Below are 54,346 nucleotides of genomic sequence, written 5' to 3'. Positions count from 1 at the left end.
CCCTCAGTGACGGCCGGGCTCTTCTCCACGGCGGCCCGCTCGGCCTCCTCGAGGATGGCGACGAGATCCTCGACCGGCGGGGCAGGGTCGTGCACCTCGACGATCACGCGCTTGATCGGCAGGTTGACCCGCGCCCACTTGACGGACGGATGCACGGACAGGGCGGACTCGATCGCGTCCGCCTGGTCCGCGATGATCGGGCAGCGCAGCTCCAGGTGGATCCGCCCGGGGTAGCTCCAGGTGGATCGCCGCAGGCCCGTCAAGCCGGCGAGGGTGGACACCGCCCGCTTGGGCGCCTCGGCGGCCGTGCCGGCGGCCCACTTCAGCGGGGCCGCCACGAGATCCTGCCCTGGCAGCCGTGGGAGGGACAGACCGAATAGCATGTCGGCCTTGTACCCCTGTGGAACTATTTACGCCTTGTCAACCGTGGTGACCGGCTCCTTCTCCCGCGAGCGCGGCCAGCGCCTCCTCGGCCGTCAGGCATCCGGCCGTGGCCAGCTCCAGGTTGGCCAGCGACGCGGCGTGGACGCCCTCGTCGGCGGCGGCCACGCAGTCCCGGATCGTGTAGACGGTGAACCCGAGGTCGGTGCCGTTGCGCGCGGTCTGCTCGACGGTCAGGTTGGTCGCCACGCCGGTCACCAGCAACGTGGTGACGCCGCGCCCGGCCAGCCACTCGGGCAGCCCGCTGGCCGTCAGGCCGGACAGCCGCTGGTTGTCCACCACGTGACCGCGATCGGCCTGCTCCCGCATCTCGGGGATGATCTGCGTGCCCGGAGCGCCGGGGCGGAAGGCCTCCTGGGCGTCGCCGACGGCCCGCATGAAGCCGGTGTTGCGCACCAGCGCCCCCTCGCCCTCCGGCACGGTGAAGCGGGTGAAGACCACGGGAACGCCCAACGCCGCGACCGCGTCGTGGAACCGTACGGCCCGCTCCACCACGCCGCTGCGGGCCACGGGCTCGGCGAGCATGCCGCCGAAGAAGCCCTCCGGCTTGATCACGTTGACCTGCCAGTGCAACGCCAGCACGGCCGCCTGTCGTCCATCCAGGATCATGCCGTGATTGTGGCGCATGGCAGAACCTTTCGATGGAGCGGGCACTCCAATCAGGGGACGGCACACGACAAGGGGGAACACCATGAGGAAGCTGCTCGTCGTCGTCCTGGCCGGGGGACTGGCCGCGGGAACGCTGGTGGCCGCCGGCCCGCCCGCGCTCGCGCAGGCCGCCAAGCCCACGCTCGGGCCGTACGGCTACGGCAAGGTCAAGCTGGGGATGAGCGCGAAGCGGGCCAGGGCCACGGGGAAGGTCGTGCTCAAGATGCCCGCCGGTGAGGGCTCCTGCTCGGGCTGGGACCTGAAGGCGCACCCCACCGGCAAGAACAGCGTGGGGCTGTACATCTCCAAGAAGCACGGCGTGGCCGTGATCGGCGCGCCCGAGGGCGTCAAGACCCCCGAGGGCATCGGGATCGGCTCCACCATGAAGCAGGTCAAGAAGGCCTACCCCAAGCTGAAGACCTCCCCGGGCGGCATCCCGTACGTCGCGGTGCCCGGCAACGGCAAGGCCTACTACGCCTTCTTCCCCTCCAGGAAGGGCGTCCTGAAGCAGCTGATCCTCGGGCTCGACAAGCAGGACTGCGTCAACTGACGCCGGCCAGCTCCGCCACCGCCCGTTCCTCCAGCTGTACGGCATGCCCGACCAGCCGGGCGATCTCGCCGAGCGGCGCCGTCGCCAGGGCCGCGGCCGCCACCCGCGACCACTGCTCTCCCGCCGCGCGGTAGAGCCCGTCGGGCCTGCCCACCTCGGCCAGGAAGTCGGCGTACAGCGGCCGGGTCGCGCCCGGCGTCGTGTACTCCACCTCCAGGCATTCGTGCAGCCGCCGCAACGGCACGGCCAGGTCCTCCCAGCGCCGGTCCCATGACGGGATCTGCGCGGCCAGCTTCCGCATGCCCGACAGCCCGAAGTTGACGTCGAAAGCGTTGCCCAGCACCGGGCCGGTCAGCTTGGCGGCGGTGTCGGCGATGGCCCCGGCGACGTCGGGCTCCCCCTCGGGTCCTCCGGTGATCCGGATGAGCGTGTGCCGTTCCTTCCTCACCCGCGACCAGGCGGCCATGAAGTCCGCGAGCGGCAGCTCCCTCGGCCCGTCGTCGTCCAGCGTGACCCGATCGCCCTCGATGGCGGTCACGGCGACGTCGACGGGGTCGGGGAAGGGCAGGTCCGGCCGCCACGGCAGCTGGTAGCGCCCCACCCGGCACACCACCGGCCCCGCGGCGAGCGCCTCGCGCAGGTTGCGCTCGGCGACCCGCGGCGAGCCGGTCTGCACGACCTCGAACGGGATCCGCAGCCGCGACAGCGCGAGCGGGATCATGGGCGCCGGGTGCGCCTGCGCCACGACGGTGAGGATCGGCGGCCGGCCGGAGTACTCGAACACGAAGTACATGAACCCGACGCCGCCGCCGAGCCCGAGCAGCAGGGCTTCGGAGTACGCGCCGCCCAGCAGCCGGCGCAGCAGGGCGGACTCGTGGTGATGGTACGGCCGGCGCGGCCCGGTCAGGTGGCGCAGCGCGGCGGTGTAGGACTCGCCGGTCTTGGCCATGCGTTCGCGGACGCGGCGCTTGAGGTGCTTGTGCTCGGTCATCGTCGGCTCCGCGGCGGCCTCGTGCCGGACCCACGCTCCTCGCACGACCCGCCGTGAGGGAGGACAACGGACACGACCGGACGATCGCCCCGAGGACATCGATCCCCTTTGCCCCCGCGGTGCCGCGCGGCGTGGGCGCGCGGTCAGAGGGTTGGGCGCGGGACGGCGCCGGGTTCACGCTACCAGTGATGCGCCCGGCCCCACAGGGTCCTCTCCCGTATGGCGGAGGCGGCCCCTTGGTGGCGGCGCTCATCGGGCCGCATGCCTCCTCTCCCGACTCCCCCGAACGGCGGAGGCCGGCCGCCCGGCTCGCGGGAGGATACGCCGAACGGCAGATGGGCGCGGCGCCGCCCGGCCGCCAGGCTGAACCCATGACGATCAAGCTTCCCGGCCGATGGGCCGGCCACGCGGCCGCGCTCTGGTCGCTGACCTACGGCCTGCTCGGCCTGTACTGGGCGCTCGGCGGCGCCGGCTTCCCCTTCGGCCGGCACGACCCCGACTGGGAACCCGGCGCCTCGCTGCTGGGCGAGGCGACTCCCGAGGCGGCCGGGCCGGTCATCGCCGTCCTCGGCCTGGCCGGCGCCGCCGCCGGCCTGGCCATCGGCCTCGGGGCGCGGCGGGGCCGTACCGCCCTGCTGGCCTTCGCCTGGCCGGCCGCCCTCGCGCTGACCGTCGTGCTGCCCGACATGAGGGTGCTCATGGTGGTGGCCTACGCGCCGCTGCTGCTGGTGTGGGCCTTCACCGGCGTGCCCGGCGGCCAGCCGCTGGGCGAGCTGGTTCCGTGGTCGCGGATCAACCTGCTCGTCCTGCTGCTCGGCGGGCTGCTGTGGGGGCTGGCGGCGCTGTCGGCGCTTCGCGGCCGCGCCGTACGGGGGCGGTGGGCCGACCCGGAGCGGGCCCGCCGCTGGGGGCGGTGGGCGGTCGTCGTGGCGGCGGCCATCCCGGCCTGCTACGACGTCAGCCGCCTGGCGTGGGCCGCGGGCATCCCGCTGGGCGTCACGGAGGAGTTCTGGCGCTTCCTGGACGAGTCGGGGCTGCGCTGGGGCGGGCTGTTCCTCAGCGCCATGGGCATCGGCGGCGCCGTCCTCACCCTGGGGCTGGTCCAGCGCTGGGGGGAGGTCTTCCCGCGCTGGATGTGGTTCGTGGCGGGCCGGCGCGTGCCGCCGATGCTCGCCGTCGTCCCGGCCTCGATCGTCTCGCTCATGGTGCTGTCGGCCGGGCTGGCCTACTGGCGGCTGGTGCTCGTGCGCGACCTGGCCGACTGGAGCATGTGGGCCACGTGGCTGCCCTCGCTCACCTGGCCGGTCTGGGGCGTGGCCCTGGGAGCCGCGACCGTCGCCTACTACGTGCGCAGGTCCGCGGAAGCGGGCACTAGGGTCGAGGCGTGAGCTGGATCGGGGCGCTGGTGGCCGCCTGTGCCGTGGCGGCCGTGCTGCTCTCGCGTGCCCGCCCCGGGATCGCGGCCGCCGTCGCCGGAGCCGCCTCCGTCGCGGCCTCCCTCGCCCATCCGCTCACCGGGACGCTGAGCGGGCAGCTGGTCTGGCCGGTGGCCGAGGCGCCGCCGCTGCTGGTGCTGACCGTTCTCGCCGTACGGCTGGCGCCGCCGCGCTGGGCCGTGCTCGGTGGCGGGCTGTCCGGCCTGGCGGTGGCGCTGGTCCTGCTCAAGGTGGTCTGGCCGGAGCAGCCGTCGCTGGTGTTCGGCGCCTGCGCGGCCTGGGGGCTCGGCGCGGTGGCGGCCGCCGCCGTCGGGCTCTACCTCCGCTCGCTGGATGCCAGGCGGGTCCGCGCCGTGGCGGAAGCCACCCGGCTGCAGCGCCTGTCCCTGGCCCGCGACCTGCACGACTTCGTCGCCCACGACGTCAGCGGCATGCTCGTGCAGGCCCAGGCGGCCGCGGTGATCGCCGGACCGCTGCCCGAGCCGGTGGCCGAGGCCCTGCGCCGCATCGAGGAGGCCGGCCAGCGCGCGCTGGCCGCGCTCGATCGCACCGTCCACCTGCTCAACGAGCCGGGACCCGGGATCGAGGGCATCGCGGCGCTGGCCGACGGCTTCTCGCCCGCCGTACGGGTCGAGCTGTCCCTCGTGCCGGCCGCCGAGGTGCCCGGCCAGGCCTCGGCCCTGGCCTACCGGGTCGTGAGCGAGGCCTTGACCAACGTCAGGCGGCACGCCCCGCGCGCCACGGCGGTCGCCGTCACGGTGGCGCGCGAGGGGCGGCGGCTGCTGGTGCGCGTGGCCAATGACGGGGCTGACGACGGCGGCGCCGGGGGCACACGCAACGGCGGGTTCGGCCTGCCCGGGCTCGCCCGCCTGCTGGAGTCGCGCGGCGGGAGCCTGACGGCCGGGCCGCACGGCGGCGGCTGGCTGGTCACCGCCGACATCCCGGTCGAGGGGGAGGGACAGTGAGCACACGGATCGTCGTGGCCGACGACCAGGACGACGTCAGGATCGGCTTCCGGCTCATCCTGGACTCGCAGCCGGACATGACGGTCGTGGGCGAGGCGGCCGACGGCCGGCGGGCGGTCGAGCTGGCCCGCCACCTCAGGCCCGATGTGCTGCTCGCCGACATCCGCATGCCCGCGCTCGACGGGCTGGAGGTCACCAGGCTGCTGGCCGCCGAGACACGCGTGATCGTGGTGACCACGTTCGACCTCGATGAGTACGTCCACGCCGCGCTGAGGAACGGCGCCTGCGGCTTCCTGCTCAAGCGCTCGGGTCCGGCGCTGCTGGTGGAGGCGGTCCGCGCGGCCATGGCGGGAGACACGCTGATCAGCCCCCAGGTCACCGTCCGCCTGCTGCGCCACCTGCGCGCGGCGGCCCCGGCGCCGCCGGCCGAGCCGCTCACCGAGCGGGAGCTCGAGATCGCCCGGCTCGTCGCGCACGGCCGTACCAACGCCGACATCGCGGCCGAGCTGACCATCAGCCCGGGCACGGTCAAGACCCACGTCGCCCACATCCAGCGCAAGGTCGGCGCCGCCAACCGCGTCGGCATCGCGGCCTGGGCCTGGAGCTCGGGAGCCGTCGGCGGCCCCGGGGCGTGAAGCCGCGTCAGAGCCGGCGTTCGCCGCTCACCGCAGGGGGTCGAAGAAGGCGGACAGGTCCTCGGCCAGCTGCTCGGGCGCCTCCATGGCCGGGAAGTGCCGGCCGCGGTCATGCTCCACCCAGTGCGTGCCCTCGGCCGGGTCGATCAGGCGGCGCGCGGTCGGGTCGGCGCCGAAGACCGAGTATCCCTGCGGCGCGGTCGGCGGCGCCCCCCAGTCCTGCGAGTGGAACTGCTCGTACAGGAACCGGGCCGCCGACACGCCCGTGCCGGTGAACCAGTACACGCTGACGTTGGTGAGCAGCTGGTCGACGTCGATCGGCAGGTCGGTCCAGCTCTCGAAGCTCTCCGCGATCCAGGCCAGCTGCAGGACCGGCGAGTCGGCCAGGCCGTACCCCAGGGTCTGCGGGCGGGTGTTCTGGATGGCCAGGTAGCCGGAGTTGTCCCGGCGGAACTCCTCCATCCGGTCCAGGGCCAGCTTGTCCACCGGGTCGTCCGGGTTCAGCCTGCCGGCGATCCAGGGCATGAAGGTCGCGGTGGCCGCCGCGGTGTGGGGGTCGGTGACCAGGTGGATGCCGATCACCCGCGCGCCGGCCAGCCCGCCGACCGCGCCGGACACCCCGGCGCCCACATCGCCGCCGTGCAGGCCGTACCGCTCGTAGCCGAGCCGGGCCATCAGCTCTGCCCACGCCCGGGCGGTGCGGCCCATCGCCCAGCCGGCCTCCCGCACCGGGGTGGAGAAGCCGAACCCCGGCAGCGAGGGGACCACGACGTGGAAGCCCCGCTCCAGCAGCTTGGGGATCAGCTGCTCGAACTCCACGAACGAGCTGGGGTACCCGTGCGTGATCAGCAATGGGATCGCGTCCTCGCGGTCGGACCGGGCGTGCAGGACGTGGATCGGCTGGCCGTCGATCTCGGTGAGGAAGTGCGGGAAGCGGTTGAGCCGCGCCTCGGCGGCCCGCCAGTCGTAGCCGCTCCTCCAGCGCTCGGCGAGCTCCCTGACCCGCTCCAGCGGGATGCCCTGCCGCCATCCGACTCCGGGCAGCTGGTCCGGCCAGCGGGTCCGGTCCAGCCGTTCGGCCAGGTCGTCCAGATCGCGCTGCGGGACGTCTATCCGGTACGGCTGGAGCTGTGCGTTCATCGGACTCTCTCCTGGAGGATGCGGATAGACGGCACGGAATCGGTAGGTGTCGCACTATACGCACCCACCTCAAGCGTCACGCGACAGTTCAGGAAAAGCTCGCACCCTCCCGGAGCGGTCCGTCAGTCGGCCATCGCGCGGTCGTCGATCGACCGCAGGATCTCCTCGGGGACGATCAGGTCGGCGCGGGACCGCGTGGTGGCGATGAGCTCGGCGTTGCGCTGGTCGGTGCCCAGCACCCAGGCGACCGCCGCGTCGTGGTCCTTGCCGAACGTCTCGTGCCGGGCGACGAGGCGGCGCACCCGCTCGGCCTGGTCCAGCTCGCAGTACCACACCTCGTGCAGCTGGGGCCGCACCCGGGCCCAGTCGCCCCGCTCCAGCAGCAGGTAGTTCCCCTCGGTGACGACGAGCCTGGCGGCGCGCGGGATCGGGATGCTGCCCGCGATCGGCTGCTCCAGGTCGCGTTCGAAGGCGGGCGCGTAGACCACGTCGTCCTCGTCCTCGCGCAGGCGGCGGAGCAGGGCCGCGTAGCCGGCGGCGTCGAAGGTGTCGGGAGCCCCCTTGCGGTCGCGCCGCCCGAGCCGGTCGAGTTCGACGTCGGCCAGGTGGAAGCCGTCCATCGGCACGTAGGCCACCCACTCGTGCGCGGGCAGGCCCGGCGGGGGCGTCGGCTTAAGGAGGGCGACCAGGTACCGGGCGAGCGTGCTCTTGCCCGCCCCCGGCTCGCCCGCGATGCCCAGCAGGGCACGGCGCCCGCCGCGGACGAGGGAGCGGGCACGGCCGGCCAGGTCGTCGAGCGTCGTCATCGCGTCCGGCTCGTGTGGAGGTGATCGGCGATGAACGCGCGGGCGTGCCGCGCCAGGTCCTCGCCGTCGGACCACAGGTTGCGCCAGATCGCCAGGTCGTTGGACAGGCCCCGCATCACCACCGCCGAGGAGAAGGACTCGAACGTGACCGGCCCACGGTAGTCCACGTCCGCCAGCGCGTGGAAGAACGAGGCGAAGTCCAGGTGCCCCGAGCCGAGGTAACCGCGGTGGTTCTCGCCGACGTGGACGTAGCCGAGCCGGTCGCCGACCTCGTGCACCGGCCGGACGAAGTCGTCCTCCTCGATGTTCATGTGGTAGGTGTCGAGGTGGATGAGCACGTTGTCCTCGCCGATGTCGTCGGCCAGGACCAGCGCGTCGCGGGCGGTGTTGACGACGTTGGTCTCGTAGCGGTTGCAGATCTCCAGGCCGAGCGTCATGCCGTACGGCTGGGCCTCGCCCGTGAAGTGGGTGCCCCCGAGCGCGCGGGTCGCGGCGAGGGAGTCGTGCAGCAGCTTCTCGCCCCGCTCCACGACGGCCGGGTCCTCGCTGGAGACGTCGGCGTCGAAGGCCAGGCCGCGCGAGCACGCCACGCCCAGGCCGGCGGCCTTCAGCGCGTCGCGCGTGGCCGCGACGTCGAGGTTCGCGGAGTCGTGCAGGGAGATCTCCAGCAGGTCGAACCCGGTCGCCTTCGTCTTGCCGACCGCGAACGCTATGGAGGACGGACCGGTGTCGCCGGCCCACACCAGGGCGTGCACGCCGATCGGGTTGGGCTGGGTGTCGGTGGTCATGGGCTTGCCTTCCCGGTTCAGTCGCCGGCCGCGCCGGTGACGAGGGCGACGATCTCCTCCCCGGAGGTCTGGGCGGTACGGCGTCCGCCGACGCACCGGCCGGCCCGCATCACCCACACGTGGTCGCCGAGCCGCATGACCTGCGCGAAGTTGTGGCTGATGAGCAGGACGGAATGGCCCTCGTCGCGCAGGCGCAGGATGAGCTCCTCGACCCGGGCGGTCTCCTGGACGCCGAGGGCCGCCGTGGGCTCGTCCATGATGACGAGCTTGGAGCTGAAGCCCGCCGCCCGGCAGATGGAGACGGCCTGGCGCTGCCCGCCGGACAGCCGCCGGACGCGCGAGCGGACCGCCGGCACGTTGACCGCGAGCGTGGCGACCATCTCCTTCGCCCGGGTCTGCATGGTGCGCCGGTCGAGGATGGGGACGGGACCGAACCGGCGCACGATCTCGCGGTTGAGGAAGAGGTTCTGCCAGACCGTGAGGTCCTCGACGAGCGCGAGGGTCTGGTGGACGGTCTCGATGCCGGCCGTGGCGATGACGAAGGTCTGGCCCACCGAGAGGATAATGAAGATCGCGGCGGCGACCAGCGTGGAGGCGATGTTCCCCCGGGCTGAGGAACGTCGGGTTCAGCTCGGGCTGCCAGGAGCCCTCGGGCTTCAGCCCCGGGGGAGGAATGGCGTACGGACCGCACGCTTGTTCGATCTCTGATAAACTTCACAGCGTGAAATTCGTTGTGCAGGTGCGGCTGTTCCCCACGCCGGCTCAGGAGGCGGCGCTGGCAGACACGCTGCGCCTGTGCAACGAAGCCGCGAACCTGGTCTCCCGCACCGCGTGGGACACCAAGACGTTCCGCAACTACGACCTGCGGGTGCACACCTACGGTGAGCTGAAGAACATGGGTTTGTCGGCGCAGCCCGCCCAGCACGTCATTAAGAAGGTCGCCGACGCCTACACGACCGTGCGCGCCCAGGTGAAGGCGAACCTGCGCAAGCCCCTCACCAAGCCGATCGGATTCCGCAAGGACGCCGCCCAGCCGTTCGACGACAGGTGCCTGTCCTGGCAGGTCGAGGCGCGCACCGTGTCCATCTGGACCACGGGCGGCCGGATGAAGGGCATCCGGTTCGGCTGCTCCGAGGAGCAGGCCCGCGCGCTGGCCGCCTACCGCAAGGGCGAGTCCGACCTGGTCCACCGGGACGGCCGGTGGCTGCTGATCGCCACCTGCGACGTGCCCGACACCGACGTCACCGAGCCCGACACCTTCCTCGGCGTCGACTTCGGCATCGCCAACATCGCCACCACCAGCGACGGGGTCAAGCATGCCGGGAAGGCCTTGAACGCGGTCCGGCACCGCAACCGCGAGCTTCGTCGCCGCCTCCAGGCCAAGCAGACGAAGTCCGCCAAGCGGCTGCTCAAGCGTCGCCGTCGCAAGGAGTCCCGGTTCGCCCGGGACGTCAACCATGTCATCTCCAAGAGCATCGTGACCGAGGCTGAACGCACCGGGCGTGGCATCGCGCTGGAAGACCTCCAGGGCATCCGCGACCGGGTACGGCTCCGTAAGCCCCAGCGGGTCACGCTGCACTCTTGGAGCTTCCACCAGCTCGGGAGCTTCATCGCCTACAAGGCGGTCCGCGCCGGGGTCGCGCTGGTGTACGTCGATCCGGCCTACACCTCGCAGGGCTGCTCGGCATGCGGCCACATCGACCGGAAGAACCGGCCGGACCAGGAAACCTTCGCCTGTACGTCGTGCGGCTTCGCTGAGCACGCCGACGTCAACGCAGCCCGCAACATCGCCATGCGCGGTGTCGCGGGCTGGGCTGCCGTCATGCAGCCGGACGCGGCCTGAGCCCTCACTCCCAGTGAGCGGCGAGGAGCTGCAAGCCCCCCGGCTTTAGCCGTGGGGTCATGACCACCTGGAAGACGACCGTAAGCACCCTTTAGAAACCAAACAACATACCTTTTGACTGAAAAGTCCGAAGCTTCCTTGACTTGTGTGCGGGTCTGTTCGCCGGTGCCGGGGCGATTGCTCGAAATTTTCGGCTTATCCCCGATACTTTTAGCCGCCAGACTTGTACAGTCGGACGCGAGCGCCGCTCGGCCCGCGCCGCCGTACCACCCGGAGGACCGAACCATGGCGTCACCAGCCTTCGCCCCCGATCCGGCCATCCGAGAGCACCGCACCGCAGACGCCGTCGTCACGGTCACCGTGGACGGGGTGCCGCCCGCGGGCCGGGAAGTGGTCGTCGCGCAGCGGAACCACAAGGTCCTCTTCGGCTGCATCGGCTTCGAGTTCGTCTCGCCGGGCGACACCCCCTCGCCCGAGCTCGAGCACCTGACCGAGCTGTGGTTCGGCCTGTTCAACTTCGCCACGCTGCCGTTCTACTGGGGCCGCTTCGAGCCGGTCCGCGGCCGGCCGGACACCGAGCGGCTGCTGAAGACGGCGCGCTGGTTCGCCGACCGGGGCTGCGTGGTCAAGGGACATCCGCTGGCCTGGCACACCGTCACCGCGGACTGGCTGAGGGACCTGCCCACCGCCGAGGTCGCCCGCGCTCAAGCCGACCGGATCAGGCGCGAGGTGACGGACTTCGCCGGACTGATCGACATGTGGGACGTCATCAACGAGGTCGTCATCATGCCGGTCTTCGACAAGGACGACAACGGCATCACGCGGCTCTGCCGCGACATCGGCCGCATCCCCATGGTCAGGATGGTCTTCGACGCGGCCCGGCAGGCCAACCCGCACGCCACGCTGCTGCTCAACGACTTCGACATGTCCACGGCGTACGAGTGCCTGATCGAGGGCGTGCTGGAGGCCGGCATCCAGATCGACGCGCTCGGCCTGCAGAGCCACATGCACCAGGGCTACTGGGGCGAGGAGAAGACGCTGGGCATCCTCGACCGTTTCGCCCGGTACGGCCTGCCGATCCACTTCACCGAGACCACCCTGGTGTCCGGCCACCTGATGCCGCCGGAGATCGAGGACCTCAACGACTACCAGATCCCGCACTGGCCCTCCACGCCCGAGGGCGAGGCCCGCCAGGCCGACGAGATCGTCCGCCACTACCGGACGTTGCTGTCGCACCCCTCGGTCGAGGCCATCACCTACTGGGGGCTGTCCGACAAGGACTCCTGGCTGGGCGCGCCCGGCGGCATGGTCCGCGCCGACGGCACGCCCAAGCCCTCCTACGACGCTCTGCGCTCGCTCATCAAGGGCGAGTGGTGGACGCCGCCCACCACGCTGGCCACGGACGCGGACGGCAGGGTCCGCTTCACCGGGTTCCTCGGCGAGTACGAGGTGACCGTGGACGGGCGGACCGCCACGTTCACCCTGGACGACCCCGGGCGGGCTGAGGTCCGGGTGGCCCTGTGATCAGGGCTTGCGCCCTGTGATCAGGGCTTGCGCGCCACCGCCCCGTGCGCGTCGATCCACGGGCCCTCCTCGCCGTCCGGCCGCCAGCGCGTGATCGGGACGAGCCCCGGCTCGACCAGCTCAAGCCCGTCGAAGCAGCTGCCGAGGGCGTCGAGCGTGCGCAGGTAGTACGGCGCGGCGCCGCTCTCGGCGAGCTTCTGGCTGCCCTCGTTGACCGCCTCGCCGGTGTCGGTGCCGTCCCACAGCACCAGGTAGCTGCCGGACGGCACCGCGTCCATCACGCGCGAGACGATCGACCGGACGGCCGCGATGTCCTCGACGTAGCCGAGCACGCCCATGAACATCACGGCGATCGGCCGGGTGAAGTCGAGCACGTTCTTGGCGTCCTCGACGATGGGCTCGGGCTCGTTGTAGTCGCCGTCGACGTAGGTCGTGACGCCCTGGGGAGTGGTGTTGCGCAGCAGGGCGCGGGCGTGGACCAGCACCAGGGGGTCGTTGTCGACGTACACGATGCGGGCGTGGGGCAGGATCCCCTGGGCGACCTCGTGGGTGTTCTGCATGGTGGGCAGGCCCGTGCCGATGTCGAGGAACTGGTCGACGCCCGCCTCGGCGGCCAGGTGGCGCACCACGCGGATGAGGAACTTCCGCGACTCCACGGCCATCGTCACGATGTCGGGATACACCGAGGCGACGGCGTCTCCCGCGGCGCGGTCGGCCTCGAAGTTGTCCTTGCCGCCCATCCAGTAGTTCCAGATCCGGGCGGCGTGCGGTACGTCGGACCGGATCCGGGCGGCGAGATCGGCGCGCGAGTTGACCATCCTCAACCTCCATGTCTGGTGAGTGGTGATCATACGCGGGAAACGCCGATATGACAGGACAAAAAGCGGCGGGGCCGCGAAGGAACGCATCCTTCGCGGCCCCGCCGTCGTGTGCGAGTCAGCAGTGCTTGGCCATCGACATGCGCTCGACGAGGTCGAACAGGGCGGGGTTGAACCGGCCTGAGGCGAACCAGCGGTACCGCGTGCCCGCGGTGCGCAGGTTCATGGCGAACTTCGTCCGGTCCTTGGGGTCGTAGGCGTTGGCGTTGACGATCGAGCCGAGCACGGCGCCGTTCTCGTCCTTCAGGCGTGCCCACATCAGCCAGGCGTCGTCGCCGGCGCTGCTGCCGACCGTGCCGTCGAAGTAGGCCGTGCCGTCGGGGTAGAGGGTCCATTTGGCGCCCCGGATCATCGTGCAGTCGCCGGACGACATCGACCGGCTCCAGGTGAAGACCTTGGGCGCGGCGGTGGCCGAGGCCTGCGGCTGGGCCTGGGCGGCCCCGGGTGCGGACAGCGCCAGCCCGCTGACGAGCGCGGCGGCGGCCGTGGCGACGCCGGCGGCGCGGTGGATGGTGCGCATGAGTTGCCTTTCGGAGGGTTTCCGGGTGGTGGAGAGAGTTGGGATTTCGTCCTCTTTATGTGGATTTATCCCTTGATGTCGCATTAAGCTATGAGAAGACGCTTGCAGGATGTTTTCAGCGCACTTGCCGGGTTTTGTAGGGACATGGCGATGGAGCGGGCCTAGGCTGTGGTGACGGTGTCGTCCCCTTCGGTGGGAGGGCTGCCATGAGGCTCTCGCGGGCGCGTCGGCGCGGACTCTGGGCAAGGCTCTCCGTGGCCGCGCTCCTGGCCGTAGCCGGCTGGGCCGGGGCCGCCGGACAGGCGAGCGCCTCGTCTCGGCGGGCGGAGTTCCCCGAGCTGACCCCCGAGGTCGCCGCCCGCCTGGACTCGGCGATCCGCGAGGTCATGCGCGAGGCCGCGGTGCCCGGCGTCATCGCCGGCCTGTCGGCGCCCGGCAAGGGGTCCTACGAGCGGGCCTTCGGCGTCGCCGACAAGGCCACGCGCGCCCCCATGAAGACGGATCTGTACATGCGGATCGGCAGCGTGACCAAGACCTTCACCGTGACCGCGCTGCTGGAGCTCGTCGACCAGGACAAGGTCGGCCTCGACGACCCGATCGGCGAGTACGTCGACGGAGTCCCCAACGGGGACCGCATCACCCTGCGCCACCTCGCGGACATGCGCAGCGGGCTGGTGAACTACACCGACGACGAGGCCTTCTCCAAGGCTTTCCTCGCCGATCCCAACCGGCCCTTCACCCCCCAGGAGCTGCTGTCCTACTCGTTCAAGCATCCGGTGCGGTTCCAGCCCGGCGAGCGGTTCCAGTACTCCAACACCAACACGATCCTGCTGGGCCTGGTGGTGGAGAAGGCCAGCGGCATGCCCCTGCACGAGTTCGTCCACCGGAAGGTCACCGAGCCGGCCGGCCTGCGCCACACCGTCTTCCCGGCCGACGCCTCCATCCCGGTTCCCCACGTCCACGGCTACACCAGGCAGACCGCCTCGGGCGCGATCGAGGACGCCACCTACTGGAACCCCTCCTGGGCCTGGGCCGCCGGAGCGATGATCTCCGGCCTCCCGGACCTGCGCACCTGGGCCCGCGTGCTTGCCACCGGCACGCTGCTCACCCCTAAGACGCAGGCCGAACGGCTCAAGATGGACATGACATCCCTTCCGGGCGCCGGGTACGGGCTGGGCGTCTTCAACGTGCAGGGCTGGATCGGGCACAACGGCTCGCTGCCCGGCTACCAGTCGCTGGTGCTGTACCTGCCCGAGGAGCGGGCGACGCTGGTGGTCCTGGCCAACACGGACGCCGCACGCGACGGCCGGGAGCCCAGCACGCTGTTCGGGAACGCCATCACCCGCATCGTGACTCCCGGCCACGTGTTCGACCTGCCCGCGAGCGCGCAGCCGGCCCAGTCGCCGACAGGCGACTGAGCGCACGCGCCGCTCACCCCTGCCCAAGCGGCCATCGGATGTTCTCAAGTTCAGCCTTATAGAAGACTTGCCTTATATAAGGCTAGTCTGAAATCATGGTGATCGTGCACGCCTTCGACGTTCTCGGAGACCCCGTCCGACGCCGCATCCTGGAGCTGCTCCTCGACGGTGAACAGACGTCCGGCGCGATCAGCGCGGTCATCCAGGAGGAGTTCGGCATCTCGCAGCCCGCGGCTTCACAGCATTTGCGCGTGCTGCGGGAGAACGGCTTCGCCACCGTCCGCGCCGAGGGGGCCCGCCGCCTGTACGCGGTCGACCCCGCTCCGCTCCGCGAGGTCGACGCATGGCTGGCCCACTTCCGCAGGTTCTGGGCCCAGCCGCTGGACGCCCTGGCCACCGAGCTCGCCCGAGGCAGACGCGAGCGAAGGAAGGACTCATGAACGACATGGATCACCAGATCGACGCCGTCCACCGCGAACTCGGTGAGAAGGCCATTCCCGCGGGCGAGGCGAAGGTCGTCCGGCTTCGGCGCGGTTACGACGCGCCGGTCGAGGACGTCTGGGACGCCTGCACCGATCCCGAGCGGCTCAGACGCTGGTTCCTGCCCGTCACCGGAGACCTGCGGCTCGGCGGCCGCTACCGGCTGGAGGGCAACGCCCACGGCGAGATCCTGCGCTGCGAGCCGCCGCGGCTGCTCAAGGTGACCTGGATCATGGGCGAGAACGCCGGGGACAAGGACGTCAGCGAGGTCGAGGTGCGGCTGTCCGCCCAGGCGGACGGCGGCACCCTGCTGGAGCTGGAGCACGCCGCGGTCGTCGACCCCGGCTTCTGGGACCAGTTCGGGCCGGGCGCCGTCGGCGTCGGCTGGGACACGACCTTGCTGGGCCTGGACGTGCACCTGCGCGGCGGCGCCTTCGACGAGGCGGCCTGGCAGCAGACGCCGGAGGCCAAGGAGTTCCTGACGCGGAGCAGCCAGGCCTGGGGCGCCGCCCACACGGCGGCCGGCGCCTCGCCCGCCGAGGTCGCCGCGATGGTGGAGAACACGACGAACTTCTTCGTCCCCCGCTGAGCAAGGCCCCCGCCGGCCCGACGCCGGGCCGACCCCCGATCGACGGCGCGCCCGGGCCGTCCGCCGTGGTGGTCTCCTCGTCCGCCAATCGGGTACCTACGCATCATCCCCCGCAGGTGACAGCGTCGTGACCAGGGAGGCGAGACGATGGCGACTCAGCATTCGTTCGGCGGCGGCTCGGGAGTGTTCCGGCGCAAGCCGGTGGAGCAGATAGCCACCGAGCACGAGGGAGAGCTGAAGCGGGCGCTGGGCCTGTGGCAGCTCACCGCGATCGGCATCGGCGGCATCATCGGCGCGGGGATCTTCGCGCTGGCCGGCGCGGTCGCCAACCAGACGGCCGGGCCCGCCGTGCTCGTCTCCTTCCTCATCGCCGGCGTGGCCAGCGCGGCCGCGGCGTTCTCCTACGCGGAGTTCGCCGGGCTCATCCCGAAGGCCGGATCCGCCTACACGTACGGCTATGCCGTCCTGGGCGAGCTGGCGGGGTGGTTCATCGGCTGGGATCTGCTGCTGGAGTACACCGCCATCGTCGCGGTCGTGGCCATCGGCATCTCCGGCTACTTCGGGTTCCTCATCGGCAACCTGGGCATCGACCTGCCCGCGTGGATGCTGGGCGCGCCCGGCACCGGGCCCGGTCGGGTGGTCGACCTGTTCGCGGTGCTGCTGTGCCTGCTCATCGCGTTCCTGCTGAACCTGGGCATCAAGGCCGCCGCGCGGTTCGAGACCTCCGTCGTCGCGATCAAGGTGGCGGTGGTGCTGCTGGTGATCGTGGTCGGCTTCTTCTTCATCAACCCGGCCAACTACAACCCGTTCTTCCCCTTCGGCGTGGGCGGCGCGATCACGGGCGCGGCCACGGTGTTCTTCGCCGTCTTCGGCTACGACGCGATGAGCACGGCCGCCGAGGAGTCCAGGGACGCCCAGCGCCACATGCCCAAGGCGATCATCTACTCGCTGGTCATCTCGATGGTGCTGTACGTCCTGGCCACGCTGGTGCTCACCGGCATGCAGAACTACCGGGAGATCGACCCCGAGAGCGGGTTCTCCTCGGCGTTCGCCTCGGTCGGGCTGTCCGGGCTGGCGAGCGTCATCGCGGCCGGCGCGATCGTCGGCATCCTCACCGTCATGTTCACCTTCATGCTCGGCGTCACCCGCGTGTGGTTCGCGATGAGCCGCGACGGGCTGCTGCCGCACTGGTTCGCCAAGCTGCACCCGGTGCGCAGGGTGCCAAGCCGCATCACCTGGATCGTCGGCGCGGTCTCCGCCCTCATCGCCGGATTCCTGCCGATCCGGGAGGCGGCCGAGCTGACCAACATCGGCATCCTGCTGGCCTTCGTCGTGGTGTGCATCGCCGTGATCGTCCTGCGGTACCGGCGGCCCGACCTGCCGCGCTCCTTCCGCACGCCGGGCATGCCCGTGGTCCCGGCCATCGGCGTCGTCTTCTCGCTGTGGCTGATCACCTTCCTGAGCCCGGCGACCTGGCTGCGCTTCGGGCTGTGGTTCCTGCTCGGCCTGATCGTCTACTTCGCCTACAGCTACCGCCACTCCGAGCTGCACCGCCGGCAGGTGCCGTAACGGCCGCCGGCCTGGCACCATGCCCCGCTTCGGGCGGAGAATGAGCAGGTGAGCGGGCGTGTGCGCGCCAGGGTCCTGGTCGAGGGCGTCGTGCAGGGAGTCGGGTTCCGGCCGTTCGTGTACGGCCTGGCCACCGGGCTCGGCCTTGACGGCCTCGTCGGCAACGACGAGCGGGGAGTGTTCATCGAGGTCGAGGGCGCGCCCGCCACCGTCGAGGAGTTCCTGGCGAGGCTGCGGACGAGCCCGCCTCCGCTGGCGTCGATCGAGCGGGTCAGCACGGGGGCGATCCCCGCCACCGGCGAGCCGGGGTTCGTCATCGCGGGCAGCGCCACGGGCGGGCGGCGGCGCGCGCTCGTCTCGCCCGACGTGGCGACCTGCGCCGACTGCCTGCGCGAGATGGACGATCCCGCCGACCGGCGGTACGGCTACGCCTTCACCAACTGCACCAACTGCGGCCCCCGGTTCACGATCGTCCGCGGCGTGCCGTACGACAGGGCCAACACCACGATGGCCGCCTTCGCCATGTGCGAGGAGTGCGCGCGGGAGTACGAGGACCCGGCCGACCGCCGCTTCCACGCCCAGCCGGTGTGCTGCCCGGCCTGCGGGCCGAGGCTGCGGCTGCTCGACCGGGACGGGCGGGAGGCCGGGGGCGACCCTGTGGACGGGGCGGCGCGCCTGCTGGAGGGTGGCCGCGTCGTCGCGGTCAAGGGGCTCGGCGGCTACCACCTGGCGGCGGTGGCCGCCTGCGAGGCGGCGGTCACCGCGCTGCGGCGGCGCAAGCACAGGGAGGACAAGCCGTTCGCCGTCATGGTGCCCGACCTGGCGGCGGCCCGGCGGCTGTGCGACGTCGACGGCGTGGAGGAGCGCCTGCTCACCTCGCGGGCCCGGCCGATCGTGCTGCTGCGGCGGCGTCCGGACGCCGGGATCGCCTCCCTGGTGGCGCCGGGCAACGGATGGCTCGGGCTGATGCTGCCCTACTCCCCGCTGCACCACCTGCTGCTCGGCAGGCTCGCCGCTCCGATCGTCCTGACCAGCGGCAACGTCTCCGACGAGCCCATCGTGTACCTCGACGAGGAGGCCGTCGCGAGACTCGGCGGCATCGCCGACGCCTTCCTCACCCATGACCGGCGCATCCACACGCGCACGGACGACTCGGTGGTCCGCGTCTTCCGCGGCGGGGAACTGCCGATCCGGCGCTCCAGGGGCTACGTCCCCCAGCCGCTGGCCCTGGCCTGGCCCTTCCCGCGGCCCGTGCTCGGCTGCGGCGCGGAGCTGAAGCACACCTTCTGCCTCGCCAGGGACGACCAGGCCTTCGTCTCCCACCACATCGGCGACCTGGAGAACTACGAGACGCTGCGCTCCTTCACCGAGGGCGTCGGTCACTTCAGCAGCCTCTTCGACGTCGTGCCGGAGGTGCTCGCGCACGACCTGCATCCGGAGTACCTGTCGACCAAGCACGCTCTGGAGCAGGAAGGCGTCGACCTGGTCGGAGTGCAGCACCACCACGCCCACGTCGCCTCGTGCCTGGCGGACAACGGCGTCGCCGGGCCGGTGATCGGCGTGGCCTTCGACGGGCTCGGCTACGGCGAGGACGGGACGCTGTGGGGCGGCGAGTTCCTGATCGCCGACCTGGCCGGCTTCCGCCGGGCCGGCCATCTGGCGACGGTCCCGATGCCCGGCGGCGCGGCGGCGATCAGGCAGCCGTGGCGGATGGCCGCCGCCTACCTCGATCTGGCCTGCCGCGGTGACGTGCCTGCCGGCCTCGATGTCGTACGGCGCAACGCGGCCCGGTGGGAGGCCGTGCTCGCGCTCGCCCGTCACGGGGTCGGCGCGCCCGTCACCTCCAGCATGGGCAGGCTGTTCGACGCCGTGGCGGCGATCGTCGGCGACCGCGACACGATCACCTACGAGGGCCAGGCCGCCATCGAGCTGGAGCAGTGGGCGGACCGGGAGGAGGAGGGCGCCTACCCGTGCCACCTGGAGGGGGAGGAGCCGTTCGTCGTGCCGGGCGCCGAGCTGGTCCGCGCGGTCGTCGAGGACGTGCGCGCGGGCGCCGGCCGTGCCGTGGTCGCGGCCAGGTTCCACAACGCGGTCGCGCGTGCGGTCGCCGACGGCTGCGACCGGCTCAGGCAGGCGAGCGGGCTGGCCACGGTCGCCCTGTCAGGCGGCGTGTTCCAGAACCTCCTGCTGCTCACGCGGGCCACGGCGCTGCTGGAGGAGCGCGGCTTCCACGTCCTGACGCACAGGCGGGTGCCGCCGAACGACGGCGGGATCAGTCTCGGCCAGGCCGCCGTCGCCGGCGCACGTGACAGGCTTGGCCGGGCGTGCGGTCAGCCACCCTGATCGCCCGACGGCATGGTCGGGCTCTCCTCGTCCCGCGGCTCCTGCGGCGCCACGCCCGTGGAGTCCTCGGCGGTCGAGGTGCCGTACGGCCGGTCCGACTCGCCCTTCACCCCGACCGTCTCCCGTCCGGCCTCCTCTTCCTCCTGGGCGATCTCCTCGCCTCGCCTCGCCGTGCTCTCGCCCACGCCGTACGGCGAGCCCGGCTCGGTCTCGGCGGAGGAGACGCCGGAGAGCTCCTCCTCGGACAGCTCCCGCCCTTCGCCGGGTGGGCCGGCCTCCTCGGGGGAGAAGGCACGGTCGCCGGCCTGGCGGACCTCCTCGCTCCCGCGCCCGACGTCGGGAGAGTAGCCGTGGTCGTCCTCGGGCTCGCGTCGTTCTGTCATGGTCAGCACCTCCGTCGGAAGGCGTCAGCAGATGCGGGGGAGCGGATCGCCGACCAGCAGGTCGACGATGCGGGTGCCGCCGAAGGCGGTCTTCAGCAGCACGAGCCCCGGAGGGTCGTCCTTGAGGCGGCCGATCAGCGCGGCGCCCTCCCCGAGCGGGTGCGCGCGCAGGGCGGCCAGGGCGGTGCCGGCCGCGGCGCCGTCCACGACCGCGACCATGCGGCCCTCGCAGGCGACGTAGAGCGGGTCGATGCCGAGCAGCTCGCATGCGCCGCGCACGCTGGGCCGTACGGGGACGGCGTCCTCGTCGACGACCACGGCCACGCCGGAGGCCCGCGCGATCTCGTTGAGGATCGTCGCGACCCCGCCGCGGGTGGCGTCGCGCAGGCAGCGCACCGCGCCGGCGCAAGCGTCGAGCAGCGCGGCGGCCAGGCCGTTCAGCGGGGCCGTGTCGGATGCGAGGTCGGCCTCGATGTCCAGCTCGCCCCTGGCGAGCATGATGGTGACGCCGTGCTCGCCGACGGGGCCGGAGACCAGGACCGCGTCGCCGGGGCGCGCACCGGCCACCCCGAGCGTGACCGGCCGCTCCAGCAGCCCGACGCCGGCGGTGTTGACGTAGCAACCGTCGCCCTTCCCCCTCTGCACCACCTTGGTGTCGCCCGTCACGATGAGCACGCCGGCCGCCGCGGCGGCGGCCGCCATGGAGGCCGTGATGCGCCGCAGGTCCTCGACGGGGAAGCCCTCCTCCAGGACGAAACCGGCCGACAGGTACAGCGGGCGGGCCCCGCACACCGACAGGTCGTTGACGGTGCCGTTGACGGCGAGGTCGCCGATGTTCCCTCCGGGGAAGAACAGCGGGGAGACCACGTAGGAGTCGGTGGTGAAGGCGAGCCTGGCCGCGCCGACGTCGAGCACGGCCCCGTCCTCGAGGGGTTCGAGCAGCGGGTTGTGGAACGCCTCCAGGAAGACGGCCTCCACCAGCGTCTGCGTCGCCTTGCCGCCGGAGCCGTGCGCCATGGTGACGTGCTCCTCCTTCACCCTGGCCTTGCGGCGGCGCGCCCGCTCGATCCGCTCCAGCACCTGCTCCTCGCGGCTGGGGGCCTCGGCTGCCGGCACGTGCTCGCGCACGGCCGCCTCGGCCCAGTCGGCGGTTCCCTCGATGCCCTTCACCGTGTCGCCTCCCTCACCCGCTCGCGGGAGAAGCGGCCGAAGTTGTAGTACGCGGCGCACGCGCCCTCGGAGGAGACCATGCAGGTGCCGATCGGCGTCTCCGGCGTGCAGGCGGTGCCGAACACCTTGCACTCCCACGGCTTGAGCACGCCCTTCAGCACCTCGCCGCACTGGCAGGCCTTCGGGTCGGCCACCCTGCCGCCGGGGATCTCGAAGATCTGCTCGGCGTCGAAGGCGGCGTACCTCTGCCGCACCCGCAGCGCGGAGTGGGAGATGAAGCCGAGCCCGCGCCACTCGAAGTAGGGCCGCAGCTCCATCACCTCGTTGATGACCCTGAGCGCCTTGAGGTTGCCCGCCCAGGGCACGACGCGCGCGTACTGGTTCTCGACCTCGCAGCGCCCCTCGGCCAGCTGCAGGAGCAGCATGTAGATCGACTGCAGGATGTCCAGCGGCTCGAAGCCCGCCACGACCAGCGGCTTGCCGTAGTCGCGTGCGATGAACTCGTACGGCCGGCAGCCGATGACGGTCGACACGTGGCCGGGCCCGATGAAGCCGTCCAGCCGCAGGTCGGGAGAGTCCAGGATCGCCTTGATGGCCGGGATGATCGTCACGTGGTTGCAGAAGATCGAGAAGTTGCCGACGCCCTCGGCGGCGGCCCGCAGCACCGTCATGGCGGTGGACGGCGCCGTGGTCTCGAAGCCGATCGCCATGAACACCACGTGCTTGCCGGGGTTCTGCCTGGCCACCTTGAGCGCGTCCAGCGGCGAGTAGACCATGCGGATCGCGGCGCCCTTGGCCATGGAGTCGAAGAACGAGCCGCGCCCGCCGGGGACCCGCATCATGTCGCCGAAGGAGGTCATGATCACGTCGGGCTGCTCGGCGATGTGGATGGCGTCGTCCACACGGCCCATCGGGATCACGCACACCGGGCAGCCCGGGCCGTGCACCAGCGTGATGGTCTCGGGCAGGTAGTCCTCCAGCCCGTGCTTGTAGATGGTGTGGGTGTGGCCGCCGCACACCTCCATGAACTTGTACGACCGTCCCGGTTCGCACAGGCTCGCGATCTTCGCGGAGAGGGCGCGTGCCTTCTCGGCGTCGCGGTATTCGTCGACGAAGCGCATCGCTCCTCACCCCCGGTCGATCGACGAGTCGCGAAGCGCCTTCAGCTCGTCGTCGTAGGCCTGGCCGATACCTTCGAGGAAGGCCAGCGCGGCTCTGGCCTCCTCCTCGTCGATCTTCGACAGGGCGAAGCCGACGTGGATGAGGATCCAGTCGCCGGGCTGGAGCCGCTCGTTGTCCAGCAGGCCGATGTTGATGGCCCGCCGTACCCCGCTCACGTCGACCTTCGCCAGGTCGGCGTGGCCCGGCAGGATCTCCACGATCTCACCGGGGATTCCCAGGCACATGATGTCCCTCCGCCATCTGGATCGATTCGAGGACCAGCGCGTCGCCTCCGCGCAGGTCGACGTCGTCGCCGCCGCAACCGCCGCACACGGCGAGCGTGTCGGCCGTCTCCTCCTGGCGCCCGCAGGTCCTGCAGGCGAGCCGGGCGGGCACCACGACCAGCTCGGTCGTGGCGCCGTCGGCGACCGTGCCCGCCGCCACCAGCGAGAACGCCTGGTCGAATGCCGGGCCGGCGATGCGGAGCAGCGCGCCGGCACGGACCTTGACGTGTGTCACCCGCCGCCCCGCGGCGCGCTGTTCGACCGCGTCGAGCACGGAGGCGGCGATGCCGAACTCATGCACCGCTCACATCTTCCTGATCTGGAGGTAGCGCTTGATGTCGGGTAGCGACTGCCACACCAGCACGAGCACCGCGGCCATGAGCAGCGCGATCAGCAGACGTTTCAGCATCGCCGGCCCTTCCTTCCTGTTCAGGTCCGACTTCAGGTCCGACAAGCTCGCGCACGAGATCGGCGGCGTACGGCACGGCTCGCGCCACCGCCTCGCTGAGCCCCATGCCCGGCGCGGTGTCGGCGGGCTCGCAGCCGACGAGCAGCACGCGGCGGACGGTGACGCCGAAGGCGCGCAGCAGGCCGAAGACCGCGTCCGGGGTCATGGCGTGCGCGTCGGACAGCATCGCTCCCGCGAGCCCGTCATGGGCGGGCCCGTGCCGGTCGAGCGCCGGTTCGAGGACGGCCAGCGTCCCCGGCGGCTCCCCCATGGGCAGCGCGTCGATCACGATCACCTCGTCGTAGCCGGCCAGCAGCTCGTAGGCGAGGTGGATGCCGCGGATCCCGAAATCGGCCACGGTCACCCCCGCGGGCAGGCCGCCCTCGGTCAGCAGCCGCCCGGCGACCTCGACGCCGAAGCCGTCGTCACCGAGGAACACGTTGCCGACCCCCGCGACCAGGACCTTGCGGCTCATCCGCCCTCCCGTCCGCCCGGCAAGGGCTCCACCTCGTCGGGGGCGAAGTACAGGAAGCGTCCCTGCTCGCGTTGCAGGTCGGCGCCCGGATCGTCGTCCAGGGTGACCGCCAGGTGGCAGGCGCCGTCCACGTCGAGGAACACCGCCTCGACGGTCGCCGTCCGGCCGGCCAGGAACATGTCGTGGGCGTCGGCCCGCCGGGCGCGCGAGGTGCCGCGACCGGGCAGCAGGCGCACGCTGCTCCCCCTGGCGACGGTCACCCCGTCGACCACGACGCTGTCGGTCCCGGGGGACACCGACCGGTCGGCACCGGGATCCCACCACGGCGGGTCCGCCCGGCACGCCGGCCGGACGCGGCCGTGGAGCCGCTCCAGCACCTCGGGCGGCAGGTCGTCCACCCTGTCGATGATCTCGGCGGCTCTCGGGTCGGTCGCCCTGGCCTCCCGCTTCTCCGCCTCGGTGAGGGCGAGCGTGCGCAGGCTGAGCAACTCGTCGATCTCGGTCGCGTCGAACAGGTCGCCCGGGCTCTCCTGGGCGATGGACGGGTAGTCGTACAGGATGATCGGCGCGGACAGCATGACGTCCCGTCGTCCGGGCTCGCCCGCCAGGACCGGCCAGGTACGCACGTTGACGCACTCCGAAGCGGCCGCCGCCGCCCACGCGGGCGGGTCGAGCAGGGACACGAACGCGCCTGCCTCGACCGATAGCAGCGTGTGCGCGCCGATCAGCGAGCAGCGCAGCGCATCGTCGCGGGAGGCGTCCGGATCGGCCCACTCCGTGGTGTTCTCGACCCGCACCCGCAGCTTCACCAGCCCGTACGGCCCGGCGACCGGTTCGGCGCGCACCCTCAGCACGGCGTCGAGACGCCGGCTGTCGCGCACGATCCGGCCGACCGGCTCGCCGCGCGGTCCGGTCAGCGGTTCCACCGAGCGAGCCGCCTGGCATCCCACGTCATAGGTCTTCTCGGCGGCGAGCGCCTCGCCGAGCGTCACCGCCGTGTCGCGCACCCGCTCGACGGCTTCGTCATAGGTCAGGTAGCTCCGGCCGGCGACCTCGAGCACGGGCACGGGGCGGTGCCCGCCGGCCTCGGCCCGCTCGACGGTCCTGGCGCGGACCTGGAGGAACCGCACCTCGATCCGGACCACGGCCTCCTCGGCGCGGGCCGCCTCCAGCAGGCACTCGGTCTGGCAGGAGGGATGTTCGGCGGTCGCGGTGTAGGCGGGCGGCACCAGGACCCCGAACTGCCAGCGCGCCTGGTTCTTGGCGGCCGAGGCCCGGTAGGGGTAGAGCAGGTACCCCTCGTAGAGCACGGCGTCGGCGACCTCGCGGGCGATCCGCATCGACCCGCTCACGGCGCCGACTCCTTCGCCTGGGCGAGCAGCGCCGCCACGGCGTCGTCCCACGTCGCGAGCGCGTGGGCGGACTTGTACAGGTGCAGGGCGCGCAGCGTGTCCGTGCGCAGCCGCAGCCATCCCTCCCCGGGGAAGTAGCGGTCCATCAGCTCCCGCCAGACCGCCACGGGCAGCCGGTGCCGGGCCTCGCGGTCCCACGGCACCTGCTCGACGGACAAGCCGGTGCCCGTCCTGGCGAACACCGTGCCGCTGAAGAGCATCAGGAGCGGGATCTCGCCGTCGTCGAGGGCGGCGAAGTACTTCCCCGCGGCCACCTCCAGGTCGTAGGTGACCGGCACCGGCAGGTCGACCTGCGTCGCTCCCGTGAAGCCCGGCACCATGAGCGAGACGTTCGCGAACTGCAGCGGCCTGAGCGTCTCGCCCCAGCGGGAGGGCGCGCCGAACAGGTCGGCGAGCAGCTCGGCCTCCGCGGCGGAGTAGCGGCGGCGCTGCGGCTCGATGCGGATCTGGCAGCGCAGGGCCACGGCGTGCACGGCGCCTCCGCCCGCCTCGGTGACGCGCAGGGGGAACAGCAGCGTCGGCGCCGCCGCGAACCGGTCGGCCCGGGCGTCGAGGCAGGCGAAGCGCAGGTCAGCCATGACCGGTCCCCACCTCGCGGCTGCGCGCCCGCAGCCGGTCGAAGAACGCGTCGATGGCCCGCCAGGCCTCCTGGCCGCCGTCGAAGCCCTTCCACGTGGTCCTGACCAGCCCGACCAGCTCGTAGCACGCGTCGATCGGCACGAGATGGCACACGAAACCGCCGGGCCGCCGGTCGACCAGCAACGCCTCGACGTCGGGGGCGGCGCCGGCCATCTCCGGGTTGGCCGCCATGATCTTCTCCCAGGTCGCCAGCGGCAGCTGCGACTCGGTGGCCCCCGCGGGGCTCGGGTAGAAGGCGACCGTACGGCCCAGCGCGGAGTTGTGGAAGAAGAACGCCATGCGCACGGGGATCTGCAGCTCGTCCCATTCGGCGTCGGACAGGACGAAGCGCGGCGCGTACAGGTAGCGGCCGGGCACCGCCACGTACCTGCCCTGGGCGGCGCCCGGCACGGTGAACAGCAGGTAGCAGCTCCGGCACGTGCACAGCAGGGCGCGGCTGTCCACGTTGACCACGTGGCCGTGCCCGGCGCCGATCGGTTCGGCGCACATCTCGCATCGCTCCTCACCCGCGACGGGAGCCCCGGCGGGAGGCGCCTCGCGGAAGCGCCGCAGTCCCGTACTCACGGGCCCACCCCCTCCGGCACGGGGCAGGGGCCGGGCGGCGGCCGGGTCTGGATCTGGTACAGCCCGTCGAACTCGGCCACGCCGTCCACCTCGACGCGGTCCACCTCCGGCGCCGCCCTGGCGATCGCCCGCTCGATGGCGGTGGTCACCGTGACCCGCGAGGAGGGGCAGCCGTGGCAGGTGCCCGCCAGGCGGAGCCGTACGACGCCGGAGTCCTCGACGCTCACCAGCTCCACGTCGCCCGCGTGGCTGCCGAGGTAGGGCCTGACGTTCTCGAGCGCCGCGCGCACCCGCTCCTCGGTGCTCAGCGGGTGGAGGTCGTGCACCACCAGGAGGCTGGAGACGAGGTCGTCGCCGGCGAGCCGGGCGAGCGTCTCGGCCTGTCCCGCCTCGGTGACGATCTCCATGACGCGCTCCAGGGCCGCGCCGTACAGCTCGACCAGCACGCGGACGAGCTCCTCGGCCTTCTCGCGCGCGGCCCGGTCGCTGAGCGCGCCCAGCTCGGCGAGCAGTCTCTCCACGCGCTCGCCTGCCGCGGCGGCGTCGATGCCGGGCACGGTCCCGTCCCCTCAGGACCCGCCGAAGGCGTGCGGGGTGTGCAGTTTGCGCAGCTGCCTGCCGCCGCCCAGGTACATGTGCACCCCGCACGGCAGACACGGGTCGAAGCTGCGGACCGTGCGCATGATGTCGATGCCCTTGAAGTCCTCCCGGGCGTTCTCCTCGAAGATCGGCGTGTTCTGCACGGCGTCCTCATACGGCCCCGGTGTCCCGTAGGAGTCGCGGACGCTGGCGTTCCACGGCGTCGGCGGGTAGGGGTGGTAGTTGGCGATCTTCCCGTTCCTGATCACCATGTGGTGGGACAGGACCCCGCGCACCGCCTCGGTGAAGCCGCAGCTGATGGCCTCGTCGGGAACGGTGAACGGCGCCCAGGTCTGGGTGTGGCCCGCCCGCACCTCGGCCAGCGCCTGCTCGACGAAGTGCAGCGCGCACGCCGCGGCGTAGGCCTGGAAGTACGTCCTGGCCCTGTTGCGTTCGAGGGTGTTGGAGTACAGCTCGCCGTTCCGTTCGGGGATCTTCCACTCGAACGTCTTCTCGGGCCTGGTGGCCGAGCGCGGCAGGTTGATGAGCACGCTGTCGCCCGTGGCCTTGACGTAGCCGATGTCGACCAGGCCGGACAGCGCCGTCGACCACAGCCTGGCGATCGGGCCGCCCCCGGTGTCCAGCGCGAGCATGTTCGTGCCGTCGAACCAGCGGGGCGACATGACCCAGCTGTACTTGTCGGCGAAGTCGCGCTTGCGGGGGTGCGGGATCGTGTGCTGGTTCCACGGATGCCGGATGTCGACCGGGTTGCCCAGCGGGTCCTCGGTGACGAACGGCTCCCGGTCCTCCCAGTCGTCGTAGTAGGAGCTGCCCAGCAGGATCCTGATCCCGAGGTTGATGTCGACGAGGTCGTTGGTGACGACTCGCCCGTCCACGATGACGCCCGGGGTCACGAACATCCGCCGGCCCCAGTCGCCCATGTTGGCGTAGGTGAAGTCGCAGTACTCCGGGTCGTTGAGGCTGCCCCAGCAGCCCAGCAGCACGCGCCGCCGGCCGACCTGCTCGTAGCCGGGGAGGGCGTCGTAGAAGAAGTCGAACAGGTCGTCGTGCATGGGCACCACGCGCTTGAGGAATTCCACGTAGCGCATGAGCCTGGTCAGGTAGTCGGTGAACAGCTGCACGGTGGCGACCGTGCCGACCCCGCCGGGGTAGAGCGTGGAGGGGTGCACGTGCCTGCCCTCCATCAGGCAGAACATCTCCCGGGTTGTCCGGCTCATCTGCAGCGCCTCGCGGTAGAACTCGCCCTCCAGCGGGTTCAGCGAGCGCATGATGTCGGCGACGGTGCGGTAGCCGTGGTCGGCCGCGTGCGGCGCCTCGGTGCGCTCGGCCTGCTCCAGCACCCCGGGGTTGGTCTCGCGGACCATCTTCTCGCAGTAGTCGACCCCGACCAGGTTCTCCTGGAAGATGTTGTGGTCGAACATGTACTCGGCGGCCTCGCCCAGGTTGATGATCCACTCGCCGAGGTGTGGCGGGCGCACGCCGTAGGCCATGTTCTGGTTGTAGACCGAGCACGTGGCGTGGTTGTCGCCGCAGATCCCGCAGATCCTGCTGGTGATGAAGTGCGCGTCCCTGGGATCCTTGCCCTTCATGAAGATGCTGTAGCCCCGGAAGATCGACGAGGTGCTGTAGCACTCGGCGACCGTCTTGTTCTTGAAGTCCACCTTGGCGTAGATGCCCAGGCTTCCGACGATCCGGGTGATGGGATCCCAGGCCATCTCGACCAGCTGCTCGCTGGTCTGCCGCGCCGTGTCGGCCCGCTGTGGTGTGGTCGTCATGTCAGCCTCGCTCGTTACCAGGGGGCCCGGTAGCCCGTGAGCAGCTCGCGGCCCTTCCTGCGCCACTTGGGCTCCTTGTCGACGGTCCGCTCGGTGATGTGGCGCAGGGAGCGGACGATCACGCCGTACGCCTCGCTGGCCGTCGAGGACACCCGGGCGCCGGGCGGCTCGTCCATGAAGGGCATGAACTTGTCGGGGAAGCCGGGCATCGTGCAGGCGATGCAGATGCCGCCCACGTTGGGGCAGCCGCCGATGCCGTTGATCCAGCCCCGCTTGGGGACGTTGCACTTCACGACCGGCCCCCAGCAGCCGATCTTGACCAGGCACTTCGGCGAGCCGTACTCGGTGGCGAACTGGCCCTGCTCGTAGTAGCCGGCCCGGTCGCAGCCCTCGTGGACGGTCTGGCCGAACAGCCAGGTGGGGCGCAGCGCCTCGTCCAGCGGGATCATCGGGGCCTGCCCGGCCACCTGGTAGAGCAGGTAGAGGATGGTCTCCGACAGGTTGTCGGGGTGGATCGGGCAGCCGGGCACGTTGACGATCGGCAGGCCCGCCTTGGACTTCCAGTCCCAGCCGAGGTAGTCGGCGACGCCCATGGCGCCGGTCGGGTTGCCGGCCATCGCGTGGATGCCGCCGTAGGTGGCGCAGGTGCCGGCGGCGATGATGGCGGTCGCCTTGGGCGCGAGCCGGTCCAGCCACTCGCTCGTGGTCATCGGCTGGCCGGTCTCGGGGTTGTTGCCGAACCCGCACCAGTAGCCCTCGCTCTTGATCGACTCGTTGGGTATCGAACCCTCGACGACCAGGACGAACGGCTCCAGCTCACCGCGGTCCGCCTTGTAGAACCATTCGATGAAGACGTCGGCGCCCTGCATCGGGCCGCACTCGAAGTCGATCAGCGGCCAGTGCACGGCGATCTTCGGCAGCCCCGGCAGGGCCCCGAGCACGATCTCCTCGATGCTCGGCTGGGTGGCGGCGGTGAGCGCGACGGAGTCGCCGTCGCAGCTCAGCCCCGCGTTGATCCACAGGATGTGGAGGAGGGGCTCCTCCTGCGCCCGGGATGCGGCCTCTTGCGGCTCGGTCGGCGCGCTCATGCGCCTCACCACCTCGCGGATCCGGTCTGTTCAGCTGGAACGCGGCGGCGGCACCGCGCCCCGCCGCCCGAGCGCGCCCTGGGTGAGCTCCCAGAGCGCGTGGTAGACAGTGGTCTGAGCCTCCTGGATGCGGTGCACCGAGGTCGACGGCACCACGAACAGGTGGTCGATCGTGCCCAGTTCGGCCATCTGGCCGCCGTCGTAACCGGCCAGCCCGACGGTGATCATGCCGCGCCTGTCCGCCTCCTGGAAGCCGGCGATGAGGTTGCGGGAGTTGCCGCTCGTCGACAGCCCGAACGCGATGTCCCCGGCGCGGCCCGACGCGGCGAGCTGACGGGAGAACACCACCTCGAACCCGATGTCGTTCGACAGCGCCGTGACCACCGCGACGTCGGCGGTCAGCGCGAAAGCGGGAAGCGGCCTGGCGGGCTCGCCCGAGCCGAGCGGCCCAGGATTGAGGAACAGGGCGGCCACGTCCTGGGCGTCGGTGGAGCTGCCCCCGTTGCCGAAGGCGAACAGCCGCGCCCCTCGGTCGAAGGCGGCGGCCATGGCCTGCGCGCAGGCGGCCATCCGCGCGCCGTCGCGTTCGAGGACGCTCTGGCGCAGGGCGACGATCTCGGCGGCCTTGCCGGCCGTGGACTGCCGCACCATGGTCAGCACGGCGTCCAGGTCCGTCCCGCCGGAGTACAGGAACGGGTACAGCGACTCCATCGGCTCACTCACGTCGCTCCCCCTCCCCGCCCCCTCTGGCCGACTACGGCGATGGCCTCCTTGGCGTGCACCAGAACCGTGTCGCCGACCCGGGCCTCCACCAGGGCCACGCTCACCTCTTCCGCGCCTCGCCCCGTGTCGACCAGGGCCAGGCCGTCTTCCAGCAGCCTGACGACCCTCACCCGCACCGCCTCGTCGGAGCAGGTGACGCACACCTCCTCGCGGCAGACGCTCTCGCCGGAGTTCATGCGACCACCTGGGGATCGAGCACGCCCGGCTGCTCGAAGAACACGTGCACCAGCTCCCACAGGATGTGGTAGGCGGTGACGTGCACCTCCTTGACGACCCGGGGATCGTCGGAAGGGGCGATCAGCACGTGGTCGACCGACGGGCTGCGGGCGATCTCGCCGCCGTCGCCGCCGACCAGGGCCAGCGTCAGCAGGCCGAGCTCCTTGGCCGTCTCCAGCGCCCTGAGCACGTTCACGCAGCGTCCGAACGGCGAGACGCCCAGCGCCATGTCACCGGGCGCCGCCAGGTGCCTGAGCTGGTGGGCGAAGACCTCGTCGAACCCCGCCGCGGCGCCGATCCCGGTGATCGTGGCCACGTCGCCGGTCAGCGAGAACGAGGGCAGGGCCCGCTTGCCCACGATCACCGGATGGACGAACTCGACCGAGATGTGCTGGGCGTCCGTGGCCGCCTCGCCGTTGCCGAAGACGATGAGCCTGCCGCCGCCGTGGAATCGCGTCGCCATGGCGTGGCAGGCACGCGCCACCTTCTCGGCCTGCTCGGCGAGGCCACGAGCGGGTTCCACACGGCGTGCGAAGATCTCCGAAACGGAGGCCAGGACCGTCTGGTCCATAGTGGACCACTTCCCCAGATTGTTCCCCTGATTGCGCGTCTCTTGCTCCCCGTGCTGCAAGGTCCCTTCACCGACGGTACGCCCAGGCGAGACGGGCAAAAGAAAACAGATGTCGGGAATATTGCAAAGTCGGGATTTATCGTTAAAAGTCGGTGTCGAGCTGCGGGAACGCCGGAGCCGCCACTCCGAGCCGCACCGCCGGCAGGAGCCGTGAACGCCGCCAGTGGATCTCGCTCGCCTGTTCGAGCTACGCTGCGCGGTGTGGATGGGGTGGAACCGCTGCGGATGCCGCCACTGGTCCTGTACATGGACAAGACCCCGGCGTTCCTGCTGGCCTGGAGACGCGCGACCCTCGACGGCCGGCCCGGCTGGGAGGCACGGCTGGCCGTACCGCAGACGATCGTCGACGTCCGCGGCGAGCAGGTACACGGCCTGGCCTCCAAGTGGGCGCCCACCGAGCTGGTCCGCTCACTGCCGACGGCCGACTACGGCATGGTGCCGCGCCCGCCGCAGGGCCAGGACGAGGTGACGCCGCTGCGCATGCCGCCCCTGGTGCTGTGGGACTCGGCGCCGGCGTTCCTGCTGGCCTGGCAGCGGCACGAGGTCGACGGCCGCACGGCGTGGGAGGGCCGCATCGCGCTGCTGCGCCCCTGGGCCCGGCCGGACGGCGCCGTCCCCCAGCTGGTCCACCGGAACGTCGGGGCCGGGAGCCTGACCCGGCTGCCCGAGGCCGACTACAGCGCGGTGCCCCGCCTGCCCGCGCCGGACGGCGGCTGAACCGCCGAGTGCCCGCGCTCACCTGGCCCAGGCGAGAACTGTCGGGAGCGCGTGATGGACTGGCCGCCATGGAGCATTCCCGATTCCTCGACTGCCTCGCGGCCGACTTCGCCCGCCTGCGCGCCGTGGCGCGGATCGACCTCGCCGCGGCGGTGCCGAGCTGTCCCGGCTGGACCGTCGCCGACCTGGCCCGCCACGTCGGCGAGGTGTATCTGCACAAGAGCGCGGCCATGCGCGAGGGCGTCGAGCCCGAGCAGGGGTGGCCGCCGAAGGAGCTGGCCGACGAGGAGCCGCTGGCCCTGCTCGACCGGGCCTACGCCGAGCTGCGGGGGGAGTTCGCCGCCCGCAGGCCGGAGGACCCGGCCGGCTCCTGGTATGCCCCCGACCAGACCGTCGGCTTCTGGATCCGGCGGATGGCGCACGAGACGGTCGTCCACCGCATCGACGCCGAGCTCGGCACCGGGCAGCCGGTCGCGCCGATCCCGGACGACCTCGCCGCCGACGGCGTCGACGAGCTGCTCAAGGTCTTCGTGGCCTACGGCGTCGCCGAGTGGGGCGACTACTTCGCCGACATCCTGGCGGCTTCACCGGGCCGGACCTACACGGTGCGCGCCGACGGCGCGGCGTGGCGGGTGCGGACCGGCCCGGGGCTGTTCGCCGTCGAGGACGGCGCCGGCGACGGCGCGGCCGACGTGACCGTGAGCGGCCCGCCGGCCGCCGTGCTGCGCTGGGTGTGGAACCGGGAGAGCCCCGGCGAGCCGAGCGGCGTGACGGTCGAGGGCGCCCCGGAGGCGGTGGAGGAGCTGCGGCGCTGCATCGTCACCGCGACGCAGTAGGGACCGCCTGTGGGGCCGTCACGTCATGGATTGCCCTGTGCCTGCCGGCGGCCGAACTCGATGAACGGCGTGCGGTCGAACACGAACCGGTTGTAGACGATCTTCCCGTCGCGGACCGTGACGCACTCGGCCGCTGGCGCGCTCTTGGCCGTCCTCGTCTCCGTGTCGTAGACGAGGACGGCCGTGCTGTCGTCCCCGAACACGGTGATCATGTCGGCCCTGACGAGCAACTGCTCGGCGAAGGGCGCGAGGAAGTCCCGGTACGCCTGGATGCCCGCGATCCGTCCCGCCGGCGCGAACTGCTGCTGCACTGCTACCGCCTGCTGGGCTCGCTGACCGACGCCGAGGACGTCCTGCAGGAGACGCTGCTGGCGGCCTGGCGCGGCCTGGACGGCTTCGAGGGCCGCGCCTCCGTGCGGTCGTGGCTGTACCGCATCGCCACCAACCGTTGCCTGAACGCGCTGCGCGACCGCGGCCGTCGCCAAGGGGCTGCTGCGGCAGGCGCGGGCCTCGCTCGGCCGGCACCGCGGCGACGTCCACGCCAGGCCGCCCGCACCGGAGTCGGCGCAGGAGCGCCGCCTGGCGCGCGGGGCGAATCCTGCGGCTGCGTCCGACACGTGCGAACGGGCAGCCGGCGTTCGTCTGCCACCTCGCCGACACCCCCGACGCTGCCGACACAGCCGAACGGCCCGCCGGGTTGATCGTGCTCACGCTCAGCGGCGACCGCCTTCTCGGCATGACCCGGTTCCTGGACAACCGGATCCCGCGCTTCTTCCCGCCGTCTTAGGCGGACTCGCGGATCACCAGCTCGTTCGGCATGATCACCGATTCCGCCGGCCCGCCTTCGAACAGGCCCAGCAGCAGCCGGACCGTGGCGACGGCCTGGTCGGCCATGGGGCTGCGGACCGTGGTCAGCGGCGGGGCGGTGTAGGAGGCGGCCTCGATGTCGTCGAAGCCGACCACGGCCACGTCGTCGGGCACCCGGCGGCCCGCCTCGCGCAGGGTGCGCAGCGCGCCGACGGCCATGAGGTCGTTGGCCGCGAACACCGCGTCCAGCTCCGGATCGTCCTCGAGCAGCTGGCGCATGGCCTCGGCGCCGGACACGCGCGTGAAGTCGCCGATGGCCACGATGGAGCGGCGGCCGGTGTCGCGAAGGGTCTCGCGGTAGCCCGCCAGCCGCTCCTGCGAGGCGATCATGTCGAGCGGCCCCGAGATGGTGGCGACCCGTCGCCTGCCCCGCTCGAGCAGGTACCGCACGGCCTTGCGGGCGCCTCCGACGTTGTCGTTCTCGACGTACGGCACGCCGCCCCGCTCCGAGTGGGCGGTCTTGCCGCACGACACCACCGGCACGTCCATGCGGGCCAGCGCGGCGGGCAGCGGATCGGCGCCGTGCATCGACACCAGCATGACGCCGTCGACGTGCCCCGCGGCGACGTACTGCTCGACGCGCAGGCGGCTGTGGTCGGACCCCGCGAGCATGAGCACGACCTGCTTGCCGGCCGCCTCCAGCTCCCTGCTGGCGGCGCGCACCACCGCGGAGAACATCGGGTCGTCGGAGGTGAGACCCTGGGGCGGGTCGGACACGACCACCGCGACGGCGTTGGTGCGGCGGGTGGCCAGGTTGCGGGCCGCGGCGTTGGGCACGTAGCCCAGCTCGCGCACGGCCTTGAGCACCACCTCCCGGATCTCGGGCGCGACCGTGGGCTCGCCGTTGATCACCCGGGAGACGCTCGACCTGGACACCCCGGCCCGTGCGGCCACCGCCTCCAGCGTGGGTCGTTTCATGCAAGTCCGTTCCGCTCGATGACCCCGCGATACCACAGCGCGCTGTCCTTCGGCAGCCTGCGTTGGGTGGCGTAGTCCACGTGCACGATGCCGAACCGCCTGCGGTACCCCTCTGCCCACTCGAAATTGTCCAACAGCGACCACACGAGATAGCCGCGCAGGTCCGCCCCACCCGCGATGGCCGCGTGCGCGGCCCGCAGGTGCCCGTCGAGGTAGGCGAGGCGTTCGGGGTCGTGGACGCGCCCGTCCACCACGACGTCGTCGAACGCCGCGCCGTTCTCGGTGACCAGGAGGCCGACGCCGGAGTAGTCGCGCGAGAGCCGTACCAGCAGCCGGGTCAGCCCGTCGGGGGCGATGGGCCAGCCCATGGCGGTGGTCGGCCCGCCGGGGTCGACGAAGGCGATGCCCTCGCTGCCGGGCCAGGCGGGGTCGGCGGGCTGGCCGGGGCGTGAGGCGACGTAGCAGGGGTTGTAGTAGTTGACGCCGACGAGGTCGAGGGGCTGGTTGATCAGCGCCAGGTCGCCGTCGCGGACGTGCCCGAGCCCGGCGACGCGCTCCACGACCTCCAGCAGGTCCGGCGGATAGGAACCGCGCAGGGCGGGGTCGAGGAACTGGCGGTTGAGCAGGATGTCGGCGCGGGCGGCGGCCTCCTCGTCGCCGATCACCGGAGCCAGGTTCAGCGTCAGCGCGATCTCGCCCGCGCCGGCCGTACGCAGGAGAGAGGCCGCCAGGCCGTGGCCGAGCAGCAGGTGGTGGGCGGCGCGCAGCGCGTCGGCGGGGTCGGTGCGGCCGGGGGCGTGCACGCCGTTGCCGTAGCCGAGGAAGGCCGCCACCCACGGCTCGTTCACCGTGATCCACGTTCGCACCCGGTCGCCCAGGCGGCCGTGGACGAGCGCGGCGTAGTCGGCGAAGCGGTGGGCGGTGTCGCGGCTGGGCCAGCCGCCGTGGTCCTCGAGCGGCTGGGGGAGGTCCCAGTGGTACAGCGTGGCGTAGGGCGCGATGCCGGCGGCCAGCAGCCTGTCGACGAGCCGGTCGTAGAAGTCCAGGCCGCGCGGGTTGGCCGGGCCGGATCCGTCGGGCTGGACGCGCGGCCAGGACACCGAGAACCGGTAGGCGCCGAGCCCCAGCTCCCGCATCAGGGCCACGTCCTGCGCGTAGCGGTGGTAGTGGTCGCAGGCCACGTCGCCGGTGTGGCCGCCGGCCACGCGGCCCGGCGTGCGGCAGAAGGTGTCCCAGATGGACGGGCCGCGCCCGTCCTCTCGGGCGGCGCCCTCGATCTGGTAGGCGGCGGTGGCGGCGCCCCAGACGAAACCGTCGGGGAAGACCGGCGTCCGCCCCCGGGCCTCGACGTCGGCGATGGTCATCCCTTGATCGCTCCTTGCATGATTCCTCCGATGATCTGCTTGCCGAGCAGGGCGAAGACCGCGACCAGGGGCAGGGTGCCCAGCGCGGTCCCGGCCAGGCTCAGCGCGTAGTCGCTGACGTAGCCCGCGGCCAGCGTGGACAGCGCGACCTGGACGGTGGGGTTCTCCGGGGTGAGCACGACGAGCGGCCAGAAGTAGTCGTTCCACGCCGCCATGAACGTCAGCATGCCCAGCACGGCCGCGGCGGGCCGGGCCACGGGCAGCACGACGTGCCAGAACAGGCCCCAGGTGGTGCAGCCGTCCACGCGGCCGGCCTCCAGCAGCTCGGTGGGCAGCGCGCGCGAGAGGAACTGGGTCATGAAGAACACGCCGAAGGCGTTGACCAGGGCGGGGACGATCAGGGCGTAGAGGGTGCCGGTCCACTCCAGCTTCACCATCAGCAGGTACAGCGGGATGATGCCGAGCTGGGTGGGCACCATCATGGTCGCCACGGTGAGCAGCAGCAGCGCGTTGCGGCCGCGGAAGGGCAGCTTGGCGAAGGCGAACCCGGCCAGCGTGGAGAAGAACATCACCGCGAGCGCGATCGACCCGGCCACGATGAGGGAGTTGACCAGCGCCAGCGCGAAGGGGACGGTGTCGAAGACCCGGGCGACGTTGGCGAGGAAGTTGCCGCCGGGGATCAGCGGCGGCGGCACCTCCGCCAGCGCCGCGTTGTCGCGGGAGGCCACGACCACGCTGTAGTAGAGCGGCAGCGCCGAGAAGAACGCCACCGCGACCAGGGTGAGGTACGTCAGCCGCCGCGTCATGTGAGACTCCCCTTGGCCCGCCGCGTGAGCAGGTAGTTGACGCCCACGGCCACGACGATGAAGACGAACATCATCCACGACACGGCCGACGCGTATCCGAAGTCCAGCCGGGTGAAGTGCTCGTAGATGAACAGGGACAGGGTCTGGTACTGCCGGTCCGGCCCGCCGGTCACGCTGTAGGTGCCGAACAGCAGCGGCTCGGCCAGCACCTGCATCGCGCCGATGGTGGAGGTGACGACGACGAACACGATGGTCGGGCGGATCATCGGAATCGTGATCCTGCGGAGCTGGGTGAGGGAGGAGGCGCCGTCGAGGGTGGCCGCCTCGTACAGCTCCCGCGGTACGGCCTGCATCGCGGCCAGGAAGATCAGCGCGTTGTAGCCGGTCCACCGCCACATGATCATGATGGAGATCGCGACGTGGGAGCTGGCCACGCCCTCGTTCCAGGCGATCGGCTCCATCCCGAGCAGGCCCAGCACCCAGTTGATCAGCCCGTAGTCCCGGCCGAACAGCTGGCTGAAGATCACGACCACCGCGACCACGCTGGTGACGTTGGGCAGCAGCAGCGTGACGCGGAAGAAGGTCCGCGCGCGCAGCGGCCGGTTCAGCAGGTGCGCCAGCCAGATCGCCAGCAGCAGCTGGGGGACCGTGGACAGGACGCCGATGGACAGGGTGTTGACGGTGGCGTTCCAGAAGTACTCGTCCGACAGGAGGGTGGCGTAGTTGCCGGCGCCGACGAACCGGTGCTCGTCGGACAGCAGCGTCCACTCGTGCAGGCTGACGAAGGCCGTGTAGACCAGCGGGAACAGGCCGAAGGCGGAGAACAGCAGGAAGAAGGGGGCGACGTAGGCGTACGGCGACGCCTTCACGTCGAGGGTGTGCACCAGGTGCCGCCGCATCCTGTGGCGGCGCTGCCGGACGGCGGCGGGTCTGTCGGGGGCGCGGATGGCCATGGAGGACCTTTCTCGGCGGGCAGGGCCGCCCCGGCGCGATGCGAGGGCGGCGCTTGAGGGCGGGGACCGGGCGCCGGCCCGGCTGGTCCCGGGCCGGCGCGCCGCGGCGGGCTACTTGATCCGCTCGAGATCCTTCAGCGCCTGCTCCCAGGCCGCCTCGGGCGCCTGCTTGCCCTGCTCGACCCGCTGCAGCGCGTTGCCGAACGCGGTCAGCACGTCTCCCGCCTTCGGCCCGACGTGCTGGGGCCTGAGCGCCTTGGCGGCGTCGGTGAAGATCTTGCCGGTGGGCGCGTCGTTGAAGAACGGGTTCTTGAAGCCCGTGATCGCCGGGTCGTCGTAGAGGGCCGGGATCGACGGCAGCGCGCCCGCCTCGGTGAACAGCCTCAGCTGGGTCTCCTTGCGGGTGAGCAGGTCGATCAGCTCGGCCGCCTCCTTGGGGTGCTTGCCCTGCTTGGGCAGCATCAGGTGCGTCCCGCCCTGGTTGCCGCCTCCGCCGCCGGGCACGGCCGCGACGTCCCACTTGCCGGCCGTGGTCGGCGCGGCGTCCTTGATGCTGCCGGTCTTCCACGACGGGCAGATGACGGTCGCGAAGCTGCCTTTGGTCAGCCCGGTGTTCCACGGCGGGCTGAAGGCGGCCAGCTTGGCCGACAGCCCGGCCTGGATCATCCGCACCGACAGGTCGAAGGCCTTCTTCACGTCGGGGTTGGTCGCGGCGACGAGGTTGTTCCGCTCGTCGTAGTAGCCGACCGGGGCCTGGTCGACCATGGCGCGGAAGTTCTCGCCCGGGCCGTCGAACCACGCGGCGCCCGGCACCTTGGCGGCCATGAACCTCTTGCCGGCCTCCAGGTAGGCCTCCCAGGTGGGCCAGAGCTCGGACACCTCCTCGCGGTCGGTGGGCAGCCCGGCCTTCTTGAACAGGTCGGTGCGGTAGCACATGGCCAGGCCGCCGACGTCGGTGCCGAGCCCGAGCAGCCTGGCTCCGTCGGGCGAGAGGCCCTGCTTCCACTTCCAGTCCAGGTAGTCGGCCTGCCGCCGGGCGAGGCCGTACTGGTTGAGGTCGTGGAACCGATCCGCCATCGGGGTGAAGGTGGCGATGTATCCGGCCTCGACGGCGACGACGTCCGCCGCGCCGGAGCCGGTGGCCAGCTGGGTGGTCAGGTTCCTGTGGTGGTCGTTGAACTGGGCGCGCCGCTCCACGATCTCCACGTTCGGGTGGGTCTTCTTGAACTCCTCATACAGCGGTGCGAAGTGGAAGTCGCTGAACAGCGCCACGGTCAGCGTGATCTTCTCGGCCGGCGCGCCCGAGGCCGCCTGCTTGGATCCTTCGGCGCCGCCGCACGCGGCCACGCCCGTCGCCAGGACGGCCGCCAGGACCGGGGCGACCACCCGGGGGCGAAGCTTGCCCATCGAACCCTCCTTGGGCTCTAAATGATCATGGAGGGAGCGCTCCCTGAGAAGGGTCTGTGCGGGGTGCGTTCGGTGTCAAGACACGCCTTGGTAACGGAGAGTCCTGTGAGCCTCGATCTGGAGAACGTTCTCCAGAGGATAAGTCGCCTAAATTCGCCTCTTGTGAGAGCGCTCTCCCATACTCTATGGTTACGAGCAGGTGACGCGAGGGTCTTGACAGGGCATCGACCAGGGGTCACGCTCTGGGCACTCAGGGAGCGCTCCCTCAGCCGTCTCCACCCCCGAGGAGCCGAAAGTGCGTCCATCCCGTCCCCCAGGCGCGCCACGCTCGGCGTTATCCGCGTTACTCGCCACGGTTCTCGCGCTGGCGAGCTGCTGGCTCGCCGCCGCCCCGGCCGGAGCCGCCGACGCCCTGCTCTCCCAGGGCAAGCCCGTCACCGCCTCGTCTTCGGAGAGCGCCGCGCTCGCGCCCGCCGCCGCCGTCGACGGCGACCCCGGCACGCGCTGGTCCAGCCAGTTCTCCGACCCCCAGTGGATCCAGGTCGACCTGGGCGCCGCCTCGTCCATCACCCAGGTGGTGCTGCGCTGGGAGGCCGCCCACGCCTCGGCCTTCCAGATCCAGGTCTCCGCCGACGCCTCGGCGTGGACCACGATCTACTCCACCACGACCGGCACGGGCGGCACCCAGACCCTCACCGTGTCCGGCACCGGCCGCTATGTGCGCATGTACGGCACGGCCCGCGCCACGCCGTACGGCTACTCGCTGTGGGAGTTCCAGGTGTACGGCACGCCCGGATCGTCCGGATGCGGCACGGCGAACGCCGCCCAGGGACGCCCGGCGACCGCCTCATCGTCCGAGAGCGCGGCACACGGACCGGACCGGGCCGTCGATGGCGACCCGGGAACCCGCTGGTCGAGCCAGTTCTCCGATCCCCAGTGGCTGCGCGTGGACCTCGGATCCGCCAAGATCGTCTGCGCCGTGACCCTGTCCTGGGAGGCCGCCTATGCCTCGGCCTTCCAGATCCAGGTCTCCGCCGACGCCTCGGCGTGGACCACGATCTACTCCACTACGACCGGCACGGGCGGCACCCAGACCCTCACCGTGTCCGGCACCGGCCGCTACGTGCGGATGTACGGCACGGCCCGCGCCACGCCGTACGGCTACTCGCTGTGGGAGTTCGCCGTCCACACCACCGGCTCCGGCCAGGACGAGCCCACCCTGCTGTCGTACGGCAGGCCGGGTGTCGCCTCCAGCTCCCAGCACGACTCCAACTGCTGGGAATGCACCCCGGCCAGGGCCTTCGACCGCGACCCCGCCACCCGCTGGGCGACCAGCTCCACCACCGGCTGGACCGACCCGGGCTGGATCTACGTCGACCTGGGCGCGCCCGCGCGGATCACCCAGGTCGTGCTGCAGTGGGATCCCGCCTACGCCAGGTCCTTCCAGATCCAGGTCTCCGACAACGCCTCGGCCTGGACCCCGATCTACTCCACCACGTCGGGGACCGGGTTCAAGCAGACCCTGAACGTGACGGGCAGCGGCCGCTACGTGCGCATGTACGGCACCGAGCGGGCCACGCCCTACGGCTACTCACTGTGGGAGTTCCAGGTGTACGGAACGGGAGGCGACCCCATCACGCCCCCGCCCCTCCCCGCCGATCCCGCCGACCCGCCGAGGCTGGTGTGGAGCGACGAGTTCGACGGCCCGGCCGGCGCTAAGCCCGACCCCGCCAAGTGGACCGCCGACCCCGGCACCGGGCCCAACAACGAGCTGGAGTACTACACCGATCACGACAACGCCTGGATGGACGGCGACGGCTTCCTGGTGCTGGAGGCGCGCAAGCAGGCCACGCCCGGCTCCACCTGCCCGGCCGACCCGCTCACCGGGAGCACCACGTGCCAGTACACCTCGGCGCGGATGAACACCGGCAACAAGTTCCACTTCACCTACGGCCGGGTCGAGGCGCGCATCAAGGTGCCCAAGGGCAACGGCCTGTGGCCGGCGTTCTGGATGATGGGCGCCGACTTCCTCACCGGGCGGCCGTGGCCGTACAACGGCGAGATCGACATCATGGAGATCCTCGGCAGGGACGTGAAGACGGCCTACTCCACGATCCACGCGCCCGCCTACCACGGCGGCGGCGGCATCGGCTCGCCGTACACGCTGCCCGGCAACGCGGACTTCTCCGACGACTTCCACGTCTGGGCGGCCACGTGGAACAGCAGGGGCATCACCTACACGCTGGACGGCCGGACGGTCTTCACCGTCGACAAGGAGCAGGTCGAGCGGACCCGCGGCCCGTGGGTCTTCGACCACCCCTTCTACATCATCCTCAACCTCGCGGTCGGGGGCGACTGGCCCGGCCCGCCGGACGCCGGCACGCCGTTCCCGGCCCGGATGCTGGTCGACTACGTGCGCGTCTACCAGTGATCAGGTCCCGGCCCGCCTGGCGGTCAGGAGGTCAGGAGGTCAGGAGGTCGCCGTGGGCGACGGGGTCGGCGCGGGGGAGGAGCTCGGCGGCTGGACGGGCTGGTGGTCGCGGTGCCAGCGGCCGGGCCTGCCGTGCCGGCCCCGCTCCTCGCGCATGGACGCGTCGCGGATCGCGAGGGCGGTGGCCGTGCCGCCGTCCACCTTCGCCCGGACCAGGACCTTCTGCCCGGCCTTGATCGCGTCGATGCCCGTGCTGCCCCGGTTGATCCGGGTGTCGGCGGTGACCGCGTACTCCTTGGTGTAGCCGTCCTCACTCCTGACCGTGACCGAGTCCTGGTCGACGGCCGTGACGTCGCCGTACTGGGTGGCGACGGTGACGTACCCGCCCTGGCCGTCGGGCACGACGAACTCGCCGTGGAGAGCCGGGCCGCCGAAGCCCAGCCGGTGGCCCCGGCCCCAGCCCCGCACCCTGTCGGAAGGCGGTTCGGACGGGCTCGGTGACGCGGTGTCACCCGCCGTGGGAGCCGGGGACGGCGAGGGCGAGAGCGCCGCCGCGGTGGCGACGCCGGCGCCCGTGAGCAAGGCGAGCGCGGTGGCGGCGGTGATCAGCAGGGAGCGGGGGAAGCGGCGCCTGGGCGGCTCGTTCGCCAGCGTTTCCGCGGTGCTGAATCCGTCCGGCCCAGGGGTCATCGTGCTTCCTCCCGATGGCTAGAGGGGGACAAGCCACGGCTATACAGCGACGTATACAGGGACAACAGTGCACCAGGTTTCTTAAAACCGCCGTAAATGCGGCTCGTGTGCCGGCGTGCACCGTCTGATACCGCTTCGGACGGCCACTGGGTGGCGGCGGGCCGATCGCCTAGGGTTGATCGCATGCGTGTGGTGGTCATCGGCGCCAGCGGTCACATCGGGACCTACCTGGTTCCCCGGCTGGTCGGCGCCGGGCACGACGTCGTCGCGGTCAGCCGGGGCAGGCGGGAGCCGTACCGGCAGCATGGGGCCTGGCGGCAGGTCACCACGGTGGTGGCGGACCGCGAGGGCGAGGAGGCCGAGGGCAGGTTCGGCAGGCGGATCGCCGAGCTGGAGCCCGACGCGGTCATCGACCTGATCTGCTTCCAGGAGTCCAGCGCCGAGCAGCTCGCCACGGCGCTGGCGGGACGGGTGCGGCACTTCCTGCACTGCGGCACGATCTGGGTGCACGGGCCGACCGCCTGCGCTCCGACGACGGAGGACCGGCCCCGGCGGCCGATCGGCGAGTACGGCAGGCGCAAGGCGGCCATCGAGGCGTACCTGCTGGACCGGGCCCGTCGCGACGGTTTTCCCGCGACGGTCGTCCACCCCGGTCACATCACCGGTCCCGGGTGGGTGCCGATCAACCCGGCGGGGAACCTCAACCCGGCCGTCTTCCAGGCGCTGGCCGACGGGGCCGAGGTGACGCTGCCGAACCTCGGCATGGAGATGGTCCAGCACGTCCACGCCGACGACGTGGCCCGCCTGTTCATGGACGCGCTGGCCAACCCGTCGGTGTCGGTGGGGGAGAGCTTCCACTCGGTGGCGGCCACGGCGCTGACGCTGCGCGGCTACGCCGAGGCGGTGGCCGGGTGGTTCGGGCGGACGGCGAAGCTGGCCTTCCTGCCGTGGGAGCGGTGGCGGGAGACGGTCTCGGAGGAGGACGCCCGGATCACCTACGACCACCTGGCGCACAGCCCGTACTGCAGCATGGAGAAGGCGGCGCGGCTGCTGGGGCACCGGCCGCGTCACACCTCGCTGGAGGCGGTGGCCGAGGCCGTGGACTGGCTGGTGGGGGCGGGCGTCATCACCCGATGACGGTCCGGCCGCGCCGGCTGCCTCACGGTCAGCCGAGCGCGGCCCGGGCGAGATCACGGCACTCCTCCAGCGTCAGCCCGGCGAGCGCCTCCCGCACGGCCGGCACGGAGGTCGCCGACATGGACAGGCTGGTGACCCCCAGGCCCACCAGGATCGGCGCCAGCGTGGGGTCGCCGGCGGCCTCCCCACAGACGCCGACGGGCTTGCCCGCCGCCGCGCCGGCGCGGGCGCACTCGGCCACGAGCCGCAGCAGGGCGGGCTGGCGGGGATCGAGCAGGTCGGCCAGGCCCGGATGCTGCCGGTCGGCGGCGAAGGCGTACTGCCCCAGGTCGTTGGTGCCGACGCTGAGGAAGTCGACGTGCTCCAGCAGCCGGTCGGCCATCAGCGCCGCGGCCGGCACCTCCACCATCACGCCGACCCGGCGCAGCCCCTTGGCGCGGGCCGCCGCCGCGAAGGCCGCCGCCTCCTGCCACGTGGTGACCATGGGCGCCATGACCCAGACGTCCGCCGTGGCGGTCTCGGCCGCCCGCGCGATGGCCTCCAGCTGCGTGTCCAGTACGGCGGGCCGTACCCGGTCCACCCGCAGCCCGCGGATGCCCAGGGCGGGGTTGGGCTCGCCGGGCAGGCCGAGGAACGGCAGGGGCTTGTCGGTGCCCGCGTCGAGCGTCCGCACGACCACCTTGGGGCACCGGGCGAAGACCTCGGCGTAGGCGGCCGCCTGCTCCTCCAGCGACGGCTCGGTGCGCCGGTCGAGGAAGAGGAACTCGGTGCGGAACAGTCCCACGCCTTCGCTGTCGCCGGAGTCCGCACAGAAGTCGAGGTCGGCGGCCGAGCCGATGTTCAGCATCAGCGGCACCGGATGGCCGTCGGCGGTGCGGCCGGGTCCCCGGCCGGCCCGCAGCCTGGCCCGCTCCTCGCGGTGGGCGGCCTGGACGGACGCCACCTCGGCGGGGGTCAGCCCGGTCCGCAGCAGGCCGGCGGCGCCGTCGACCGACACCAGCTCCTCCTCGGCGAGCGACAGCGCGCCGGCGCAGGCCACGATCGCGGGGATGCCGCGCGCCCTGGCCAGGATCGCGGTGTGGCTGGTGGGGCCGCCCTTCTCGGTGACGATCGCCACGACCGACTCATCCAGCGTGGCGGTGTCGGCCGGGGAGAGGTCCTCGGCGACGAGCACGAAGGGGCGGCCGGGCGCGGGGATGCCCGGCATGGGCAGGCCGAGGGCGGCGGCCACGGCGCGGTTGCGAAGGTCGTCCAGGTCGGCGGCCCGTTCGGCGAAGTACCCGCCGAGCTCGGCGAGCGCCTGCCGGTGCCGGGCGAAGGCGGCGTCGAGCGCGTGCGCGGCGTCCAGCCCTTCGGCCGCCAGCCGTTCGGCCTCCTCCCTCAGCATGGGGTCGGCGGCCATCATGGCCTGCGCCTGGAGGATCTCGGCCGCCGGTCCTGAGGCGGCGCCGGCCCGGCGGTCGAGCTCGGCGGCGACGGCCTCCAGCGCCTCGCCCACGGACCTGACGACCACCGGCGAGGCGGGCAGCGCGGGCGGCCCCGCCATGCGGCAGACGGGCCCCGCGACGCGGCCCGGGCTCACCCCGATGCCGGTCAGCTCACTCATCGAGGTCCCTCGACAGGAGCGCCGCCAGCGCGTCGAGCGCCTCCGCCGCGCCGTCGCCCTCGGCCGAGAGCGTCACCATCGTGCCCTGGACCGCGCCGAGCGACAGCACCCCGAGCATGCTGGTGGCGGGCACGGGCCTGCGGCCGTCGACCCGGATCTGGACGGGCACCCCGAGGCGGGCGGCCTCCTGGACGAAGAGCTTGGCGGGCCGGGCGTGCAGGCCGGTACGCGAGGCGACGGCCACGGTGCGTTCAGGCATGACCTGCCTCCTGAGAGGGCTCGATGGTGACCTTGATGGCGACGCCGCGGGCGACCAGGTCGAGGGCGTCCAGGACGCGGTCCAGCGGAAGCCGGTGGGTGATGAGGTCCGCGACGGGCACCGCGCCGCCGGCGATCAGGTCGAGGGCGGCCGCGTTGTGCTCGGGCGAGGAGCCGTTCGCGCCGACGACCGTGAGCTCGCGGTAGTGGATGAGGTTGGAGTCGCAGCGGATGTAGGGGTTGTCCTTGGGCAGCCCGCCGAAGAAGCTGACGCGCCCGCGCCTGGCGGCCATCTCCAGCGCCTGCTCCTGGGCCGCTCCCGAGGCCGCCGCCGTGATCACCACGTCGGCGCCCCGGCCGCCGGTCAGCTTGCCCACCTGGTCCACCACGTCCACGGAGATCGCCTCGTCGGGATGCACCAGCGCCGCGCTCTGCGCCAGCCGGTCGGCGTTGACGTCGACGAGGAAGACCCGGCCGGCGCCGCGGGCGCGCGCCAGCCGTACGTGGAGGCACCCGATCGGGCCCGCGCCCATGACGACCACGTCGTCGCCTTCGGCGACCCCGGCCAGCTCCTGCCCGTTGATGACGCAGGCCAGCGGCTCGGCCATGGACGCCTCGGCGAAGGAGACGTTGTCCGGTATGCGGTTGACGCCGCCCACCTCCACCACCTTGTCGGGGATCGCCATGTACTCGGCGAAGCCGCCGTCGTAGTGGTAGCCCATCGACTCCTGGTTCGGGCAGACGGTCATCCGGCCGCGCCGGCACTCCCCGCACCGGCCGCACGGGATCGCGGCGATGACCTGCACGCGCTCGCCCGTGCCGACGACCTCCCCGGCGATCTCGTGCCCCATCACCCTGGGGGGCCTGATGTGGTGGTGGCCGTGCCGGAAGATCTTGTAGTCGGTGCCGCAGGTCGAGCAGTTGCGCACCCTGATGACGAGGTCGCCCCGCGGCGGCGGCGCCTCCTCGATCCTGATGTCGCCGGGGGCGTAGAACCGGGCGACCTTCATGTCAGCTCCTTGATGACGGTGTCGACGTCGGTGGCCTCGCGCAGCGCGCGGGCACGCTCGGGGTCGAGCAGGATCTCGGCGAGCTGCGCCAGCAGCGCCACGTGGCCGTCGCCGCGCGCGGCGATGCCCACGCACACGGTGACCCGCTCGCCGTCCCAGTCCAGCCCCTCGGGGAAGCGCACGACGCAGATCGCGTCACGCAGCACGTGCTCGCGGGAGACGCCGTGCGGGATCGCCACGCCCTCGCCGACGTAGGTGGAGATGGAACGTTCTCTTTCCAGCATGGCCTGGATGTACGGCTCGGCGACGGCGCCGGTCTCGACCAGCACGCGGCCGCAGCGGCGGATGGCCTCCTCCCGGTCGGCCGCCCTCTCGTGCAGCAGCACGGCCCGCCTGTCGAGGACGTCAAGCACCGACGGTCCCGCCCTTCTTGATCGTTTCCACAAGCCTGGTCACCGCCGGGTCGCCCAGGAAGACCTGGAAGGGCACGACGAGCTTGCCCGGGGCGGCGGCCTGGGCGCGCGTGGCCAGGCCCGCATGGGTGAGCACCACGTCGGCGTCGGCCGGGATCTGGTTGACCGGCGTGTGCACCACCTCGACGCCGGTGCCCTTGAGCTGCTTGCGCAGCTGGGTGGCGAGCATGACGCTGCTCCCCATGCCCGCGTCGCAGGCCACGATGACCTTGCGGATGTCCTTGCCGTCCATGCTCATGCCTCCGCCTTGCTGGGAGCGTCCTGCTTGCCGATCTCCGCGGGCTGCCCGGCGCCGTCCGCCTCGGCGGGCGGCTGCTCGGCGGCGCCCTCCTCCGCGGCCTTCCGCTCCCCGCGGCCGAAGCCGAGCAGGACCGAGGCCACGAGGAAGGAGACGGCCGCTGAGACCACGACGCCGAGGATGACGCCGAACAGGCCGCCCCTCGGGGTCACCGCCAGGTAGGCGAAGATGCTGCCCGGCGAGGGGGTGGCGACCAGGCCCGCGCCGGTGGCCATGAAGGTGAACACCCCGGCCGCGCCGCCCGCGATGACCGCCACGATCAGGCGCGGCTTCATCAGCACGTACGGGAAGTAGATCTCGTGGATGCCGCCGAAGAACTGGATGACGATCGCGGCGGGCACGCTGGGGCGCAGCAGCCTGGGCCCGAAGAACAGGTAGGCCAGCAGCAGCCCCAGACCCGGGCCGGGATTGCTCTCCAGCATGAACAGGATGGACTGGCCGGTCCTGGCCGCCTCCGCCACGCCGAGCGGGCCGAGCACGCCGTGGTTGATCGCGTTGTTGAGGAACAACACCTTGGCCGGTTCGATCAGCAGAGAGGCCAGCGGCAGCAGGTTGTGCGTGATCAGCCAGGAGACCGCGTCCCCCGCGGCCGTGGTGACGACCCGGACGACCGGCCCGATGCCCAGGACGCCCGCGACCGCCATGGCGCCGCCCACGATGCCGGCGGTGAAGTTGTCCACCAGCATCTCGAAGCCCGCCTTGGTCCGCTCCTCGGCGAACCTGTCGACGTGCTTGAGGATGAAAGCCGCCAGCGGGCCGACGATCATCGCGCCCAGGAACATCGGGACGTCCGAGCCGACCACGACGCCCATGGTGGCGACCGCGCCCACCACCGCGCCGCGCTGGCCGTGCACCATCCGGCCGCCGGTATAGCCGATGAGGATGGGCAGCAGGTTGGTGATGATCGGGCCGACGAGCTCGGCCAGCTCCTTGTTGGGCAGCCAGCCGGTGGGGATGAACAGCGCGGTGATCAGGCCCCAGGCGATGAACGCGCCGATGTTCGGCATGATCATGCCGGCCAGGTGGCCGCCGATGCGCTGGATGGTGGCCTTGACGCCGGTCCCCTGGACCGGCGGTGTGTAGGTGTCGGCCATCGTGGTGCTCCTTTGGAGGGTCTTTCAGGGGGGTGCCTTCATGGGCTGGCTTTGAGAGGGGCTGGCTTTCAGGGTTGGCTTTCAGGGTTGGCTTTCAGGGTTGGAGGGGCAGGTCGGGATCGGGCGGGCCGACGCGGGCGTGGCCGCGGCGGATGTCCCCCGGACCGGGCATGCGGCTGCCGGGCAGCTCGACCGCCGCCGCGCTCCAGGCCAGCGCCTCGGCGAGGGCGGCCGGGCCCCACGCCCCCGCCGCGAGGAAGCCGGCCAGGAGCGCGTCTCCCGCGCCGACCGCGCTGCGCGGCTCGGTGACGGGGGCTTCGCCGTACCAGACGCCGTCCTCCTGGACCAGGAGCGCGCCGTCGCGGCCGAGGCTGGCCAGTACCGTCCGCGCGCCGGCGGCGCGCAGCTTCTCTGCCGCCTCCACCACGTCGCCCAGCCGGTACAGCTGCCTGCCGGTCGCCTCGGCCAGCTCCTCCCGATTGGGTTTGATCAGGGCGGGGCCCGCCGCCAGCGCGCATTCGAGAGCCGGGCCGCTGGTGTCGACCGCGACCAGGATCCCGGCCGCCGAGAAGCGCCGCGTCAGCATGGCGTAGACGTCGGCGGGCACGCCCGGTGGGAGGCTGCCCGAGGCGACCAGCCAGTCGGCCGAATGCGCCGCGCCCAGCACGGCTTCGGCGATCCGCTCCAGCTCCTCCGCGCTCAGCGCCGTCCCCGGCTCGTTGATCTTCGTGATCGTGCCGTCCGGCTCCGCGAGCGTGATGTTGGAACGTGTGGGCCCCTGGACGGGCACGGTGACCATGTCCAGCCCGGCCGCGCCGAGCAGCGAGATCAGCCGGTGGCCCTGGTCGCCGCCGTACGGCACGACCGCGCACGAGGCGACGCCGTTGGCCAGCAGCGCGCGGGAGACGTTCACGCCCTTGCCGCCCGGCTCCAGCCGGGCCGCCCCGGCGCGGATGACGGCGCCGCGCTCCAGCGAGTCGACCTCGATCGTGCGGTCCAGGCTCGGGTTGAGCGTCAGGGTGAGGATCACGCCCGGATCACCTCCGGCCCGGCCGCCGAGATCTGGCCGGCGAGCGCGGGGTCCAGGCCCGTGTCCGTGATCACCACGTCGATCTCGTCGAGCGTCGCGAACGTCGCCAGGTAGGTGCTGGTGAACTTGGTGTGGTCGGCCAGCAGCACGCTGCGCTCGGCCGCCTTGACCATGGCCCGCTTGATCGCGGCCTCGGCCGGGTCGGGCGTGGTGAGCCCGGCGGCCACGCTGCAGCCGTTGGTGGCCATGAACGCCACGTCCACGTGCAGCCGGGCGAGCGGCTCCAGGGCCCAGTCGTCCACCGTGGCCAGCGTGCGGCCCCGCACCCGGCCGCCGAGCATGATGACGGTCAGGTTCGGCCGGGTGGCCAGCGCGGTGGCCAGCGGCGGGGAGTTCACGATCACGGTGAGCTCGCGGTCGGTCGGCATGATGCGGACCAGCCGTCCCGTCGTGGTCCCCGCGTCGATGATCACCGAGCCGTCGTCGGGGAGCTCGGCGAGCGCGGCCTTGGCGATGCGTTCCTTCTCCGCGGTCATCACCTCGTCGCGGGCGGCCAGCCCGGGCTCGAAGCCCAGCCGCTCCACCGGGATGGCCCCGCCGTGGACGCGGCGCAGCACACCCGCACGCTCCAAGACGGTCAGGTCGCGCCGGATGGTCTCCGTCGTGACCTCGAGCTCCTGTGCCAGGCGCACGACGTCCACCCGGCCCGCCGTCCGTGCCCGGCGGAGGATCTCCTGCTGCCGCTCCTCGGCGTACATGATGTTGTTTCACCGCCGTTTCAGTTGGATGTTCCTCCGTTTCTATCCGTTTATGTGGAAATGTCAAGAGGTTGGCGGTGTTGCGGGCGTCCAAAACGGTTTGAAGCCGGTGCGTGAGGAGTGGCAGCGTGCTCTCCATGGCCCGGCTCCACGATGTCGTGTTCGACTGCGCGCGCCCCGCGTCGCTGGCCCGCTTCTGGGCCGCGGCGCTCGAGGGCTACGAGGTGGCCCCCCTACGACGAGGCTGAACTGGAACGCCTGCGCGCCGAGGGGATCGACGACCCCGAAGACGATCCGACCGTGCTGGTCGAGGGGCCCTCCGGGCGCCCACGGCTGTGGTTCCAGCGCGTGCCGGAGGCCAAGACGGTCAAGAACAGGGTTCACCTCGACCTTCGGAGCGACGATCTCGAGGCCGAGGTGAGGCGCCTGGTCGAGCTGGGCGCGCGAGAGCTGGCCCGCCACGAGGACTGGGTGGTGCTCGCCGATCCGGAGGGCAACGAGTTCTGCCTGCAGCCGGCGCTCTGAGACCGGTCCGAAGGGATTCAGCGGATGACCCGGCCCCGGTGGATGACGCGCGCGGGCCGGTCCAGGACGGCGAGGTCGGTGCGCGGGTCCCGGTCGTAGGCGACCAGGTCGGCCGGGGCGTCGTGGCCGAGCCCGGGGAAGCCGAGGAAGGACCGCGCCGTCCAGCTGGCCGCGCCGATCGCCGCCGCGGCGGGCATCGGGGCGGCCGCCAGATGGCGCACCTCGCCGGCCACCCGGCCGTGCGGCAGCTCGGGCGTCCCGTAGCTGTCGGTCCCGGCCAGCACCGTCACGCCGGCCTCGTGCGCGGCCGACACCAGCGGCCCCAGGCGGGCGTGGACGGCCCGGAACCACGCGCGGAACCGATCGGAGCCCGAGGCGCGGGCGACCTGCTCGAAGGTCTCCCAGACGGTGAACGTGGGCACCAGGGCGGTGCGCCGGCGGGCCATCCGGTCCAGCAGTGCCGGGTCGAGGCCCAGGCCGTGTTCGAGGCTGTCCACGCCGGCCTCGACCGCGGCCCGGGCGCCGTGTTCTGTCTGCGCGTGTACGGCGACGCGGCCCCCGACGGCGTGCACCCGCCGGGTCAGCTCGGCGAGCAGGCCGGCGGGGAGCGGCGGCGCCTCCAGCCCCTCCTCGCCGACCACCCAGTCCGCGTAGACCTTGCACCAGCCCCCGGACGCACGCGCCTCCTCCACCGCCGCGTCCGCCAGCTCGTCCGCGCCGACGTGCCGGGCCCAGCCGTCGTAGAACATGCCGGGCAGGCCCAGCCAGCGACCGGCCGAGACGACGCGCGGCTGGTCGGGCTCCGTGCCGAACCACGCGGGGAGCCGGCCTGCCGAACCGGGCACGCGCAGCAGCGTCACCCCGGCCGCCAGGTGCTTGCGGCCGTGCCGCCGCAGCAGCGCCGGGTCGAGCGGGTCGCCCGGACGCAGGGCGCCCGGGTGGGTGTGCGCGTCCACGAGCCCAGGCAGCAGCCAGCCGCCGTCCACGACCGTGGTCGCGCCGGGCAGCGGCTCGCGCGTCAGCCTGCCGTTCGCGATCCAGAACTCGGCCCACTCCTCCGAAGGCAGCACGACGCCTCGCACGCGCAGCCGCTCCTGGGGACGGCCGTCCGCCGGGTACGTCTCGTTCGCCGTGCTCATGAGCTCTCCTGCGGAATGCTCCCCCGCGAGCCCTGTGCCGATGCGCGCTAGGGTGTCCCGGCATGGGCGTACTCGTCGACTACTTCACCGCCGACTCCGAGCAGGCCGCCCGGCGGGCGCTGTCCGGCGGGCCGCATGCCGCGCGCCTGCCGTACGTCGACTGCAAGGGGTGGATCGACGAGCCGGACACGCTGGCCGCCGAGCTGAGCGGACGCGACCTCAGCGAGTTCGGCGACAGCGAGATGCTGGCGGAGGACGAGGCGTCGGCCGTGGAGCGGCTGGCGCCGCAGACCGTGGCCGCGCTCGCCGCCGTGGACGACGCGCGGCTGCGCGAGTACGCCGAGGAGGAACTGCTCGACGAGCTGGAGCTCGAACGCATCACGGCGCTGCGGGATCTGGCCCGCGAGGCCGTACGGCTCGGCCAGGGGATGTATCGCTGGACGTGCGTCTGAACGCCTCGAACAGCTCCTCGCGGAGCGCGGGCGGCAGCCTCCTGCCCATGTCCCGCGGGCTCACCAGCGCATGGTCGTCGTTGTCCTTCAGGGCCATGCCCGCGAGGAACTCCAGGCTGAAGCGGGCCTCCTCGCGGTGGCGCGGATCCGGCCAGCGCTCCACCACGGGCAGCACCGCACGCGCCCGCTCGCCGATCCGGTCGAGGAGCGCATAGCCGGGCAGGCCGGGGAAGCGCTGGGCGTGCAGGTCGATGTGCCGGAAGGCGACGCCCTGGAGCTCGGCGCCGGTGAAGTCGTTGCCGGTGAACTCGTTGCGATCCCGGCCCAGCGCGGCCTCGTCGCGCTGGGCCGGGCGGCCCCAGAAGTTGATGTCACGCACCCGGCCGAGGAAGACGCAGTCGACGAACTCGGCTTCCAAGGTGGCCGTCTGGCCCCTCAGCCGGGACCGGTCGAACACGCACCTGTCGAACCGGACGTTGCCGAAGAAGGTGAACGGCGGGAAGCGGGTGCGCCGGAACACGCAGTCGCGGAAGACCGACCGCGGCCAGCCGGCGCGGTCCCGTGGGCCTTCGCCGCACATGTCGCCCATCGCCAGCCGGTCGAACGCCGTGCCGGTGAAGTCGCACCGGTCGAAGACGCTGTCGTAGACGCGGAACTCGGCGAACCGGATTCCGGAGAAGCCGACGTTCGCCAGCCGCGCCCGCTCGAAGAACACGCTCGACACTCCGGCGGGCAGCTCGAAGCGGCGGTCTCGAAGCTCTCCCCGGGCGATCCACGCCTCCTGCCACTCATGCGGGCTCGGCCGGAGGCTGAACGGCTCGAAGGCGCCTTGGGCCGGTGCGGGATCACGCATGGACGGAGTCTCGCAGACCGCCCCGACAAACTCCCCACCGGTCGCGGTCAGCGGCTCAGGCTGGCGACCAGGTTGATGGCGAGCGCGACGATGACCGTGCCGAAGAGGTAGGACAGCAGGGCCTGACGGAGCACCGCCGCCCGGAACGCCGAGGTGCGCAGCTCCGTGTCGGAGACCTGGAACGTCATGCCGACGGTGAAGGCCAGATAGGCGAAGTCGGTGAACCGCGGCTGGGCGCCGGGCGTGCTGTCGTGGAAGTCCACGCCGCCGTCGCGGCCCGAGTAGTACAGCCGCGCGTACCGCAACGTGAAGATGGTGTGGATCACCGCCCACGAGACGATCACGCTGCCCGCGGCCAGCCCGACATGCAGCACGGTCGCGGGCACCGTGTCCATGTCGGCCTGGACGAGCACGTAGCCGACGGCCGCCAGGCTGGCCACCGAGGCGACGAGCAGCGCCAGATCGGCGGCCGCCCGGGTGAGGTCCTCCCGCGCCGCGTCGGCGGCGGTCTCGGCCCCGTCGAGCCGGGCGATCCGCCACCAGGTGGCGAGCAGGAACGTCACCGCCGCGACGTCCCAGCCGATCAGCGGCACGTACGGCAACGGCACCGCCGCCGCGGCGAGGACCGCGGCCAGCAGCCCGCTCGCTCCGGCGGTCAGCACGGTCCGCCGCGCCGAGACTCCGTCCGGCCCTGATGCTCGCTTCGGCCGCATGACGAACTCGCCCCACCCATCGGTTCCGCCGACCCCGTCCAGCCTAGCCCGGGCCGGATCTGGAAATCCTGTCGTGTCGCATCCGCGTCGTCGGATATCGTGTCGGCTGTTCGCCGCGATTCCAGCGTGGCGAACTCCGTCAGCCTTGCCGGCGGCACGGGTCGAATCCTCGTCGGTTATCGCTCTCCAAAAAGCGGGGACCCGGGTTCGAATCCCGGCATCGCCCTCGGGCGGTGTGGTGCAGCGGCCCAGCACTCCATGGCCGGCAGGTAGCCCCACATCCGTGCCGCCGCCAGGGCTGACGGAAGCGAGGCCGGTTTAAAGTCCCCCTCATTCTCCCGGCGTCACGGCGGCGTCCGCGAAAAGTCATCCGCGAAAAATCCGTCGTGCCGTCCCCGTGCTTTTCGCTATGGTTCCAGCTGTTCACCGGCGCCGCCGTACGGCATCGCAGTACGGCAATGCGGCACGGTGGACAGCCGTCAGTCCCGCCGGTGGCGCGGGTCGAATCCGGTCGGTTATCACGGGTTCGATTCCTGTCGGCCGCTCTCCATGCGGCCGATGCCCGGTTGGCGGGCACCCGGCCGGTACCCCACATCCGCGCCGCCGGCGGGGCTGACGGACCCGCTCGCCCCACATCCGCCCTGCCCTCGGGCGGGTCGAACCACGGGAGGCCCACCGATGCCGCGTGACCCGCTCGCCGGCGTGTCGACGGTCGCCACGCCGCAGGACCAGCCCCTTCCCGGCCGCGCCGACCAGGTGCGGAACGCGGCCGGCGGCTACCAAAATGCGGGCCAGTGCTCCGGCCTTCAGGCCGGGGG

General features: G+C 72.0%; 61 protein-coding genes (1 of these 61 cut by a window edge). 19 read left to right on the top strand and 42 right to left on the bottom strand.

Going from position 1 to position 54,346, the window contains the following annotated elements; all coding sequences use genetic code 11:
* Nucleotides 1-338: the start of a cation-translocating P-type ATPase gene (locus tag BSB02_RS11330; RefSeq protein WP_084958705.1), read on the bottom strand. The gene continues 3,943 nt to the left of window position 1, outside the view; the window shows 338 of its 4,281 coding nt (coding positions 1-338); the start codon lies at nt 336-338; its stop codon lies off the left edge, out of view.
* Nucleotides 339-420: 82 nt separating this feature from the next.
* A complete protein-coding gene (locus tag BSB02_RS11325) occupies nt 421-1,068 on the bottom strand; it encodes a cysteine hydrolase family protein (protein WP_240506361.1) in 648 nt (215 codons plus the stop codon).
* 64 nt (nt 1,069-1,132) lie between these two features.
* On the opposite strand from BSB02_RS11325, the gene BSB02_RS11320 reads away from it, so the two are divergent.
* Nucleotides 1,133-1,639 carry a hypothetical protein gene (locus tag BSB02_RS11320; protein ID WP_084958704.1) on the top strand — a complete coding sequence of 169 codons (507 nt, stop codon included), beginning with the start codon at nt 1,133-1,135 and terminating at the stop codon, nt 1,637-1,639.
* Here BSB02_RS11320 and BSB02_RS11315 read toward each other — a convergent pair.
* Complete coding sequence (locus tag BSB02_RS11315) at nt 1,632-2,630, bottom strand: BtrH N-terminal domain-containing protein (protein ID WP_143590492.1); 999 nt, start codon at nt 2,628-2,630, stop codon at nt 1,632-1,634. The genes BSB02_RS11320 and BSB02_RS11315 overlap by 8 nt on opposite strands.
* Nucleotides 2,631-3,001: 371 nt before the next feature.
* Here BSB02_RS11315 and BSB02_RS11310 point away from each other — a divergent pair, with 371 nt between their 5' ends.
* From BSB02_RS11310 to BSB02_RS11300, 3 genes are read left to right on the top strand one after another with little or no spacing between them, the layout of a single operon-like run.
* On the top strand, nt 3,002-4,018 hold the full coding sequence (locus tag BSB02_RS11310; protein WP_143590490.1) for an NYN domain-containing protein: 1,017 nt from the start codon (nt 3,002-3,004) through the stop codon (nt 4,016-4,018).
* Nucleotides 4,015-5,031, top strand: coding sequence for a sensor histidine kinase (locus tag BSB02_RS11305; RefSeq protein WP_084958701.1), 1,017 nt, complete (start codon nt 4,015-4,017; stop codon nt 5,029-5,031). Before BSB02_RS11310 ends, BSB02_RS11305 begins: the two co-directional genes overlap by 4 nt.
* On the top strand, nt 5,028-5,666 hold the full coding sequence (locus BSB02_RS11300) for a response regulator (RefSeq protein WP_084958700.1): 639 nt from the start codon (nt 5,028-5,030) through the stop codon (nt 5,664-5,666). Before BSB02_RS11305 ends, BSB02_RS11300 begins: the two co-directional genes overlap by 4 nt.
* Nucleotides 5,667-5,693: 27 nt before the next feature.
* Here BSB02_RS11300 and BSB02_RS11295 read toward each other — a convergent pair whose 3' ends face one another.
* From BSB02_RS11295 to BSB02_RS11280, 4 genes are all read right to left on the bottom strand, one after another.
* Nucleotides 5,694-6,806 (bottom strand): epoxide hydrolase family protein, encoded by a 1,113-nt coding sequence (locus BSB02_RS11295; RefSeq protein WP_084958699.1) that lies wholly within the window; start codon nt 6,804-6,806, stop codon nt 5,694-5,696.
* 122 nt (nt 6,807-6,928) lie between these two features.
* The gene (locus BSB02_RS11290; RefSeq protein ID WP_084958698.1) at nt 6,929-7,612 is read right to left on the bottom strand and encodes a nucleoside/nucleotide kinase family protein; all 684 of its coding nucleotides are present in this window, start codon (nt 7,610-7,612) and stop codon (nt 6,929-6,931) included.
* On the bottom strand, nt 7,609-8,400 hold the full coding sequence (locus BSB02_RS11285; protein WP_143590488.1) for a sugar phosphate isomerase/epimerase family protein: 792 nt from the start codon (nt 8,398-8,400) through the stop codon (nt 7,609-7,611). Before BSB02_RS11285 ends, BSB02_RS11290 begins: the two co-directional genes overlap by 4 nt.
* 17 nt (nt 8,401-8,417) lie before the next feature.
* The gene (locus BSB02_RS11280; protein WP_206184628.1) at nt 8,418-8,954 is read right to left on the bottom strand and encodes an ATP-binding cassette domain-containing protein; all 537 of its coding nucleotides are present in this window, start codon (nt 8,952-8,954) and stop codon (nt 8,418-8,420) included.
* Nucleotides 8,955-9,121: 167 nt separating this feature from the next.
* Between BSB02_RS11280 and BSB02_RS11275 the strand changes: the two genes are divergently transcribed.
* Both BSB02_RS11275 and BSB02_RS11270 read left to right on the top strand, forming a co-directional pair.
* A complete protein-coding gene (locus BSB02_RS11275) occupies nt 9,122-10,243 on the top strand; it encodes an RNA-guided endonuclease InsQ/TnpB family protein (protein ID WP_169729384.1) in 1,122 nt (373 codons plus the stop codon).
* Nucleotides 10,244-10,528: 285 nt separating this feature from the next.
* Nucleotides 10,529-11,767 (top strand): endo-1,4-beta-xylanase, encoded by a 1,239-nt coding sequence (locus tag BSB02_RS11270; RefSeq protein ID WP_084958696.1) that lies wholly within the window; start codon nt 10,529-10,531, stop codon nt 11,765-11,767.
* A 20-nt stretch (nt 11,768-11,787) separates the two neighbouring features.
* Here the strand turns inward: BSB02_RS11270 and BSB02_RS11265 are convergent, their stop codons facing one another.
* Entirely contained in the window at nt 11,788-12,585 is a 798-nt protein-coding gene (locus BSB02_RS11265) for an SAM-dependent methyltransferase (protein ID WP_084958695.1), read from the bottom strand.
* Between the two features lie 118 nt (nt 12,586-12,703).
* Nucleotides 12,704-13,165 carry a DUF6294 family protein gene (locus BSB02_RS11260; protein WP_084958694.1) on the bottom strand — a complete coding sequence of 154 codons (462 nt, stop codon included), beginning with the start codon at nt 13,163-13,165 and terminating at the stop codon, nt 12,704-12,706.
* Nucleotides 13,166-13,419: 254 nt separating this feature from the next.
* Between BSB02_RS11260 and BSB02_RS11255 the strand changes: the two genes are divergently transcribed.
* The 5 genes from BSB02_RS11255 to hypF all read left to right on the top strand — a co-directional run bounded on the left by BSB02_RS11255 (nt 13,420) and on the right by hypF (nt 19,564).
* On the top strand, nt 13,420-14,583 hold the full coding sequence (locus tag BSB02_RS11255) for a serine hydrolase domain-containing protein (RefSeq protein ID WP_206184627.1): 1,164 nt from the start codon (nt 13,420-13,422) through the stop codon (nt 14,581-14,583).
* Between the two features lie 104 nt (nt 14,584-14,687).
* Nucleotides 14,688-15,023, top strand: a complete 336-nt coding sequence (locus BSB02_RS11250) for an ArsR/SmtB family transcription factor (protein ID WP_084958843.1) — start codon at nt 14,688-14,690, stop codon at nt 15,021-15,023.
* Nucleotides 15,020-15,652, top strand: a complete 633-nt coding sequence (locus tag BSB02_RS11245; RefSeq protein ID WP_084958692.1) for an SRPBCC family protein — start codon at nt 15,020-15,022, stop codon at nt 15,650-15,652. The genes BSB02_RS11250 and BSB02_RS11245 overlap by 4 nt, the downstream gene beginning before the upstream one ends.
* A 147-nt stretch (nt 15,653-15,799) precedes the next feature.
* Entirely contained in the window at nt 15,800-17,221 is a 1,422-nt protein-coding gene (locus BSB02_RS11240; RefSeq protein WP_084958691.1) for an amino acid permease, read from the top strand.
* A 48-nt stretch (nt 17,222-17,269) separates the two neighbouring features.
* Nucleotides 17,270-19,564, top strand: a complete 2,295-nt coding sequence (gene hypF / locus BSB02_RS11235) for a carbamoyltransferase HypF (RefSeq protein ID WP_143590486.1) — start codon at nt 17,270-17,272, stop codon at nt 19,562-19,564.
* Here the strand turns inward: hypF and BSB02_RS11230 are convergent.
* The 15 genes from BSB02_RS11230 to BSB02_RS11160 are packed head-to-tail and all read right to left on the bottom strand — an operon-like array spanning nt 19,552 to nt 31,133.
* Nucleotides 19,552-19,947: a hypothetical protein gene (locus BSB02_RS11230; protein WP_143590484.1), complete on the bottom strand. Its 396-nt coding sequence runs from the start codon at nt 19,945-19,947 to the stop codon at nt 19,552-19,554. The genes hypF and BSB02_RS11230 overlap by 13 nt on opposite strands.
* A gap of 24 nt (nt 19,948-19,971) precedes the next feature.
* Nucleotides 19,972-21,117: a hydrogenase expression/formation protein HypE gene (gene hypE / locus BSB02_RS11225; protein WP_276206320.1), complete on the bottom strand. Its 1,146-nt coding sequence runs from the start codon at nt 21,115-21,117 to the stop codon at nt 19,972-19,974.
* Entirely contained in the window at nt 21,114-22,238 is a 1,125-nt protein-coding gene (gene hypD / locus BSB02_RS11220; RefSeq protein ID WP_084958688.1) for a hydrogenase formation protein HypD, read from the bottom strand. The genes hypE and hypD overlap by 4 nt, the downstream gene beginning before the upstream one ends.
* Before the next feature lie 6 nt (nt 22,239-22,244).
* Nucleotides 22,245-22,523, bottom strand: a complete 279-nt coding sequence (locus BSB02_RS11215) for a HypC/HybG/HupF family hydrogenase formation chaperone (RefSeq protein ID WP_084958687.1) — start codon at nt 22,521-22,523, stop codon at nt 22,245-22,247.
* Nucleotides 22,501-22,863 (bottom strand): hydrogenase maturation nickel metallochaperone HypA/HybF, encoded by a 363-nt coding sequence (locus BSB02_RS11210; RefSeq protein WP_084958686.1) that lies wholly within the window; start codon nt 22,861-22,863, stop codon nt 22,501-22,503. Before BSB02_RS11210 ends, BSB02_RS11215 begins: the two co-directional genes overlap by 23 nt.
* The gene (locus tag BSB02_RS11205; protein WP_084958685.1) at nt 22,856-23,485 is read right to left on the bottom strand and encodes a hydrogenase maturation protease; all 630 of its coding nucleotides are present in this window, start codon (nt 23,483-23,485) and stop codon (nt 22,856-22,858) included. The genes BSB02_RS11210 and BSB02_RS11205 overlap by 8 nt, the downstream gene beginning before the upstream one ends.
* Nucleotides 23,482-24,837, bottom strand: a complete 1,356-nt coding sequence (locus BSB02_RS11200; protein ID WP_206184626.1) for a hypothetical protein — start codon at nt 24,835-24,837, stop codon at nt 23,482-23,484. Before BSB02_RS11200 ends, BSB02_RS11205 begins: the two co-directional genes overlap by 4 nt.
* Entirely contained in the window at nt 24,834-25,475 is a 642-nt protein-coding gene (locus tag BSB02_RS11195; RefSeq protein WP_084958684.1) for a DUF6084 family protein, read from the bottom strand. Before BSB02_RS11195 ends, BSB02_RS11200 begins: the two co-directional genes overlap by 4 nt.
* Nucleotides 25,468-26,100: a DUF5947 family protein gene (locus BSB02_RS11190; protein ID WP_084958683.1), complete on the bottom strand. Its 633-nt coding sequence runs from the start codon at nt 26,098-26,100 to the stop codon at nt 25,468-25,470. Before BSB02_RS11190 ends, BSB02_RS11195 begins: the two co-directional genes overlap by 8 nt.
* Nucleotides 26,097-26,657 carry a NifU family protein gene (locus BSB02_RS11185; RefSeq protein WP_240506360.1) on the bottom strand — a complete coding sequence of 187 codons (561 nt, stop codon included), beginning with the start codon at nt 26,655-26,657 and terminating at the stop codon, nt 26,097-26,099. The genes BSB02_RS11190 and BSB02_RS11185 overlap by 4 nt, the downstream gene beginning before the upstream one ends.
* A 12-nt stretch (nt 26,658-26,669) precedes the next feature.
* Nucleotides 26,670-28,475, bottom strand: a complete 1,806-nt coding sequence (locus tag BSB02_RS11180; protein ID WP_084958682.1) for a nickel-dependent hydrogenase large subunit — start codon at nt 28,473-28,475, stop codon at nt 26,670-26,672.
* Between the two features lie 14 nt (nt 28,476-28,489).
* Nucleotides 28,490-29,563, bottom strand: a complete 1,074-nt coding sequence (locus tag BSB02_RS11175; RefSeq protein WP_084958681.1) for an NADH-quinone oxidoreductase subunit B family protein — start codon at nt 29,561-29,563, stop codon at nt 28,490-28,492.
* Nucleotides 29,564-29,593: 30 nt separating this feature from the next.
* A complete protein-coding gene (locus BSB02_RS11170; RefSeq protein ID WP_169729383.1) occupies nt 29,594-30,286 on the bottom strand; it encodes a D-sedoheptulose-7-phosphate isomerase in 693 nt (230 codons plus the stop codon).
* Nucleotides 30,283-30,522 carry a HypC/HybG/HupF family hydrogenase formation chaperone gene (locus BSB02_RS11165; protein ID WP_084958679.1) on the bottom strand — a complete coding sequence of 80 codons (240 nt, stop codon included), beginning with the start codon at nt 30,520-30,522 and terminating at the stop codon, nt 30,283-30,285. The genes BSB02_RS11170 and BSB02_RS11165 overlap by 4 nt, the downstream gene beginning before the upstream one ends.
* Nucleotides 30,519-31,133 carry a D-sedoheptulose-7-phosphate isomerase gene (locus BSB02_RS11160; protein ID WP_084958678.1) on the bottom strand — a complete coding sequence of 205 codons (615 nt, stop codon included), beginning with the start codon at nt 31,131-31,133 and terminating at the stop codon, nt 30,519-30,521. Before BSB02_RS11160 ends, BSB02_RS11165 begins: the two co-directional genes overlap by 4 nt.
* Before the next feature lie 261 nt (nt 31,134-31,394).
* Here BSB02_RS11160 and BSB02_RS11155 point away from each other — a divergent pair, with 261 nt between their 5' ends.
* On the top strand, nt 31,395-31,910 hold the full coding sequence (locus tag BSB02_RS11155; protein WP_143590482.1) for a hypothetical protein: 516 nt from the start codon (nt 31,395-31,397) through the stop codon (nt 31,908-31,910).
* Nucleotides 31,911-31,978: 68 nt separating this feature from the next.
* Complete coding sequence (locus BSB02_RS11150; RefSeq protein ID WP_084958676.1) at nt 31,979-32,746, top strand: maleylpyruvate isomerase family mycothiol-dependent enzyme; 768 nt, start codon at nt 31,979-31,981, stop codon at nt 32,744-32,746.
* 23 nt (nt 32,747-32,769) lie between these two features.
* Here the strand turns inward: BSB02_RS11150 and BSB02_RS41070 are convergent, their stop codons facing one another.
* Entirely contained in the window at nt 32,770-33,057 is a 288-nt protein-coding gene (locus BSB02_RS41070; RefSeq protein WP_169729381.1) for a nuclear transport factor 2 family protein, read from the bottom strand.
* Here BSB02_RS41070 and BSB02_RS43455 point away from each other — a divergent pair.
* Nucleotides 32,977-33,447: a sigma factor gene (locus tag BSB02_RS43455; protein ID WP_206184639.1), complete on the top strand. Its 471-nt coding sequence runs from the start codon at nt 32,977-32,979 to the stop codon at nt 33,445-33,447. The two genes, BSB02_RS41070 and BSB02_RS43455, sit on opposite strands and share 81 nt — an antisense overlap.
* Nucleotides 33,448-33,529: 82 nt before the next feature.
* Here BSB02_RS43455 and BSB02_RS11140 read toward each other — a convergent pair whose 3' ends face one another.
* The 5 genes from BSB02_RS11140 to BSB02_RS11120 form a co-directional block, all read right to left on the bottom strand.
* Nucleotides 33,530-34,531, bottom strand: coding sequence for a LacI family DNA-binding transcriptional regulator (locus BSB02_RS11140; protein ID WP_084958675.1), 1,002 nt, complete (start codon nt 34,529-34,531; stop codon nt 33,530-33,532).
* The gene (locus tag BSB02_RS11135; protein ID WP_084958674.1) at nt 34,528-35,895 is read right to left on the bottom strand and encodes a GH1 family beta-glucosidase; all 1,368 of its coding nucleotides are present in this window, start codon (nt 35,893-35,895) and stop codon (nt 34,528-34,530) included. The genes BSB02_RS11140 and BSB02_RS11135 overlap by 4 nt, the downstream gene beginning before the upstream one ends.
* Nucleotides 35,892-36,701 (bottom strand): carbohydrate ABC transporter permease, encoded by an 810-nt coding sequence (locus BSB02_RS11130; RefSeq protein WP_084958673.1) that lies wholly within the window; start codon nt 36,699-36,701, stop codon nt 35,892-35,894. The genes BSB02_RS11135 and BSB02_RS11130 overlap by 4 nt, the downstream gene beginning before the upstream one ends.
* The gene (locus BSB02_RS11125) at nt 36,698-37,654 is read right to left on the bottom strand and encodes a carbohydrate ABC transporter permease (protein ID WP_084958672.1); all 957 of its coding nucleotides are present in this window, start codon (nt 37,652-37,654) and stop codon (nt 36,698-36,700) included. The genes BSB02_RS11130 and BSB02_RS11125 overlap by 4 nt, the downstream gene beginning before the upstream one ends.
* A gap of 111 nt (nt 37,655-37,765) precedes the next feature.
* Nucleotides 37,766-39,061, bottom strand: coding sequence for an ABC transporter substrate-binding protein (locus tag BSB02_RS11120; protein ID WP_084958671.1), 1,296 nt, complete (start codon nt 39,059-39,061; stop codon nt 37,766-37,768).
* Between the two features lie 295 nt (nt 39,062-39,356).
* Here BSB02_RS11120 and BSB02_RS11115 point away from each other — a divergent pair, with 295 nt between their 5' ends.
* Entirely contained in the window at nt 39,357-41,492 is a 2,136-nt protein-coding gene (locus BSB02_RS11115; RefSeq protein WP_084958670.1) for a discoidin domain-containing protein, read from the top strand.
* A gap of 39 nt (nt 41,493-41,531) precedes the next feature.
* Here BSB02_RS11115 and BSB02_RS11110 read toward each other — a convergent pair whose 3' ends face one another.
* Nucleotides 41,532-42,182, bottom strand: coding sequence for a hypothetical protein (locus BSB02_RS11110; RefSeq protein ID WP_084958669.1), 651 nt, complete (start codon nt 42,180-42,182; stop codon nt 41,532-41,534).
* 183 nt (nt 42,183-42,365) lie between these two features.
* Between BSB02_RS11110 and BSB02_RS11105 the strand changes: the two genes are divergently transcribed.
* Nucleotides 42,366-43,319 (top strand): NAD-dependent epimerase/dehydratase family protein, encoded by a 954-nt coding sequence (locus BSB02_RS11105; RefSeq protein WP_084958668.1) that lies wholly within the window; start codon nt 42,366-42,368, stop codon nt 43,317-43,319.
* A gap of 28 nt (nt 43,320-43,347) precedes the next feature.
* Here BSB02_RS11105 and ptsP read toward each other — a convergent pair whose 3' ends face one another.
* The 8 genes from ptsP to BSB02_RS11065 all read right to left on the bottom strand — a co-directional run bounded on the left by ptsP (nt 43,348) and on the right by BSB02_RS11065 (nt 49,846).
* Entirely contained in the window at nt 43,348-44,925 is a 1,578-nt protein-coding gene (ptsP, locus tag BSB02_RS11100; protein ID WP_084958667.1) for a phosphoenolpyruvate--protein phosphotransferase, read from the bottom strand.
* Nucleotides 44,918-45,184: an HPr family phosphocarrier protein gene (locus tag BSB02_RS11095; protein ID WP_084958666.1), complete on the bottom strand. Its 267-nt coding sequence runs from the start codon at nt 45,182-45,184 to the stop codon at nt 44,918-44,920. The genes ptsP and BSB02_RS11095 overlap by 8 nt, the downstream gene beginning before the upstream one ends.
* A complete protein-coding gene (locus BSB02_RS11090; protein WP_084958665.1) occupies nt 45,177-46,193 on the bottom strand; it encodes a zinc-dependent dehydrogenase in 1,017 nt (338 codons plus the stop codon). Before BSB02_RS11090 ends, BSB02_RS11095 begins: the two co-directional genes overlap by 8 nt.
* Nucleotides 46,190-46,606 (bottom strand): PTS mannitol transporter subunit IIA, encoded by a 417-nt coding sequence (locus BSB02_RS11085; RefSeq protein WP_084958664.1) that lies wholly within the window; start codon nt 46,604-46,606, stop codon nt 46,190-46,192. The genes BSB02_RS11090 and BSB02_RS11085 overlap by 4 nt, the downstream gene beginning before the upstream one ends.
* On the bottom strand, nt 46,599-46,904 hold the full coding sequence (locus BSB02_RS11080) for a PTS lactose transporter subunit IIB (protein ID WP_084958663.1): 306 nt from the start codon (nt 46,902-46,904) through the stop codon (nt 46,599-46,601). The genes BSB02_RS11085 and BSB02_RS11080 overlap by 8 nt, the downstream gene beginning before the upstream one ends.
* Nucleotides 46,901-48,058, bottom strand: coding sequence for a mannitol-specific PTS transporter subunit IIC (gene mtlA, locus BSB02_RS11075; protein ID WP_084958662.1), 1,158 nt, complete (start codon nt 48,056-48,058; stop codon nt 46,901-46,903). Before mtlA ends, BSB02_RS11080 begins: the two co-directional genes overlap by 4 nt.
* Nucleotides 48,059-48,152: 94 nt before the next feature.
* Nucleotides 48,153-49,088 (bottom strand): 1-phosphofructokinase, encoded by a 936-nt coding sequence (gene pfkB, locus BSB02_RS11070; RefSeq protein ID WP_084958661.1) that lies wholly within the window; start codon nt 49,086-49,088, stop codon nt 48,153-48,155.
* Nucleotides 49,085-49,846 (bottom strand): DeoR/GlpR family DNA-binding transcription regulator, encoded by a 762-nt coding sequence (locus tag BSB02_RS11065; protein ID WP_084958660.1) that lies wholly within the window; start codon nt 49,844-49,846, stop codon nt 49,085-49,087. The genes pfkB and BSB02_RS11065 overlap by 4 nt, the downstream gene beginning before the upstream one ends.
* A 113-nt stretch (nt 49,847-49,959) precedes the next feature.
* Between BSB02_RS11065 and BSB02_RS43450 the strand changes: the two genes are divergently transcribed.
* Together BSB02_RS43450 and BSB02_RS43445 are read left to right on the top strand one after the other, a co-directional pair.
* Entirely contained in the window at nt 49,960-50,094 is a 135-nt protein-coding gene (locus BSB02_RS43450; protein WP_276206319.1) for a VOC family protein, read from the top strand.
* Between the two features lie 52 nt (nt 50,095-50,146).
* A complete protein-coding gene (locus BSB02_RS43445) occupies nt 50,147-50,371 on the top strand; it encodes a VOC family protein (protein ID WP_420855842.1) in 225 nt (74 codons plus the stop codon).
* A 17-nt stretch (nt 50,372-50,388) separates the two neighbouring features.
* Here the strand turns inward: BSB02_RS43445 and BSB02_RS11055 are convergent, their stop codons facing one another.
* Nucleotides 50,389-51,510, bottom strand: coding sequence for an amidohydrolase family protein (locus BSB02_RS11055; RefSeq protein ID WP_143590480.1), 1,122 nt, complete (start codon nt 51,508-51,510; stop codon nt 50,389-50,391).
* Nucleotides 51,511-51,572: 62 nt separating this feature from the next.
* On the opposite strand from BSB02_RS11055, the gene BSB02_RS11050 reads away from it, so the two are divergent.
* A complete protein-coding gene (locus tag BSB02_RS11050; RefSeq protein WP_084958659.1) occupies nt 51,573-51,962 on the top strand; it encodes a hypothetical protein in 390 nt (129 codons plus the stop codon).
* Here BSB02_RS11050 and BSB02_RS11045 read toward each other — a convergent pair.
* Both BSB02_RS11045 and BSB02_RS11040 read right to left on the bottom strand, forming a co-directional pair.
* Entirely contained in the window at nt 51,889-52,815 is a 927-nt protein-coding gene (locus BSB02_RS11045) for a pentapeptide repeat-containing protein (RefSeq protein WP_084958658.1), read from the bottom strand. The genes BSB02_RS11050 and BSB02_RS11045 overlap by 74 nt on opposite strands.
* A 47-nt stretch (nt 52,816-52,862) precedes the next feature.
* Nucleotides 52,863-53,528 carry a DUF1345 domain-containing protein gene (locus BSB02_RS11040; protein WP_084958657.1) on the bottom strand — a complete coding sequence of 222 codons (666 nt, stop codon included), beginning with the start codon at nt 53,526-53,528 and terminating at the stop codon, nt 52,863-52,865.
* Nucleotides 53,529-54,346: the final 818 nt, after the last annotated feature.

This window comes from Thermoactinospora rubra, from assembly GCF_002093975.1.
Classification (GTDB): Bacteria; Actinomycetota; Actinomycetes; order Streptosporangiales; family Streptosporangiaceae; genus Nonomuraea; species Nonomuraea rubra_A.
Note: the sequence above shows the minus strand (reverse complement) of the source record. Positions and strands in the feature narration are given on the sequence as shown.

Excerpts from the sequence above, each read along its gene's own strand:
- BSB02_RS11110 (WP_084958669.1), bottom strand. The coding sequence starts at position 42,182 with ATGACCCCTGGGCCGGACGGATTCAGCACCGCGGAAACGCTGGCGAAC.
- BSB02_RS11315 (WP_143590492.1), bottom strand. The coding sequence starts at position 2,630 with ATGACCGAGCACAAGCACCTCAAGCGCCGCGTCCGCGAACGCATGGCC.
- BSB02_RS11230 (WP_143590484.1), bottom strand. The coding sequence starts at position 19,947 with ATGACAGAACGACGCGAGCCCGAGGACGACCACGGCTACTCTCCCGAC.
- BSB02_RS11045 (WP_084958658.1), bottom strand. The coding sequence starts at position 52,815 with ATGCGTGATCCCGCACCGGCCCAAGGCGCCTTCGAGCCGTTCAGCCTC.
- BSB02_RS11050 (WP_084958659.1), top strand. The coding sequence starts at position 51,573 with ATGGGCGTACTCGTCGACTACTTCACCGCCGACTCCGAGCAGGCCGCC.
- BSB02_RS11310 (WP_143590490.1), top strand. The coding sequence starts at position 3,002 with ATGACGATCAAGCTTCCCGGCCGATGGGCCGGCCACGCGGCCGCGCTC.
- BSB02_RS11175 (WP_084958681.1), bottom strand. The coding sequence starts at position 29,563 with ATGAGCGCGCCGACCGAGCCGCAAGAGGCCGCATCCCGGGCGCAGGAG.
- BSB02_RS11105 (WP_084958668.1), top strand. The coding sequence starts at position 42,366 with ATGCGTGTGGTGGTCATCGGCGCCAGCGGTCACATCGGGACCTACCTG.
- BSB02_RS11295 (WP_084958699.1), bottom strand. The coding sequence starts at position 6,806 with ATGAACGCACAGCTCCAGCCGTACCGGATAGACGTCCCGCAGCGCGAT.
- mtlA (WP_084958662.1), bottom strand. The coding sequence starts at position 48,058 with ATGGCCGACACCTACACACCGCCGGTCCAGGGGACCGGCGTCAAGGCC.
- BSB02_RS11180 (WP_084958682.1), bottom strand. The coding sequence starts at position 28,475 with ATGACGACCACACCACAGCGGGCCGACACGGCGCGGCAGACCAGCGAG.
- BSB02_RS11065 (WP_084958660.1), bottom strand. The coding sequence starts at position 49,846 with ATGTACGCCGAGGAGCGGCAGCAGGAGATCCTCCGCCGGGCACGGACG.
- BSB02_RS11265 (WP_084958695.1), bottom strand. The coding sequence starts at position 12,585 with ATGGTCAACTCGCGCGCCGATCTCGCCGCCCGGATCCGGTCCGACGTA.
- BSB02_RS11095 (WP_084958666.1), bottom strand. The coding sequence starts at position 45,184 with ATGCCTGAACGCACCGTGGCCGTCGCCTCGCGTACCGGCCTGCACGCC.
- BSB02_RS11325 (WP_240506361.1), bottom strand. The coding sequence starts at position 1,068 with ATGCGCCACAATCACGGCATGATCCTGGATGGACGACAGGCGGCCGTG.
- ptsP (WP_084958667.1), bottom strand. The coding sequence starts at position 44,925 with ATGAGTGAGCTGACCGGCATCGGGGTGAGCCCGGGCCGCGTCGCGGGG.
- BSB02_RS11285 (WP_143590488.1), bottom strand. The coding sequence starts at position 8,400 with ATGACCACCGACACCCAGCCCAACCCGATCGGCGTGCACGCCCTGGTG.
- BSB02_RS11205 (WP_084958685.1), bottom strand. The coding sequence starts at position 23,485 with ATGAGCCGCAAGGTCCTGGTCGCGGGGGTCGGCAACGTGTTCCTCGGT.
- BSB02_RS11165 (WP_084958679.1), bottom strand. The coding sequence starts at position 30,522 with ATGAACTCCGGCGAGAGCGTCTGCCGCGAGGAGGTGTGCGTCACCTGC.
- BSB02_RS11260 (WP_084958694.1), bottom strand. The coding sequence starts at position 13,165 with ATGCGCACCATCCACCGCGCCGCCGGCGTCGCCACGGCCGCCGCCGCG.
- BSB02_RS11150 (WP_084958676.1), top strand. The coding sequence starts at position 31,979 with ATGGAGCATTCCCGATTCCTCGACTGCCTCGCGGCCGACTTCGCCCGC.
- BSB02_RS11125 (WP_084958672.1), bottom strand. The coding sequence starts at position 37,654 with ATGGCCATCCGCGCCCCCGACAGACCCGCCGCCGTCCGGCAGCGCCGC.
- hypD (WP_084958688.1), bottom strand. The coding sequence starts at position 22,238 with ATGCGCTTCGTCGACGAATACCGCGACGCCGAGAAGGCACGCGCCCTC.
- BSB02_RS11160 (WP_084958678.1), bottom strand. The coding sequence starts at position 31,133 with ATGGACCAGACGGTCCTGGCCTCCGTTTCGGAGATCTTCGCACGCCGT.
- BSB02_RS11055 (WP_143590480.1), bottom strand. The coding sequence starts at position 51,510 with ATGAGCACGGCGAACGAGACGTACCCGGCGGACGGCCGTCCCCAGGAG.
- BSB02_RS11040 (WP_084958657.1), bottom strand. The coding sequence starts at position 53,528 with ATGCGGCCGAAGCGAGCATCAGGGCCGGACGGAGTCTCGGCGCGGCGG.
- BSB02_RS11120 (WP_084958671.1), bottom strand. The coding sequence starts at position 39,061 with ATGGGCAAGCTTCGCCCCCGGGTGGTCGCCCCGGTCCTGGCGGCCGTC.
- BSB02_RS11080 (WP_084958663.1), bottom strand. The coding sequence starts at position 46,904 with ATGAGCATGGACGGCAAGGACATCCGCAAGGTCATCGTGGCCTGCGAC.
- BSB02_RS11135 (WP_084958674.1), bottom strand. The coding sequence starts at position 35,895 with ATGACCATCGCCGACGTCGAGGCCCGGGGGCGGACGCCGGTCTTCCCC.
- BSB02_RS11090 (WP_084958665.1), bottom strand. The coding sequence starts at position 46,193 with ATGAAGGTCGCCCGGTTCTACGCCCCCGGCGACATCAGGATCGAGGAG.
- BSB02_RS11245 (WP_084958692.1), top strand. The coding sequence starts at position 15,020 with ATGAACGACATGGATCACCAGATCGACGCCGTCCACCGCGAACTCGGT.
- BSB02_RS11215 (WP_084958687.1), bottom strand. The coding sequence starts at position 22,523 with ATGTGCCTGGGAATCCCCGGTGAGATCGTGGAGATCCTGCCGGGCCAC.
- BSB02_RS11140 (WP_084958675.1), bottom strand. The coding sequence starts at position 34,531 with ATGAAACGACCCACGCTGGAGGCGGTGGCCGCACGGGCCGGGGTGTCC.
- BSB02_RS11240 (WP_084958691.1), top strand. The coding sequence starts at position 15,800 with ATGGCGACTCAGCATTCGTTCGGCGGCGGCTCGGGAGTGTTCCGGCGC.
- BSB02_RS11130 (WP_084958673.1), bottom strand. The coding sequence starts at position 36,701 with ATGACGCGGCGGCTGACGTACCTCACCCTGGTCGCGGTGGCGTTCTTC.
- BSB02_RS11270 (WP_084958696.1), top strand. The coding sequence starts at position 10,529 with ATGGCGTCACCAGCCTTCGCCCCCGATCCGGCCATCCGAGAGCACCGC.
- BSB02_RS11290 (WP_084958698.1), bottom strand. The coding sequence starts at position 7,612 with ATGACGACGCTCGACGACCTGGCCGGCCGTGCCCGCTCCCTCGTCCGC.
- BSB02_RS11195 (WP_084958684.1), bottom strand. The coding sequence starts at position 25,475 with ATGGCTGACCTGCGCTTCGCCTGCCTCGACGCCCGGGCCGACCGGTTC.
- BSB02_RS11320 (WP_084958704.1), top strand. The coding sequence starts at position 1,133 with ATGAGGAAGCTGCTCGTCGTCGTCCTGGCCGGGGGACTGGCCGCGGGA.